This is a genomic window from Pseudomonas sp. H2_D02, assembly GCF_054677635.1.
Genome location: NZ_CP162816.1, coordinates 4,373,341 through 4,431,011, shown reverse-complemented (window position 1 = coordinate 4,431,011; position 57,671 = coordinate 4,373,341). Strand labels below are relative to the sequence as shown.

Annotated in this window: 49 protein-coding genes and 3 pseudogenes (2 of these 52 only partly in view); 30 read left to right on the top strand and 22 right to left on the bottom strand. The window is 61.1% G+C overall.

From position 1 onward, the window contains the following. On the bottom strand, nt 1–2,304 hold the 5' portion of the coding sequence (acnB, locus tag AB4N42_RS20170) for a bifunctional aconitate hydratase 2/2-methylisocitrate dehydratase (RefSeq protein ID WP_181290535.1). The gene continues 306 nt to the left of window position 1, outside the view; the window shows 2,304 of its 2,610 coding nt (coding positions 1–2,304); the start codon lies at nt 2,302–2,304; its stop codon lies beyond the left edge, outside the window. Between the two features lie 407 nt (nt 2,305–2,711). On the opposite strand from acnB, the gene AB4N42_RS20165 reads away from it, so the two are divergent. Further along, complete coding sequence (locus tag AB4N42_RS20165; RefSeq protein ID WP_198797473.1) at nt 2,712–3,182, top strand: DUF1289 domain-containing protein; 471 nt, start codon at nt 2,712–2,714, stop codon at nt 3,180–3,182. A 79-nt stretch (nt 3,183–3,261) separates the two neighbouring features. On the opposite strand, the gene AB4N42_RS20160 is transcribed toward AB4N42_RS20165, so the two are convergent. Beyond that, on the bottom strand, nt 3,262–4,125 hold the full coding sequence (locus AB4N42_RS20160; RefSeq protein ID WP_460115220.1) for a universal stress protein: 864 nt from the start codon (nt 4,123–4,125) through the stop codon (nt 3,262–3,264). 159 nt (nt 4,126–4,284) lie between these two features. Here AB4N42_RS20160 and AB4N42_RS20155 point away from each other — a divergent pair, with 159 nt between their 5' ends. After that, nucleotides 4,285–4,887: a MiaE family protein gene (locus tag AB4N42_RS20155; RefSeq protein WP_198797475.1), complete on the top strand. Its 603-nt coding sequence runs from the start codon at nt 4,285–4,287 to the stop codon at nt 4,885–4,887. Here AB4N42_RS20155 and AB4N42_RS20150 read toward each other — a convergent pair. From AB4N42_RS20150 to AB4N42_RS20135, 4 genes are all read right to left on the bottom strand, one after another. Continuing rightward, nucleotides 4,884–5,372 carry a GFA family protein gene (locus AB4N42_RS20150; RefSeq protein ID WP_407683510.1) on the bottom strand — a complete coding sequence of 163 codons (489 nt, stop codon included), beginning with the start codon at nt 5,370–5,372 and terminating at the stop codon, nt 4,884–4,886. The genes AB4N42_RS20155 and AB4N42_RS20150 overlap by 4 nt on opposite strands. 177 nt (nt 5,373–5,549) lie before the next feature. Then, nucleotides 5,550–6,164 (bottom strand): DNA-3-methyladenine glycosylase family protein, encoded by a 615-nt coding sequence (locus tag AB4N42_RS20145; protein ID WP_460115219.1) that lies wholly within the window; start codon nt 6,162–6,164, stop codon nt 5,550–5,552. A gap of 23 nt (nt 6,165–6,187) precedes the next feature. After that, complete coding sequence (locus AB4N42_RS20140; RefSeq protein ID WP_460115217.1) at nt 6,188–7,270, bottom strand: bifunctional transcriptional activator/DNA repair enzyme AdaA; 1,083 nt, start codon at nt 7,268–7,270, stop codon at nt 6,188–6,190. Between the two features lie 114 nt (nt 7,271–7,384). Further along, on the bottom strand, nt 7,385–8,839 hold the full coding sequence (locus AB4N42_RS20135) for a TrkH family potassium uptake protein (protein ID WP_460115216.1): 1,455 nt from the start codon (nt 8,837–8,839) through the stop codon (nt 7,385–7,387). 177 nt (nt 8,840–9,016) lie between these two features. Between AB4N42_RS20135 and AB4N42_RS20130 the strand changes: the two are divergent. After that, nucleotides 9,017–9,605, top strand: a pseudogene (locus AB4N42_RS20130) (LysE family translocator). 177 nt (nt 9,606–9,782) lie between these two features. On the opposite strand, the gene AB4N42_RS20125 reads toward AB4N42_RS20130, so the two are convergent. Next, complete coding sequence (locus AB4N42_RS20125) at nt 9,783–10,607, bottom strand: helix-turn-helix transcriptional regulator (RefSeq protein WP_460115215.1); 825 nt, start codon at nt 10,605–10,607, stop codon at nt 9,783–9,785. 120 nt (nt 10,608–10,727) lie between these two features. Here AB4N42_RS20125 and AB4N42_RS20120 point away from each other — a divergent pair, with 120 nt between their 5' ends. The 4 genes from AB4N42_RS20120 (at nt 10,728) to AB4N42_RS20105 (ending at nt 13,351) form a co-directional block, all read left to right on the top strand. Next, nucleotides 10,728–11,690, top strand: coding sequence for a GGDEF domain-containing protein (locus AB4N42_RS20120; RefSeq protein ID WP_217861749.1), 963 nt, complete (start codon nt 10,728–10,730; stop codon nt 11,688–11,690). 415 nt (nt 11,691–12,105) lie between these two features. Then, nucleotides 12,106–12,393, top strand: coding sequence for a lipid II-degrading bacteriocin (locus AB4N42_RS20115; RefSeq protein ID WP_460115214.1), 288 nt, complete (start codon nt 12,106–12,108; stop codon nt 12,391–12,393). Nucleotides 12,394–12,418: 25 nt separating this feature from the next. Beyond that, nucleotides 12,419–12,931 (top strand): lipid II-degrading bacteriocin, encoded by a 513-nt coding sequence (locus tag AB4N42_RS20110; protein ID WP_460116408.1) that lies wholly within the window; start codon nt 12,419–12,421, stop codon nt 12,929–12,931. Nucleotides 12,932–12,937: 6 nt separating this feature from the next. Then, entirely contained in the window at nt 12,938–13,351 is a 414-nt protein-coding gene (locus AB4N42_RS20105; protein ID WP_460115213.1) for a hypothetical protein, read from the top strand. A gap of 53 nt (nt 13,352–13,404) precedes the next feature. On the opposite strand, the gene fabI is transcribed toward AB4N42_RS20105, so the two are convergent. The 8 genes from fabI to gloB all read right to left on the bottom strand — a co-directional run bounded on the left by fabI (nt 13,405) and on the right by gloB (nt 24,212). Next, the gene (gene fabI, locus AB4N42_RS20100; RefSeq protein WP_003202751.1) at nt 13,405–14,199 is read right to left on the bottom strand and encodes an enoyl-ACP reductase FabI; all 795 of its coding nucleotides are present in this window, start codon (nt 14,197–14,199) and stop codon (nt 13,405–13,407) included. A gap of 19 nt (nt 14,200–14,218) precedes the next feature. Beyond that, nucleotides 14,219–15,829 (bottom strand): ABC transporter ATP-binding protein, encoded by a 1,611-nt coding sequence (locus AB4N42_RS20095; protein ID WP_460115212.1) that lies wholly within the window; start codon nt 15,827–15,829, stop codon nt 14,219–14,221. Nucleotide 15,830: 1 nt separating this feature from the next. After that, a complete protein-coding gene (locus AB4N42_RS20090; RefSeq protein ID WP_460115211.1) occupies nt 15,831–16,850 on the bottom strand; it encodes an ABC transporter permease in 1,020 nt (339 codons plus the stop codon). A 1-nt stretch (nt 16,851) separates the two neighbouring features. Next, on the bottom strand, nt 16,852–17,925 hold the full coding sequence (locus tag AB4N42_RS20085; protein WP_460115210.1) for a microcin C ABC transporter permease YejB: 1,074 nt from the start codon (nt 17,923–17,925) through the stop codon (nt 16,852–16,854). A 4-nt stretch (nt 17,926–17,929) separates the two neighbouring features. Further along, on the bottom strand, nt 17,930–19,783 hold the full coding sequence (locus AB4N42_RS20080) for an extracellular solute-binding protein (protein ID WP_460115209.1): 1,854 nt from the start codon (nt 19,781–19,783) through the stop codon (nt 17,930–17,932). Further along, complete coding sequence (locus tag AB4N42_RS20075; protein ID WP_206768588.1) at nt 19,780–21,612, bottom strand: extracellular solute-binding protein; 1,833 nt, start codon at nt 21,610–21,612, stop codon at nt 19,780–19,782. The genes AB4N42_RS20080 and AB4N42_RS20075 overlap by 4 nt, the downstream gene beginning before the upstream one ends. A 284-nt stretch (nt 21,613–21,896) precedes the next feature. Further along, nucleotides 21,897–23,345 (bottom strand): transglycosylase SLT domain-containing protein, encoded by a 1,449-nt coding sequence (locus tag AB4N42_RS20070; protein WP_030142632.1) that lies wholly within the window; start codon nt 23,343–23,345, stop codon nt 21,897–21,899. A gap of 99 nt (nt 23,346–23,444) precedes the next feature. Then, a complete protein-coding gene (gene gloB / locus AB4N42_RS20065; RefSeq protein ID WP_460115208.1) occupies nt 23,445–24,212 on the bottom strand; it encodes a hydroxyacylglutathione hydrolase in 768 nt (255 codons plus the stop codon). A 65-nt stretch (nt 24,213–24,277) separates the two neighbouring features. Between gloB and AB4N42_RS20060 the strand changes: the two genes are divergently transcribed. From AB4N42_RS20060 to AB4N42_RS20045, 4 genes are all read left to right on the top strand, one after another. Further along, on the top strand, nt 24,278–25,036 hold the full coding sequence (locus tag AB4N42_RS20060; RefSeq protein WP_030142630.1) for a class I SAM-dependent methyltransferase: 759 nt from the start codon (nt 24,278–24,280) through the stop codon (nt 25,034–25,036). 91 nt (nt 25,037–25,127) lie between these two features. Next, a complete protein-coding gene (gene rnhA / locus AB4N42_RS20055) occupies nt 25,128–25,580 on the top strand; it encodes a ribonuclease HI (protein WP_030142629.1) in 453 nt (150 codons plus the stop codon). A gap of 233 nt (nt 25,581–25,813) precedes the next feature. After that, complete coding sequence (dnaQ, locus tag AB4N42_RS20050) at nt 25,814–26,575, top strand: DNA polymerase III subunit epsilon (protein WP_217861754.1); 762 nt, start codon at nt 25,814–25,816, stop codon at nt 26,573–26,575. Between the two features lie 262 nt (nt 26,576–26,837). Beyond that, nucleotides 26,838–27,452, top strand: coding sequence for a GNAT family N-acetyltransferase (locus AB4N42_RS20045; protein ID WP_217861755.1), 615 nt, complete (start codon nt 26,838–26,840; stop codon nt 27,450–27,452). Here AB4N42_RS20045 and AB4N42_RS20040 read toward each other — a convergent pair. Further along, nucleotides 27,418–28,311, bottom strand: coding sequence for a LysR substrate-binding domain-containing protein (locus AB4N42_RS20040; protein WP_217861756.1), 894 nt, complete (start codon nt 28,309–28,311; stop codon nt 27,418–27,420). The genes AB4N42_RS20045 and AB4N42_RS20040 overlap by 35 nt on opposite strands. A gap of 85 nt (nt 28,312–28,396) precedes the next feature. Further along, on the bottom strand, nt 28,397–28,657 hold the full coding sequence (locus AB4N42_RS20035) for a hypothetical protein (RefSeq protein WP_030142625.1): 261 nt from the start codon (nt 28,655–28,657) through the stop codon (nt 28,397–28,399). A gap of 186 nt (nt 28,658–28,843) precedes the next feature. Here AB4N42_RS20035 and AB4N42_RS20030 point away from each other — a divergent pair, with 186 nt between their 5' ends. Together AB4N42_RS20030 and AB4N42_RS20025 are read left to right on the top strand one after the other, a co-directional pair. Next, the gene (locus AB4N42_RS20030; RefSeq protein WP_198797486.1) at nt 28,844–29,401 is read left to right on the top strand and encodes an NADPH-dependent FMN reductase; all 558 of its coding nucleotides are present in this window, start codon (nt 28,844–28,846) and stop codon (nt 29,399–29,401) included. A 172-nt stretch (nt 29,402–29,573) separates the two neighbouring features. Beyond that, complete coding sequence (locus tag AB4N42_RS20025; RefSeq protein WP_460115207.1) at nt 29,574–30,857, top strand: arsenic transporter; 1,284 nt, start codon at nt 29,574–29,576, stop codon at nt 30,855–30,857. Nucleotides 30,858–30,961: 104 nt separating this feature from the next. On the opposite strand, the pseudogene AB4N42_RS20020 reads toward AB4N42_RS20025, so the two are convergent. Then, nucleotides 30,962–31,913 (bottom strand): annotated as a pseudogene (locus AB4N42_RS20020) (DUF1853 family protein). A 105-nt stretch (nt 31,914–32,018) separates the two neighbouring features. Between AB4N42_RS20020 and AB4N42_RS20015 the strand changes: the two are divergent. The 8 genes from AB4N42_RS20015 to AB4N42_RS19980 all read left to right on the top strand — a co-directional run bounded on the left by AB4N42_RS20015 (nt 32,019) and on the right by AB4N42_RS19980 (nt 42,387). Then, entirely contained in the window at nt 32,019–32,909 is an 891-nt protein-coding gene (locus AB4N42_RS20015) for an NAD(+) kinase (RefSeq protein ID WP_030142621.1), read from the top strand. Next, on the top strand, nt 32,906–33,880 hold the full coding sequence (locus AB4N42_RS20010) for a metallophosphoesterase (RefSeq protein WP_258650977.1): 975 nt from the start codon (nt 32,906–32,908) through the stop codon (nt 33,878–33,880). Before AB4N42_RS20015 ends, AB4N42_RS20010 begins: the two co-directional genes overlap by 4 nt. Next, on the top strand, nt 33,877–34,749 hold the full coding sequence (locus tag AB4N42_RS20005; protein ID WP_217861760.1) for a rhomboid family intramembrane serine protease: 873 nt from the start codon (nt 33,877–33,879) through the stop codon (nt 34,747–34,749). The genes AB4N42_RS20010 and AB4N42_RS20005 overlap by 4 nt, the downstream gene beginning before the upstream one ends. A gap of 46 nt (nt 34,750–34,795) precedes the next feature. After that, on the top strand, nt 34,796–35,056 hold the full coding sequence (locus AB4N42_RS20000) for a YeaC family protein (protein WP_030142618.1): 261 nt from the start codon (nt 34,796–34,798) through the stop codon (nt 35,054–35,056). Then, nucleotides 35,053–35,883 (top strand): DUF2797 domain-containing protein, encoded by an 831-nt coding sequence (locus AB4N42_RS19995; RefSeq protein ID WP_202335013.1) that lies wholly within the window; start codon nt 35,053–35,055, stop codon nt 35,881–35,883. The genes AB4N42_RS20000 and AB4N42_RS19995 overlap by 4 nt, the downstream gene beginning before the upstream one ends. Nucleotides 35,884–35,896: 13 nt before the next feature. Then, complete coding sequence (gene pepN, locus AB4N42_RS19990) at nt 35,897–38,554, top strand: aminopeptidase N (RefSeq protein ID WP_431145627.1); 2,658 nt, start codon at nt 35,897–35,899, stop codon at nt 38,552–38,554. A gap of 361 nt (nt 38,555–38,915) precedes the next feature. Then, a complete protein-coding gene (locus tag AB4N42_RS19985; RefSeq protein WP_460115206.1) occupies nt 38,916–39,968 on the top strand; it encodes a YCF48-related protein in 1,053 nt (350 codons plus the stop codon). Between the two features lie 43 nt (nt 39,969–40,011). Continuing rightward, nucleotides 40,012–42,387: an efflux RND transporter permease subunit gene (locus tag AB4N42_RS19980; protein WP_030142614.1), complete on the top strand. Its 2,376-nt coding sequence runs from the start codon at nt 40,012–40,014 to the stop codon at nt 42,385–42,387. Nucleotides 42,388–42,537: 150 nt separating this feature from the next. On the opposite strand, the gene AB4N42_RS19975 is transcribed toward AB4N42_RS19980, so the two are convergent. The 3 genes from AB4N42_RS19975 to AB4N42_RS19965 all read right to left on the bottom strand — a co-directional run bounded on the left by AB4N42_RS19975 (nt 42,538) and on the right by AB4N42_RS19965 (nt 50,002). After that, nucleotides 42,538–47,223, bottom strand: coding sequence for a dermonecrotic toxin domain-containing protein (locus AB4N42_RS19975; protein WP_460115205.1), 4,686 nt, complete (start codon nt 47,221–47,223; stop codon nt 42,538–42,540). Between the two features lie 110 nt (nt 47,224–47,333). Continuing rightward, nucleotides 47,334–48,059, bottom strand: a complete 726-nt coding sequence (locus tag AB4N42_RS19970; RefSeq protein WP_202335017.1) for a FadR/GntR family transcriptional regulator — start codon at nt 48,057–48,059, stop codon at nt 47,334–47,336. Between the two features lie 206 nt (nt 48,060–48,265). After that, complete coding sequence (locus AB4N42_RS19965) at nt 48,266–50,002, bottom strand: IlvD/Edd family dehydratase (protein WP_030142611.1); 1,737 nt, start codon at nt 50,000–50,002, stop codon at nt 48,266–48,268. A 193-nt stretch (nt 50,003–50,195) separates the two neighbouring features. Here AB4N42_RS19965 and AB4N42_RS19960 point away from each other — a divergent pair. The 9 genes and pseudogenes from AB4N42_RS19960 (at nt 50,196) to AB4N42_RS19920 (ending at nt 57,209) form a co-directional block, all read left to right on the top strand. Further along, nucleotides 50,196–51,519, top strand: a pseudogene (locus tag AB4N42_RS19960) (MFS transporter). Between the two features lie 207 nt (nt 51,520–51,726). Continuing rightward, nucleotides 51,727–52,719, top strand: coding sequence for an AraD1 family protein (araD1, locus tag AB4N42_RS19955; RefSeq protein WP_030142609.1), 993 nt, complete (start codon nt 51,727–51,729; stop codon nt 52,717–52,719). A gap of 13 nt (nt 52,720–52,732) precedes the next feature. Next, nucleotides 52,733–54,313 (top strand): aldehyde dehydrogenase (NADP(+)), encoded by a 1,581-nt coding sequence (locus AB4N42_RS19950; RefSeq protein WP_198798277.1) that lies wholly within the window; start codon nt 52,733–52,735, stop codon nt 54,311–54,313. Between the two features lie 231 nt (nt 54,314–54,544). Next, the gene (locus AB4N42_RS19945) at nt 54,545–54,841 is read left to right on the top strand and encodes a DUF5629 family protein (protein ID WP_258650662.1); all 297 of its coding nucleotides are present in this window, start codon (nt 54,545–54,547) and stop codon (nt 54,839–54,841) included. After that, the gene (locus AB4N42_RS19940; RefSeq protein ID WP_431145624.1) at nt 54,828–56,003 is read left to right on the top strand and encodes a lactonase family protein; all 1,176 of its coding nucleotides are present in this window, start codon (nt 54,828–54,830) and stop codon (nt 56,001–56,003) included. The genes AB4N42_RS19945 and AB4N42_RS19940 overlap by 14 nt, the downstream gene beginning before the upstream one ends. Before the next feature lie 156 nt (nt 56,004–56,159). Continuing rightward, nucleotides 56,160–56,339 (top strand): hypothetical protein, encoded by a 180-nt coding sequence (locus AB4N42_RS19935; RefSeq protein WP_030142605.1) that lies wholly within the window; start codon nt 56,160–56,162, stop codon nt 56,337–56,339. 172 nt (nt 56,340–56,511) lie between these two features. Beyond that, nucleotides 56,512–56,637, top strand: a complete 126-nt coding sequence (locus AB4N42_RS19930) for a hypothetical protein (RefSeq protein WP_256207078.1) — start codon at nt 56,512–56,514, stop codon at nt 56,635–56,637. Nucleotides 56,638–56,751: 114 nt separating this feature from the next. Then, entirely contained in the window at nt 56,752–56,955 is a 204-nt protein-coding gene (locus AB4N42_RS19925) for a hypothetical protein (RefSeq protein WP_030142604.1), read from the top strand. Next, on the top strand, nt 56,952–57,209 hold the full coding sequence (locus tag AB4N42_RS19920) for a hypothetical protein (RefSeq protein ID WP_181290498.1): 258 nt from the start codon (nt 56,952–56,954) through the stop codon (nt 57,207–57,209). The genes AB4N42_RS19925 and AB4N42_RS19920 overlap by 4 nt, the downstream gene beginning before the upstream one ends. 144 nt (nt 57,210–57,353) lie before the next feature. Here AB4N42_RS19920 and AB4N42_RS19915 read toward each other — a convergent pair whose 3' ends face one another. Then, nucleotides 57,354–57,671, bottom strand: the 3' portion of a protein-coding gene (locus tag AB4N42_RS19915) for a glutathione S-transferase (protein ID WP_217861768.1). It continues 285 nt past the right edge of the window; 318 of the gene's 603 nt are visible here — the last part of the coding sequence; the start codon falls outside the window, past its right edge — the gene reads right to left on this strand; its stop codon occupies nt 57,354–57,356.

The window sequence follows — 57,671 nt, the reverse complement described above, 5'->3', positions numbered from 1 at the left end:
TTCCATCCGTGCACCGGCCTTGCCGTAGATGCCGTAGTAGCCTTCTTCGGTCAGTTGGTGAGCGTCCATCTTGGTCGGCGGCGACAGCCACAGACGGGTTGGCAGCTGACCCTTGACCTGATCCAGCAGTTTACCGGCGGCGCGGAAGTGACCGATGTTGGTCATGCACGAGCCGATGAACACTTCGTCGATCTTCTCGCCAGCAACGCTGGACAGCAGGCGGGCGTCGTCCGGGTCGTTCGGCGCGCAGAGCACAGGCTCGCTGATGTCGGCCAGGTCGATCTCGATGACTTCGGCGTATTCGGCGTCGGCATCGGCTTCCATCAGTTGCGGATCGGCGATCCAGGCTTCCATCGCTTGGGCGCGACGTTCCAGGGTACGTGCATCGCCGTAGCCTTCGCCGATCATCCAGCGCAGCAGGGTGATGTTCGACTGCAGGTACTCGGTGATCGACTCTTTCGACAGCTTGATGGTGCAACCGGCAGCCGAACGTTCGGCCGAGGCGTCGGACAGTTCGAACGCCTGTTCCAGGGTCAAGCCTTCCAGGCCTTCGATTTCCAGGATGCGGCCGGAGAAGGCGTTCTTCTTGCCCTTCTTCTCGACGGTCAGCAGACCGTTCTGGATCGCGAAGTACGGAATGGCATGAACCAGGTCACGCAGGGTGATGCCAGGTTTCATCTTGCCTTTGAAGCGCACCAGGATCGATTCCGGCATGTCCAGCGGCATGACGCCGGTGGCAGCGGCGAACGCGACCAGGCCGGAACCGGCCGGGAACGAGATGCCCATCGGGAAACGGGTGTGCGAGTCACCACCGGTACCCACGGTGTCTGGCAGCAGCATGCGGTTCAGCCACGAGTGGATGATGCCGTCGCCCGGACGCAGGGAAACGCCGCCGCGGGTCATGATGAAGTCAGGCAGGGTGTGGTGGGTGGTCACGTCGATCGGCTTCGGATAGGCCGCGGTGTGGCAGAAGGACTGCATCACCAGGTCAGCCGAGAAGCCCAGGCACGCCAGGTCTTTCAGTTCGTCACGGGTCATTGGACCGGTGGTGTCCTGGGAGCCTACGGTGGTCATTTTCGGTTCGCAGTAGGTGCCAGGACGAACGCCTTGGCCTTCTGCCAGGCCGCAAGCCTTGCCGACCATTTTCTGCGCCAGGGTGAAACCCTTGGTGCTTTCGGCTGGCGCTTCAGGCTTCTTGAACAGGTCGAACGGTGGCAGGCCCAGTTCGGCGCGAGCCTTCTCGGTCAGGCCACGACCGATGATCAGCGGAATACGGCCGCCAGCGCGGACTTCGTCCAACAGCACCGGGGTCTTCATTTCGAAGGTGGTGATGACTTCGTCGGTACCGTGCTTGCAGACCTTGCCAGCGTGCGGGTACAGGTCGATCACGTCGCCCATGTTCATGTTCGACACGTCGAACTCGATCGGCAGTGCGCCGGCATCTTCCATGGTGTTGTAGAAGATCGGGGCGATCTTGCTGCCGAAGCAGAAACCGCCAGCGCGCTTGTTCGGCACGTACGGGATATCGTCGCCGAAGAACCACAACACCGAGTTGGTGGCCGATTTACGCGAGGAACCGGTACCAACCACGTCACCGACGTAGGCGATCGGGAAGCCTTGGCCGCGCATTTCTTCGATCTGCTTCATCGGGCCGGTCTTGCCTTGCTCGTCCGGAACGATGCCGTCACGGGCCATTTTCAGCATGGCGAGGGCGTGCAGCGGGATGTCAGGACGCGACCAGGCATCCGGGGCAGGGGACAGGTCGTCGGTGTTGGTTTCGCCGGTGACCTTGAACACGCGCAGGCTGATCTTGTCGGCCAGTACCGGGCGCTTCTTGAACCACTCGCCGTCAGCCCAGGATTGCAGCACGGCCTTGGCGTGGACGTTACCGTTCTTGGCTTTTTCAGCCACGTCGTGGAAGGCATCGAACATCAGCAGGGTGTGCTTGAGTTCTTCGGCGGCGACTGGCGCCAGCTCGGCGTCGTCCAGCAGCTCGACCAGGGTCACGATGTTGTAGCCGCCCTGCATGGTGCCGAGCAGTTCGACGGCGCGCTTCTTGTCCAGCAGAGGGGATTGGGCCTGGCCCTTGGCCAGGGCGGACAGGAAGCCGGCCTTGACGTAGGCGGCTTCGTCGACTCCAGGCGGAACGCGATTGGTGATCAGGTCAACGAGGAAAGCTTCTTCGCCAGCCGGAGGATTCTTCAGCAGCTCGATCAGGCCTGCGGTTTGTTCGGCGTTAAGCGGCTGGGGAACGATACCCAGTGCTGCGCGCTCTTCGATATGTTTGCGGTAGGCTTCAAGCACAGTTATTACCCTCATCAGTGGTCCCAAATGGGTGTCCGGGACGCTCATCCAGAAACTCACGGCATTCATGCGCGCAGGGGGCTTTTTGAGCCGCCGCGCCAGGATGGCCGGAGTTCCTCACAGAAGCTGCTTTCAAAGTTTTACGCCTGCAGAACGGGAGCTGATGAGGGTTGGCGTTGGGCTTTCCCCGCTGGAAAGACCCTTCGCCAACACCGCTCTGAAGGAACGACTGTGCTCGTGACGCTTTGAAAACAGCTTCTAACGGACATTGGCGCCTTAAAAGGCTGGCTGATTCTACGGGAAAAAAAAAATTAAAGGTAAGTTGGGCTTCCAGGTTTGAGGGGTGATCAATCTTAGACAAAGGGCTAACATGCCCGCCTGTCCTGTTTTTGCGTGTGCGTTGCCTTATGCCCAACCAGCTCATCAAGACGCCCTGCGTCGGCCTCTGTTCCACTGTCTATGGTGACCTGGTGTGCCGTGGCTGCAAGCGGTTCCACCATGAAGTGATTCACTGGAACGGCTACAACGAGGACGAAAAACGCGCGGTATGGATGCGGCTCGAGCAACTGCTGGTGCAGGTGATGGTGGCGAAGCTGGAGGTTTTCGACCCGGCGCTGCTGCGCCAGCAACTGGAAGCGCGCAAGATCCGCTTCGTGCCGCACCAGTCCGAATATTGCTGGGCCTACCAGTTGATCGCCCGTGGTGCGCGGGTGATCAACAATCTGGAAGCCTACGGCATGGTGCTGCTGCCCGAATTCCGCGATTGGGAGCTGCCGGACCTGCGCGATGCCATTGATCGGGAATTTTTCCTGCTGTCCGAAGCGCATTACCAGCGCTATATCGCGCCGGGGTTCCTTAAGGATGCGATCGGCGGCTGAAAAGATCGCAGCCTTCGGCAGCTCCTACAAGGACCGCGCCATACTGTAGGAGCTGGCGAAGCCTGCGATCTTTTGATCTTCAATTCTTGACCGCCAGTTCTACCAGGTGATCCTCGACCTCCTGCGGCTTGAGCACCAGCACGTCGCTTTCCAGCGCATCGAGCACGGCTTCGGCGGTGTTGCCAATCAACACGCCTGACAAACCGGAGCGCGCCACGGTGCCGATCACCGTGACCGCGGCCTGGAGCTTGTGGGCCATGTAGGGAATCAACACGTCCGCCGGGCCTTCCTGAATGTGCAGGTGCTGGTCGTCAATGTCGAATTCGGCCTGGAACGCCCGGCACTGTTCGCGATAACGAGCCTCGATGGTTTCCTTGAGCTGGAAGGTCGGGTCGGCCGACGAGAGCATGGGTGACGGGTGGGCGCTGATGACATGCAGGTGCGCCTTCGCCAGGAGGGCGATGTCATAGCCATGGTCGATGATGGTCGAGTGCAGGTGCCGGTGCTCGCCATCGGCATTGCCGACGTCGACAGCGGCGAGGATGACCCTGTCTTTCCAGGAGCCGGTGGTCTTGACCAGCAGCACCGGGGTCGGGCAATGGCGCAGCAGTTTCCAGTCCGCCGGGGTCAGCAGGGCTTTTTTCAATGGGCTGTCGGGGAAATGTTGCTTGATGACCAGGCCACAGCCCTCAGCCTGCTGCACGTCGATGATGGTTTCGTGGAGGCTGTCGTTCCAGGCCTGCTCGGTGGTCACGCTGTAGCCGTCGGACAGCAGCGCGCTCTTGAGCACACCGAGCAGGCCCGCGTGGTCATGGTGCTTGTCGCACACCAGTAAGTGCAGGTGGGCTTGGGTCACCCCGGCGATCAGTTTGGCGCGCTTGAGCGCCAGGCTTTCCGAATGTTCGGGTTCGATGACCACCAGGATGCTGCGAATGGCTTGCATGATCGGCGTCTCCAGCAATAAAGAGGCATGGCGTTGCTCAACTATAGTTGCTGTGGATGGCCCGTCGACTTGATGCATATCAACGGCGGTGGCTGGTGGTCTGGAGGCAGGCCGGTATAATCGGCGCCCTTTGCTCGACTACCTTTTCCCGTGAGCCCCATGATCCTTCCCGAAATCCACGAATTCCTTGGCTGCCGCACGCCCGATGCCTGGGTCCAGGCTGCGCTGGCCGATCAGGAAACCTTGCTGATCGATCACAAGAACTGCGAGTTCAAGGCCGCCAGCACTGCCCTGAGCCTGATCGCCAAGTACCATTCCCACGTTGATTTGATCAACATGATGTCGCGCCTGGCCCGGGAAGAACTGGTGCATCACGAACAGGTCATGCGCCTGATGAAGAAGCGCAAGGTCGGCCTGCGCCAGCTTTCCGCCGGGCGCTACGCCTCGGGCTTGCGTAAAGTGGTGCGCAGCCACGAACCGGTGAAACTGGTGGACACCCTGGTGGTCGGCGCTTTCATCGAAGCCCGCAGCTGCGAGCGTTTCGAGGCGTTGGTGCCGCATCTGGACGAGGAGCTCGGCAAGTTCTACTTCGGCCTGTTGAAAAGCGAGGCCCGGCATTTCCAGGGTTACTTGAAGCTGGCCTATCAGTACGGCGACGCCAAGGACATCGCCCAGGTGATCGACAAGGTGCGCGCCGCCGAGCGGGAGCTGATCGAGTCGCCGGACGTGGAATTCCGGTTCCACAGTGGGGTGCCGGCCTAACGGCTCAAACCCAACCGCTCATGCCATTGGGCAATCGACTCTTCGGGATACACCTCGAACTGTTGGTCGCCCGGATGCGCCTCGACCTCAACCCAAGGGGCCTTGGAGCCCAGCATCAGATGAGTGTGCTCCGGCGGTACCGGCAACGGCGTGTCGATGGCTGAGGCAAATGGATGAATCAGCTCCGGCCATTCCGGGCTGAACAGCCACAGCCCCGAGCCGCATAACGAGCAAAAGTGTCGTTCGGCGCTGCTGCGGTGGGCGCGTTTATCGCCTTCATCCTTCAGTCGCGCGTGATAGACCGTGATGTGCTTGCGGCCTTGCACCTTCAGGCTCTTCGCGTCGCCCCCCAGGTTGATCGCAAAACCGCCGCCGCCCTGGGTCTTGCGGCAGATCGAGCAGTAGCAGCGCTGATAAGGGTAGGGATGGCGGCTGTCCAGGCTGAATGACACGGCGCCGCAGTGGCAGGATCCTTCAAGGTGCATGGGGGAACCTCCGGTCAGGGATGGAATACTCTGGACAACCTCGATGGGGCGATGTTCTGAATTTCTGATTGATGTGCCGACGCTTTCGCGAGCAGGCTCGCTCCCACAGGGAATCGTGTGTTTTCCCGATTCAATGTGGGAGCGAGCCTGCTCGCGAAGAGGCCGGTACAGCCAGCATCACTTCGGCACTCGCCACAAATACCAAGCTGCCGCCGTACGATAAGGGCTCCAGGCCTGGCCGATAGCGATCATCTGTCGGCGGTTTGGCTGAGCCTCCAGTCCCTTGAGCCGCCGATACCCCTCGCGAACCCCAAAGTCATCCGCCGGCAGCACATCGGGCCGCTCCAGGCTATAGATCAAGAGCATCTCCACGGTCCAGCGCCCGACGCCGCGCAAGCTGACCAGGCGTTCGATCAGCGCTTCGTCGTCCATGTCTCGCGCCGTGGCGTAATCGGGAGCGACGCCGTCCAGTGTCGCCTGGGCGATGCCTTGGAGGGTTGTGATCTTGCTGGCGGAAAATCCGCAACCGCGCAGTTGCGCCACGTCTGTCGCCAGGATCTGCTCGGGGCGGGGAAACGCCTGCGCCGGGAACAACGCCCGGAGACGACCGAGGATCGCATCGCCTGCCTTGGCATGCAGTTGCTGGTAGGCGATCGCCCTGACCAGGGCTTCGTAGGGATCACGGTCCGGCTTGGGCAGCAGCAGGCACGGGCCAATCGCCTCGACATGCCGTCGCCAGTCTTCGTCGAGATTCGCCAGGAAGACACTGGCGTCGTGGTAGGACGCAGGCATCCGGTGATGGTCCTCCGGAACGTTCAAAACGCCAGCGGCAGTGAAACCTGCTCCTTGGCTTTTTCCAGGCGCAACAGAAAAGCCTTGCGTGGCTGGCCGCCACCGTAGCCGGTCAGCGAGCCGTCGGCGCCAATCACCCGGTGGCAGGGGATGACGATGGCCAGGCGATTCTGCCCGTTGGCCAGGCCCACGGCGCGGCTGGCGCCAGGGCTGCCCAGGGCGGAGGCGACGGCGCCGTAGCTGCGGGTCTCGCCGTAGGGGATCTTCTGCAGCTCGGCCCAGACCCGGACCGCGAAGGCACTGCCGGGCATGTGCAGCGGGACGTTGAACACCGTGAGTTTGCCGGCGAAATACTTCGCCAGTTCGGTTTCGATCTGTTGCAGATGAGCGTTGTGCCCCGGTGCGACCGTGTAGCCGTAGCGTTGCTGCAGTTCCTCCAGCTCTTTGGTCAGGGCCGGGCGGTCGAGAAATTCCAACAGCACCAGGCCTCGGCGCTCGGCCATTGCCAGCATTGGTCCCAGCGGCGTGGTCAGGCGAGTGAACAACAAGGGTTCACTCAGGCCGGCCCGGCCAGGCGTGATATGGAAGGATTTCACGAAGGCATCACGAAAACCGCTCAGGGATTCATAGCCGGAATCGAACGCCGCGTTGTCGATCGACGCGCCGTCCTTGATGCCGCCCAAGGCAATGCCCAGGCGCCGGGTGCGCAGGTAGGCGTGAAACGTCATGCCGAAATGCTGCTTGAACCAGCGGCGCAATGTCAGCGGTTCGATGCCTTGTTCCAGTAGCAGGGCGTCGGTCCAGCGCAGGTCGGGTTCGGCGTCCACGGCCTTGAGCAGCGCCAGGATCCAGTCCGGCGCAATGGCCGCGGCGTCCAGCGGCTTGCAGCGCAGGCAGGCTCGATAACCGGCGGACATGGCTTCGTCGGCGTGGGCAAAGAATTCCACGTTCTCCGGTTTCGGCTTGCGCGCGGTGCAACTGGGGCGACAGAAGATGCCGGTGGTCTTGACCGCAGTGAAAAACACCCCCTCATAGGCGGTGTCTCGTTCGAGCATGGCGCGGACCATCTCGGCGTGGGGCGGGAGCAGCGAGTCATGTAGGTTCATGTGGCAGAGCATAGAACCGCGTCCGGGACGACTCCACCGAAAAATCGACAGGGAATTTTTCGGGGGGACGATCGGACGATGGCTTTGCCAGGACGCCGGCCATTTCCAGCGTATTCAATACTTCCAGAACACCGGCGTGAACAGCACCAGCACCGTCAGGATTTCCAGGCGTCCCAGGAGCATGCCGATGGTCAGCAGCCATTTTGCCGAATCGGGCAAGGTCGAGAAGTTGCCGGCTGGCCCGATGATGTTGCCCAAGCCCGGGCCCACGTTGCACACGGCAGTGGCTGCGCCGGTCAAGGCGGTCGTCCAGTCCAGGCCGATCAGCGCGAGGCCCAGGGCAATGGCGCCGATCGTAATGGTGAAGAAGAACGAAAAGGTCAGCAGCGAGCGAACGATTTCCTCGTCGATGGGGTGGTTGTTGTATTTCTTCTGGATCACCGCCCGGGGGTGGATCAGTTGCTTCAAGCTGCCCATCAGCAGGACCTTGGCGACCTGAAAGCGAAAAATCTTCAGGCCCCCGGCCGTAGACCCTGAACAACCGCCGACGAAGGTCAGGTAAAAGAACAGCAACAGGGCGAAACTGCCCCACAGCGTGTAGTCACCCAAGGCCACGCCGGTGGTGGTGACGACAGACGTGACGTTGACCGCCACGATACGGACCGCGCCCCACCACCCGTAATCGCTGTTCAGGCTCAGCCAGGTACCGACCACGAGCCAGGTGACCACCAGGAACCCGATGAAGCCCCTGACTTGCTGATCCTTGAGCAAGGCGCGCCGGTGGCCTCGCAGCGTCGCTACGTACAGCGTGAAGGGCAGCGAGCCGGCCATCATGACGACCACCGACACCCAATGAACCGCCGGTTGCGGCCAGTGCGCCAGCGAAGCATCGGAGGTGGAGAAGCCGCCGGTGGAAATCAACGACATCGCATGGTTGATCGCTTCGAAGGGCGTCATGCCGGCCAGCCACAGCGCCAGGGTCGAGAGGGCGGTCAAGCCGACGTAGATCCACAGGATGTAGTTGGCCGCGACGTGAGAGCGCGGCGTGACTTTCTCCGACCAGTCCGATGATTCGGTCTGGAACAGCCGCATGCCGCCGACCCGCAGCAACGGCAGGACCGCCACGGCCATGCCGATAAAACCGATTCCGCCGAGCCAGTGCAACATCGAGCGCCAGATCAACAGGCCCGGAGACGCTGTATCCAGCCCGGTCAGGATGGTCGAGCCCGTGGTGGTGATGCCCGACATGGTCTCGAAGAAGGCATCGGTGTAGCTGATGTGCTGGATGAACACCATGGGCAGGGCGGCGAACGCGCAGACGAACACCCAACTGGCAGTGGTCAGCAGGTACATTTCCCGGGGGCGCATCTGGGCATGTTCCGGACGGCCACGGGCGACCAGTGCGATGCCGCAGACGAAGGTGATCAGGCTCGACCAGAGAAACGCCGACAAGTCGTCGTTGCGGTCGTAGAACATCAGCGTGAACAGCGGAATCGCCATGCTGATCGCGAGGGTGATCAGGAAAATACCAAGGATGAAACCGATAAGACGCAGAACCGCAATTGACATGAGAAACGCCTGATCCAATGAGCCGCACAGTATCGATTTTGGTGAATCGACTACCGCGTAAAGTTTGCGTAAAAAAATGAGCGGTGGCGCTCTATGACAAGGCAGTTTTCTTCAATACCTGCGAAGCAGGCCCGTTTACCGTCGGGGCCTCTTTCCTGAACTGAAGAAGATTATGTGATGAGCTTGATATTTTCCATGGCAACCTTCGCGCTGGTGGCTTCCATTACCCCGGGGCCGGTCAATATCGTGGCCCTCAGCGCCGGGGCCCGCTACGGGTTTCGCGCCACCTTGCGTCATGTCGCTGGTGCGACCCTGGGGTTTGTCCTGCTGCTGGTCTTGATGGGGTTGGGGTTGCACGAGGTGTTGCAGCGCTGGCCGGGGCTGACCCGCGTGGTGCAACTGGCGGGCGTGGCATTCTTGTTGTACATGGCCTGGAAACTGGCGATGGACAACGGCGCACTGGGGGACCGGGACGAGGGGCGCGCGCCGTCGATGTTCCATGGCGCGCTGATGCAATGGCTCAACCCCAAGGCCTGGCTGGCCTGCGTCGCGGGGATGGGCGCTTTTGTGGCCGATGGCGAGGCATCGCTGGTGTGGCAGTTTGCGGCGATTTACCTGGTGATCTGTTACCTGTCCGTGGGCTGCTGGGCGTACGCCTAACAGCTTCCTGCGTACTTGGCTGGGGAATCCGGCGACCATGCGTCTGTTCAATCGGGCGATGGCGGCGTTGCTGGTGGCGAGTGCGGTGTATCTGTTGTTGCCTTGAGCGACCCATCCTTGCGGTTGAAACGCTGTTGTGGCGAGGGGATTTATCCCCGCTGGGATGCGCAGCATCCCTTTGAAAAGCTGATTCCGGTTTCTATTGGTCTAACCACAGCTTCATAGGGGCCGCTGCGCAGCCCAGCGGGGATACATCCCCTCGCCACGATTCCTACCGCAGGCATCAGCCGCGATACTGCCCGGGCGTCGCCGCCAGGTGTTGCTTGAAGGCGCGCTGGAAATGCGCCTGATCGGCAAACCCACTCTCCAGCGCCACGTCGGCGATCAACTTGCCCTCGCGCAATTGGCGTCGGGCGAACTGGATCCGCCGGTTGATCAGGAAGGCATGGGGCGTCATGCCGTAGTGACGTTTGAACGCCCGGCTCAAATAGGATGGGGAAAGCTGGGCGAAGGCGCAGATGTCTTCAAGCTTGAGGGCTTCGGTGCAATGATCATGAATGAACTGCGCGGCCCGCATCAGCGCCGGATGACTGCCCCGATCCGGGCGTCCCGCCGGGTTGAGCCGATGCTGCAGGTCAGTGAAAAACGCCATGGCGGCGCCTGTCTTGTCATCGGCATCGATCTGCTCGTCCACCAATACTTCGTAAAGTGCGCACAGGCCGGAATAAAGCACGACGTCCCGGCTGTGCGTCGTGTCGAATGCCTGGAAATCCAACGTCGGATCAAAGCCGATCCGCCGTTGCAGGTCCCTCAGCCACTGCGTGTCGACATACAGCATCACGTAGGACCAGGGCTGATCGTTGATCGGATTGCAGGCGTGGACATCGCCCGGGTTCATCAGCACCACCGTGCCGCCCTGGACCTGGAAACGCGACTGCTCGTGCAGATAGGTACTGCGCCCAGCGGTGATTGCGCCGATGGAAAAATGGTCATGGGCGTGGCGCGAATAACAGACCTTGCGGCCATCGGCGATGGATCGGGCTTCGATAAAGGGCAGCGCCGCGTCGCGCCAGAAGCGTGGGGCGGCGTCGTGGTTGGCAGGCTTCATCGATGTGTGTCCTGTTTTTTTTGGGCTGCTTGAGTGTATTCGCCTGTGCCGCAAAATGCCCGTTCGAGTTCGGCACGGGCCTGGACTAGAATGCAAGGACTCTCGCCAACGGAGTTTCCGATGCTTGCGCCCGGCAAACCTGACAACGAAGCCGTCCGGCTGAAAAACCTGCAATCGCTGAAGTTGCTCGATACCGCCCCCGAGGAGCGGTTTGACCGCCTCACCCGTCTCGCCCGACGCCTGTTCAACGTGCCTTTTGCCCTGGTTTCACTGGTGGATGCCAACCGGCAATGGTTCAAGTCCAGCGCCGGCCTGGATGCCAGTGAAACCCCGAGAGAGATATCGTTCTGCGGGCACGCCATTCTGCAAGACGAGCTCCTGGAGATTTGCGACGCGGAGCAGGATGAGCGGTTTCATGACAACCCGCTGGTTACCGACCAGCCCGGCATCCGCTTTTATGCCGGACACCCGTTGGGCCTGGGCGATGGCAGCAAGATGGGCACCTTGTGCCTGCTGGACACCAAGCCGCGCAAGCTCAATGACGAAGAGCGCGAGCTGCTGCGGGATCTGGCGAGCATGGCCGAGCAGGAATTGATCGCCGTGCAGATGGCCAGCATGGATGAACTGACGCTGTTGTCGAATCGGCGCGGCTTCAAGACGTTGGCCCAGCATGCGCTGAACGTTTGCGATCGGCTTTCACGGCCGGCCACGCTGCTGTTTTTTGATCTCAATGACTTCAAGCCCATCAACGACCGCTTCGGGCATGCCGAGGGCGACTGCGCGCTGAAGACCTTTGCCGATGTGCTGCGTATCGCCTTCCGCGAAAGTGACGTGATCGGCCGTCTGGGCGGTGATGAGTTCGTGGCGTTGCTTACTGGCTCCTCCCATGTCGAGACGACTGCGATCATGGCGCGGCTCGGGGAAATTCTCGACGAGCGCAACGCGACTTTGAAGCGCGGCTACGACATCGGTTTCAGCGTTGGCCAGATCGAATACGACCCCGAGCGGCATGCATCGATCGACAGCCTGCTGGCGGAGGCGGATGCGGCGATGTACCGGCAGAAGCAGGCACAGCGCCGATAGCCCTGGCCACAGTACCCTGTGGGAGCGAGCTTGCTCGCGAAAGCGGTGGGTCAGTTGGCGCTCATCACCATTGGCTGATCCGCCGCAATCGCGAGCAAGCCCGCTCCCACAAGTATTGTGCAGGGCAAAAAAACGCCGCTTGTCCTTTCCTGGGCAAGCGGCGTTTTTCTGCAACCTGAAGATCAATTATAGGCGCTAAATCCAAGGGGGCATTTGCAACGGAAATCTTGACTCATTTCAAAGACCGCAACGTAGGACGGCGAGTTTTGCGCAACGTGCCAATTTGATAATAGGTGCAACGCTATAAATATGTACCGCACGATGGGCACGGGGAATATGCAAGATGGGTTTTGCATCCCGTAATGCTGAGTCACAACCGCAGCGTTACACCTATTTGACTTGATTAGGTGTCCCCATGAACAACGAACTTCCCCTGACATATGTTTATCCCGAAACATATGGTACGTCCCGCGGAAGCGGAGGAGGTCTCCCATCTCCCGCTCCAATGGCGATGATTGGAAAAATGATCCAAGAGCGCAACGTGGCTTACGAACGAGGTCATTGGCCGCAAATGCTCGGGCGTCACCTTGAAGCCATGCGTAATAATCGACCCATCCGTTATGGGTTGGATGGCTTCATCATAGGTGATTTGAAGGTTGCACACGGAGCAGATCTGCTAATGCTAAAAAAATCCCAAGCTTGATACCGCTAACGCTTGGAAACTTGGAATAAAAGAAGGAGCCAAAATAAAAAATACTGAACAACTGGCAGTCGAACAGGAATTTTCTGGAGGTGTTTTTACACCTTTCAGGGCTATCGGTCATTGGCTGCTGGGGAAGGGCAAACCTGTCAGCGTTCGACTCGACAGAACTGGGATCAGCCCAGCGCCGAAAAAAATTCCTGACTTGATGGCGATTATCAACACGGCTGGAATTGGCGTAACCACTGTTAATCTAAGGGTTCCCTACTCCACAGCTCAGGACTCGAACATCGCGAGAATATATCTTGGAAATATCACGCTTCAAATTACCGGTGAGGTAATCCGCAATACATCGGGTAGTCTGAAATTTGCCGGTACCGCCAAGGCATTTTCGGATCGCTATGACGCCAATGCCAGCAACCATCGTGCGATATTTGACGAGGGCGCGACCAGCGCGCTGCGTCAAGTGGGACGCGTGGCCCGAGCACAGGATTATGAGATACGGATTACGGGTGAGCTCCCCATCAATTTTTCAAGGTAACCCACTATGATTCGCAGAGAGAAGAGGTTGGTAGCGGCTGTTATTAGCATTCTGGCAGCCTGTGCAATGCTGTTTTTCTTTCCGTCAGACGGTGTGGTGGAGAATCGTGGAGATCTCAATGACACCTATGGGTTGCCCCCTGTTTCGATCTATTTGGTCGTATTGATCATACTGGCCGTGACATCAGTGGCTCTGACGGGATTAGGTAGTATTGCGCGTAAGCTTCTCAAGCACGGCTCGTTCAGACTGCATATAGGTCTGTATGTATTTTCCAATGCTCCGTTTGTTTTAACGTCCCTTCTAGGGATGTTGGTTTCAGTGGCCTATATGTATGACAGCATTTCGGGAGTACTGGCGGCGTTATTGTTTCTACTCTCTTTCGTCGGGGTGTTGTTAGCCATTCCACACAAGGCAAACTAAAAACGCCGCTTGTCCTTCCCAGGGCAAGCGGCGTTTTTGTTGAATCGCGAAGATTACTCTTCGATATTACCCATGGCGGTGGTGTTGAAGCCGCCGTCCACGTACATGATTTCACCGCTGATGCCCGACGCGAGGTCCGAGCACAGGAAGGCGCCGGCGTTGCCGACTTCTTCGATGGTGACGTTGCGACGCAGCGGGGTTTGCGCTTCGTTGGCGGCCAGCATCTTGCGGAAGTTCTTGATGCCGGAGGCGGCGAGGGTGCGGATCGGGCCAGCCGATACGCAGTTTACGCGGGTGCCATCCGGGCCCAGGGAGCCGGCCAAGTAGCGAACGCCGGCTTCCAGGGAAGCCTTGGCCATGCCCATGACGTTGTAGTTCGGCATGGTGCGCTCGGCGCCCAGGTACGACAGGGTCAGCAGGCTGCCGTTGCGGCCTTTCATCATTTCGCGACCGGCCTTGGCCAGGGCCACGAAGCTGTAGGCGCTGATGTCGTGGGCGATGCGGAAGCCTTCACGGGTGGTGGCTTCGGTGAAGTCGCCGTCCAACTGGTCGCCCGGGGCGAAGCCGACGGAGTGCACGATGCAGTCCAGGCCGTCCCACTTCTTGCTCAGTTCTTCGAAGACCTTGGCGATTTCTTCATCGCTGGCCACGTCGCACGGGAAGCACAGCTCAGGGCTCGAACCCCAGCCTTGCGCGAACTCTTCGACACGACCCTTGAGTTTGTCGTTCTGATAAGTGAAGGCAAGCTCAGCGCCCTCGCGATGCATGGCGGCGGCGATGCCGGATGCGATGGACAGCTTGCTGGCGACACCGACGATCAGTACGCGCTTACCGGCGAGAAAACCCATGTGTTGCTCCTCTTTCAGGTTATTCGGCAGTTGTTGGGGCCAGGAAGGCGGCCTCCAGCAACTGCTGTGTATAGGGGTGTTGCGGCGCGGCGAATATGCTGCGCGCATCACCTTGTTCGACCACTTGGCCATGCTTGACCACCATCAGCTGGTGGCTCAGCGCTTTGACGACAGCCAGGTCATGGCTGATAAACAGGTACGTCAGGTTGTACTTGGTTTGCAGCGACCGCAACAGCTCCACCACTTGGCGTTGCACGGTACGGTCCAGGGCCGACGTCGGTTCATCCAGCAGAATCAACGCCGGCTTGAGCACCAGGGCCCGGGCAATGGCAATACGCTGCCGTTGCCCTCCGGAAAATTCATGGGGGTAGCGGTTCCGGGTTTCCGGGTCCAGGCCTACCTCCTTCAATGCCGCGATTATCGCTTGTTCCTGTTCGTCCGCGGTGCCGATCTTGTGGATCCGCAGGCCTTCGCCGACGATCTGGCTCACACACATCCGTGGGCTCAGGCTACCGAACGGGTCCTGAAACACCACTTGCATTTCCCGGCGCAGCGGCCGGACCTGCTGTTGCGTCAGGCTGTCCAGATCCTTGCCTTCGAAGCGGATCCCACCCTGGCTGCCGATCAACCGCAGAATCGCCAGGCCCAACGTGGACTTGCCGGAACCGCTTTCGCCAACGATGCCCAGGGTCTGGCCCTGGGGCAGGTTGAAGCGGATGCCGTCCACGGCCTTGATGTAATCGACCGTGCGCTTGAACAGGCCTTTCTTGATCGGAAACCAGACTTTCAAGTCCTCGACCTGCAACAGCGGCGGGCCGACGACGTTGTCCGCCGGGTTGCCGCTGGGCTCGGCGGCCAGCAATTCCCGAGTGTACGGATGTTGCGGCGCGCGGAACAACTCTGTGCACGATGCCTGTTCGACGATGCAACCGCGCTGCATGACACATACACGATGCGCAATTCTTCGCACCAGGTTCAAATCGTGGCTGATCAGCAGCAGCGACATGCCCAGCCGCGCCTGCAAATCCTTGAGCAGATCGAGGATTTTCAGCTGCACGGTGACGTCCAGTGCCGTGGTCGGTTCGTCGGCGATCAACAGTTCCGGCTCGTTGGCCAGGGCCATGGCGATCATCACCCGTTGCCGCTGGCCACCGGACAGCTCATGGGGCAGGGCCTTGAGGCGCTTGTGAGGTTCGGGAATCCCGACCAGTTCCAACAGTTCCAGCGTCCGCCGAGTGGCGACTTTGCCGGTCAGGCCCTTGTGGATGCCGAGCACCTCATTGATCTGTTTTTCAATGGAGTGCAGCGGATTAAGGGAGGTCATCGGTTCCTGGAAAATCATCGCGATCCGGTTGCCGCGGATGTGGCGGATGGTTTTTTCCTTCAGGCCCAACATGTTCTGGCCGGCATACTGGATGGTCCCGGTGGGGTGGTGGGCCAGCGGGTAGGGCAGCAAACGCAGGATCGAGTGGGCCGTCACGGACTTGCCGGAGCCGCTTTCGCCCACCAGGGCCAGGGTTTCGCCGCGCTTGATGTCGAAACTGACGCCCTCGACCACCCGCTGGCGGCGTTCGCCGACGATGAATTCCACCGCCAGGTCGCGCACTTCGATCAGATTGTCCTGGTTCATATCACTTCCTCGGATCGAAGGCATCGCGAGCGGACTCGCCGATGAACACCAGCAGGCTCAGCATGACCGCCAGCACGGCGAACGCGCTGATGCCCAGCCACGGCGCCTGGAGGTTGGACTTGCCCTGGGCCACCAGCTCGCCCAGGGAGGGCGCGCCCGTCGGCAGGCCGAAGCCGAGGAAATCCAGGGCGGTGAGGGTGCCGATGGCGCCGGTGAGGATGAACGGCATGAACGTCATGGTCGAGACCATGGCGTTGGGCAGGATGTGGCGGAACATGATCGCACCGTTCTGCATGCCCAGCGCCCGTGCGGCGCGCACGTATTCCAGGTTGCGCCCGCGCAGGAACTCGGCGCGGACCACGTCCACCAGGCTCATCCAGGAAAACAGCAGCATGATGCCCAGCAGCCACCAGAAATTGGGCTGGACGAAACTGGCGAGGATGATCAGCAGGTACAGCACCGGCAAGCCGGACCAGATCTCCAGGAAACGCTGGCCGGCCAGGTCCACCCAGCCGCCATAGAAACCCTGCAGGGCCCCGGCGATCACGCCGATGATCGAGCTGAGTATCGTCAACGTCAGCGCGAACAGCACCGAGATACGAAAGCCATAGATGACTCGCGCCAGCACATCGCGGCCCTGGTCGTCGGTGCCGAGCCAGTTCACCGAGGAGGGCGGCGCCGGGGCCGGGACTTTCAAGTCGTAGTTGATGCTCTGGTAGCTGAACGGAATCGGCGCCCACACCACCCAGGCATCCTTGGCAGCGAGCAACTCACGAATGTACGGGCTCTTGTAGTTGGCCTCCAGCGGGAACTCACCGCCGAAGGTGGTCTCGGGGTAGCGCTTGAGGGCCGGGAAGTACCAGCCGCCGTCGTAATGCACCACCAGCGGCTTGTCGTTGGCGATCAACTCGGCGCCCAGGCTCAGCCCGAACAGGATCAGGAACAGCCACAGCGACCACCAGCCACGCTTGTTGGCCTTGAACAGTTCGAAACGGCGGCGATTGAGTGGGGACAGGTTCATCTCAATGCTCCCGGCTTTCGAAGTCGATGCGCGGATCGACAAGGGTGTAGGTCAGGTCGCCGATCAGCTTCACCACCAGCCCCAGCAGGGTGAAGATGAACAGGGTGCCGAACACCACCGGGTAGTCGCGGTTGATGGCCGCTTCGAAACTCATCAGGCCCAGGCCGTCGAGGGAGAAGATCACTTCCACCAGCAGGGAACCGGTGAAGAAGATCCCGATGAAAGCCGACGGGAAACCGGCGATCACCAGCAGCATGGCGTTGCGGAAGACATGGCCGTAAAGGACTCGATGACGGGTCAGGCCCTTGGCCTTGGCGGTGACCACGTATTGCTTGTTGATTTCGTCGAGGAAGCTGTTCTTGGTCAGCAGGGTCATGGTCGCGAAGTTACCGATCACCAGGGCGGTCACGGGCAAGGCCAGGTGCCAGAAGTAATCGAGGATCTTGCCGCCCATGCTCAATTCGTCGAAGTTGTTGGAGGTCAGCCCGCGCAACGGGAACCAGTCAAAATAACTGCCGCCGGCAAACACCACGATCAGCAGGATGGCGAACAGAAACGACGGTATCGCGTAGCCGACGATGATTGCCGAACTGGTCCATACGTCGAAATGACTGCCGTGCCGCGTGGCCTTGGCGATGCCCAGGGGGATCGACACCAGGTACATGATCAGCGTGCTCCACAACCCGAGGGAGATGGACACCGGCATCTTTTCCTTGATCAGGTCGATGACCTTGGCGTCGCGGAAGAAACTGTCGCCAAAGTCCAGGTGGGCGTAGTTCTTGATCATGATCCACAGGCGTTCGGGGGCCGACTTGTCGAAGCCGTACATGTGCTCGATTTCCTTGACCAGCGCCGGGTCCAGGCCCTGGGCACCGCGGTACGAGGAGCCGGCCACCGCCACTTCGGCACCGCCGCCGGCAATGCGGCTGGTGGCGCCTTCGAAGCCCTCGAGCTTGGCGATCATCTGTTCCACCGGCCCGCCGGGCGCGGCCTGGATGATCACGAAGTTGATCAACAGAATGCCGAACAGGGTCGGGATGATCAGCAACAGTCGCCGAAAAATGTAAGCCAGCATTTCGTTACTCCACGCTCGCAGGGGCGGCGATTTGCTGCTCGATGACCTGCTTCTCTACTTCATCGGCCGGCTTGACCTCCGGCTTGACCCACCAGGTGGTCGTGCCGATGTCATAGGTCGGCGTGATTTTCGGATGACCAATGTGGTTCCAGTAGGCGACGCGCCACGTCTTGATGTGCCAGTTGGGAATCACGTAGTAGCCCCACTGCAGCACCCGGTCGAGTGCCCGGGCGTTCGCCACCAGGCTCTTGCGCGAGTCGGCGTTGATCAACTGTTCCACCAATTGGTCGACGGCTGGGTCTTTCAGGCCCATGGTGTTGCGGCTGCCTGGCTTGTCGGCCGCGGCAGACATCCAGAATTCGCGCTGTTCATTACCCGGCGAACTGGATTGCGGAAAGCTGCCCACCACCAGGTCGAAATCCCGGGAGCGTACACGGTTGATGTACTGGGATACATCGACGCGGCGGATCACCAGTTCGATGCCCAAGTCACTCAGGTTGCGCTTGAACGGCAGCAAGACCCGCTCGAAGTCGGTTTGAGCCAGCAAAAATTCGAGCACCACCGGTTTGCCTTGGGCATCGACCATCTTGTCGTCGACGATGCGCCAGCCGGCTTCTTGCAGCAGTTGATAGGCCTTGCGCTGTTGGTCGCGGATCATACCGCTGCCGTCGCAGATCGGAGCCTGGAAGGCTTCAGTGAACACCTGCTCGGGAATCTTGCCGCGCAGGGGTTCGAGAATCTTCAGTTCATCTTCGCCAGGCAGGCCGGTGGCGGCCATCTCAGAATTTTCGAAATAACTGCGGGTGCGGGCGTAGGCACCGTTGAACAGTTGCTTGTTGGTCCATTCGAAGTCAAACAGCAGGCTCAGGGCCTTGCGCACTCGTATGTCCTGGAAGACCGGCCGGCGCAGGTTGTAAATAAAACCCTGCATGCCGGTAGGATTGCCGTTGGGGATCTGTTCCTTGATCAGCCGGCCTTCGGTCACGGCCGGGATGTTGTAGGCGTTGGCCCAGTTCTTGGCAGTCATTTCCAGCCAGTAATCGAACTGCCCGGCTTTCAACGCCTCGACTGCCACGGTGTTGTCGCGGTAGTAGTCGGTGACCAGCACATCGAAATTGTAGAAGCCGCGATTGACCGGCAAGTCCTTGCCCCAGTAATCCTTGACCCGCTCGTAGCGGATCGAGCGTCCGGCCTTCACTTCGGCGACCTTGTACGGGCCGCTGCCCAGGGGGATTTCCAGGTTGCCCTTGCTGAAGTCGCGGCTGGCCCACCAATGCTTGGGCAATACCGGCAATTGGCCGAGGATCAACGGCAATTCCCGATTGTTGGTGTGCTTGAACTTGAACAGCACCTTGAATGGGTCTTCGGCGATGACTTCGGCGACGTCGTTGTAATAGCCACGGAACATCGGCGCGCCGTCCTTGGTCAACGTCTGGAAGCTGAACACCACGTCTTCGGCACGCATCGGATGGCCGTCGTTGAAGCGGGCTTCGGGGCGCAGGTAGAAACGTACCCAAGCGTTATCCGGGGCTTTCTCGATTTTTTCGGCGACCAGGCCATATTCAGTGAAGGGTTCGTCCAGGCCCTGCTTGGCCAGGGTGTCGTAGATCAGGCCGATGTCATCGGCCGGCACGCCTTTGCTGATGAACGGATTGAGGCTGTCGAAGCCGCCAAAGCCGCCCTGGCGGAACACGCCGCCCTTGGGTGCGTCCGGGTTGACGTAGTCGAAATGCTTGAAGTTGGCCGGGTACTTGGGAGGCTCGTTGTACAAGGTCACGGCGTGCTGCGGCGCGGCACAGGCCAACCCGGCGAATAGCAGGCTGCTGGCCTGCAGGAGCAGGGCGCGTAAAGGCTTCATTGATCTTTCTCCGAAGATTTCAGCCACCAGGCGCTCAAGCCCAAGGTATAGGGCGGCGTGGTGACGAAGGCGAACCGGTTGCGGTACGCCAGGCGATGATAATTGATATACCAGTTGGGAATGCAGTAATGCTGCCAGAGCAGCACGCGATCCAGGGCCTTGCCCGCCGCGACTTGTTCATCGCGGGTCTGGGCGGCGAGAAGCTTTTCCAGCAGGTGATCGACGACGGGGTTGGCGATGCCCGCATAGTTCTTGCTGCCCTTGATCCCGACCTGGCTGGAGTGAAAATACTGCCACTGCTCGAGGCCCGGGCTGAGCGTCTGGTTCAGGGTCAGCAGGATCATGTCGAAATCGAACTGGTCCAGGCGCTGCTTGTACTGGGCCCGATCCACCGTGCGCAGCCGGGCCTGGATGCCGACGCTGGCGAGGTTCTCGACGTAGGGTTGCAGGATGCGCTCCAGGTTCGGGTTCACCAGCAGGATCTCGAAGCGCAGGGGCTGGCCGTCGGCGTTCAGCAGGCGTTGGCCGTCGAGGGTCCATCCGGCCTCCTTCAGCAGGCCGAGGGCCTTGCGCAAGGTTTCCCGGGGAATACCGCGTCCGTCCGTCTGGGGCAGGCTGAACGGTTCGGTCAGCAAACGCAGCGGCAGCTGTTCGCGATACGGCTTGAGCAGCAGCCATTCGTGACCCACGGGCAGGCCGGTGGCGGAGAACTCGCTGTTGGGGTAGTAGCTGAGGGTACGCTTGTAGGCGCCACTGAACAGGGTGCGGTTGGTCCACTCGAAATCGAACATCAGCCCCAGCGCTTCGCGCACCTTGACCTCGGCGAAGGTGTTGCGCCGGGTGTTCATGAACAGGCCTTGGGTCTGGGTCGGAATCTGATGGGGAATCTGCGCCTTGATCACCTCGCCACGGTCCACCGCCGGGAAGTTGTAGCCGTTGGCCCAGTTCTTGGCCTGGTGCTCGATGTAGATGTCGAATTCGCCGGCCTTGAAGGCTTCGAAGGCGACGTCGCTGTCGCGGTAGAACTCGACTTCCATTCGATCGAAATTGTACTTGCCGCGATTGACCGGCAGATCCTTGCCCCAGTAATCCTTGACCCGCTCGAACACCAACTGGCGGCCTGGCTGCACTTTGGTGATGCGGTAAGGGCCACTGCCCAGGGGCGGATCGAAGGTGGTGGCCTTGAAATCGCGGTCTTTCCAGTAGTGCTGCGGCAACACCGGCAGTTCGCCCAGGCGCAGGATCAGCAGCGGATTGCCCGAGCGCTTGAACACAAAACGGATTTTCAGTGGGCTGAGGACGTCGACTCGCAGCACTTCCTGGAGATTGGTCCGGTATTGCGGATGGCCGTCCTTGAGCAGCGTCCGGTAGGAGAACGCCACGTCATAGGCGGTGATCGGCACACCGTCGTGAAAGCGCGCCTCGGGCCGCAGGTTGAACACCACCCAACTGCGGTCCTCGCTGTACTCCACGGATTGGGCGATCAGGCCGTAGCTTGACGTCGGTTCGTCACCGGATGGCGCGTACTGGCCGGTGCCGACCATCAACGGTTCGTTCAGCTCGTTGATGCCGTATTGCAGGAAGTTCGGCGTGGAAACCGGGCTGCTGCCCTTGAAGGTGTAGGGATTGAGGGTGTCGAAGGTGCCGAACGCCATGATCCGCAAGGTGCCGCCCTTGGGCGCTTGCGGGTTGACCCAGTCGAAGTGGGTGAACCTGGCCGGGTACTTGAGCGTGCCGAACTGCGCATAGCCATGGCTTTCGCTGATGGTGGCGCCGGCGGGGGAGCTCAAGGCCAGGCTGATCAGGAGCAGGAGGAGGGGACGTATCAAGTCTGGGATCCGATCCAGGCGGCTTGGGCTGTTATGGGCTGTACAGTAACAGCTTGTATCGGCAGGAAAAAGGCGGTGGGGCTTCTGTAGGCAGTGATACCTACTGGGCAGAAGGCAGTTGTGGCGAGGGGATTTAGCGAAACGTCGCACCGCCCCGCTGGGGCGCGAAGCGCCCCTAAAACCTGACAACCCGGTGTATCAGATAGATCCAGGGGGCTGCTTCGCAGCCCAGCGGGGATAAATCCCCTCGCCACAACAAGCCCCTTGCTACAAGAACCCCGGTGTCAGTGAGGGGAATAGACCGTCAGCATCTGCCCAGGCTTGAGTGCCTTGCCCATGCTGGGATTCCAGCGTTTGAGGTGCTGCATTTCGACGTTGAAGCGCTTGGCGACGACATACAGCGAGTCACCCTGCTTGACCTTGTATTGGGTCTGCTTCTTTTGTTCCTTGCCCTTGGCGGCCACGACGGTGTTGATGCGCTTGCCGCCGGCCTTGGTGGCCTTGACGTCCTGCATCACCAGGGTCTGCCCAACCTTGAGCTTGTTGCCGCTGAGCTTGTTCCAGCGTTGCAGGTCCTTGGTCTCGACGTTGTTGGCCTTGGCGATCTGGGCCAGGTTGTCGCCGCGCTTGACGCGGTAGGTGCGCCTTGCGCCTTCCACTTCGCTGTCATCGGCGGTCTCGAAGACCGGCTTGAGCGAGCGTGGACTGATCAATTCTTCCGGGCGCATGGTCGACAGGCTGGCTGTCAGCAGTTGCGCCTTGGAGGTCGGGACGAGCAGGTGCTGCGGGCCGTCGATGGTGGTGCGTTGCTTGAAGGCCGGGTTGAGCTGGAACAGCTCGTCTTCGTCGATGTTGGCGACTGCCGCGACCTTTGACAGGTCCATGCGCTGGTTGATCTCGACGACCTGGAAGTAGGGTTCGTTGGCGATCGGGTTGAGGTTCACGCCATACGCATCGGGGGCCATCACGACCTGGGACAGCGCCAGCAGCTTGGGCACGTAGGCCTGGGTTTCGCTGGGCAGCGGCAGGTTCCAGTAGTCGGTGGGCAGGCCAAGCTTCTCGTTGCGTTCGATGGCCCGGCTGACCGTGCCTTCGCCTGCATTGTAGGCCGCCAGCGCGAGCAACCAGTCGCCGTTGAACATGTCGTGCAGGCGCGTCAGGTAGTCCATGGCGGCCGTAGTGGACGCGGTGATATCGCGGCGCCCATCGTAGAAGCGGGTCTGGCGCAGGTTGAAATAACGGCCGGTGGACGGGATGAATTGCCACAGGCCCACCGCGTTGGCCCGTGAGTAGGCCATGGGGTTGTAGGCGCTTTCGATTACTGGCAGCAGCGCCAGCTCCAGCGGCATGTTGCGTTCTTCGAGACGCTCAACGATGTAATGGATGTACAGGCTGCCGCGCTCGCCGGCGTTTTCCAGGAAGGACGGGTTGCTGGCAAACCACAGGCGCTGCTGCTCGATGCGCGGGTTGACGCCGGCGGTTTCCTGGAGCTGGAAGCCCTGGCGCATGCGCTCCCAGACGTCCTGGGGCACCTGGGGGGTGGGCTTTTCCGTGAGCCATACGGGCTTCTGCTTGGCCCGCGCGGCGACATTCGGCTTATGCGCAGCATCGGTCTGCGGCATCTGGCCGCTGCTCTGACAGCCCGCCAGCGTGGCGGACACAGCCACCGCGATGGCTTGAGCCAAGCGGGTCAATGTGTCTGACTGGACGGACCTACGGATAGATGACGACATTGGCTGGAAGTAAGTTCCGGGCAAAAATGTCGGCCGATTCTAGGAAGCGCACCCCAACAGGTCAACCATTCAGAATTTTTGTATCAATCGATAGCTGCCTTAGAACTTATCTTTCCAGGCCCTCAAGGCTGCAAAAACCTCACTCGGCGTCTGGTTTCGCTGGCCGTTCCGTTCGTCTGCTTTTTGTTTAACGGATGTTTCAGCCGTGCGCAAAAATGGATTGGTGAGTTTTTCCAGCGCCAGGGTCGAAGGTAGGGTCATGACGCCCTGGTTGCGTTGCTCGACGACTTTTTCCAGGCGGGCGGCGACGTCCGGATTGCCCGGCTCGACTGCGGCGGCAAACTTCAGGTTGCTCAGGGTATATTCATGGGTGCAATAGACGAGGGTGTCCTCAGGCAGCGCGGCGAGCCGGCTCAGGGAATGGTGCATTTGCTCGGGCGTGCCCTCGAAGAGCCGGCCGCAGCCGGCGGCGAACAACGTGTCGCCGCAGAACAGCAGGCCGCGGTGGTAATAGGCGATATGGCCCAGCGTGTGCCCTGGCACGGCATGGACATCGAAGTCCAGGCCGAGCACAGTGATCTTCGCGTTGTCGCCCAGGGCGATGTCCCGCGCCGGGATGTTTTCGCTGGCCGGGCCGTAGACCGTGGTGTTCGTTGCGCTTTTCAGCGATTCGACACCGCCGACATGATCATGATGGTGGTGGGTGACCAGGATGTCGCTCAGGGTCCATCCGGGATGGGCGTCGAGCCAGGCCCGTACGGGCGCGGCATCGCCGGGATCGACCACGGCGCAGCGTTGGGTCGAGTGGTCCTGTAACAACCAGATGTAGTTATCGGTAAACGCGGGCAGGGCACTGATCTGTATCATCGTGGAATTCGCCAAGCTTGAAACAAAGGCGCATCTTAGAACTTCCTGGCGCGTTGGAGAATGCAATGACCGATGAAGCGTTCGCTCAGGCTGATCCTGACTGGCTGGCATTGATCAGCTCCGCCCGTGAATGGCTGTCCGGCCCTGTCGGGCAATTTTTGCTGGAAGAAGAGCGGCGCATGCTCGAAGACGAGCTGGGCCGGTTCTTTGGTGGCTACCTGGTGCATTACGGCCCTTCGGCGCAAACGCCGCCGTCGGCACCGCAGGTCCAGCGCAATGTGCGCCTGGGCGCGCCGTTGCCCGGCGTGGAGATCGTCTGCGAGGAGCAGGCCTGGCCGCTGAGCGAGCATGCCGCCGACGTGGTGGTCATGCAGCATGGCCTGGATTTCTGCCTGTCGCCCCATGGCTTGCTGCGAGAAGCCGCCAGCAGCGTGCGCCCCGGCGGGCATCTGTTGATCCTCGGCATCAATCCCTGGAGCAGTTGGGGGCTGCGCCACGTGTTCGCCAGCGACGCGTTGCGCCAGGCCCGTTGCATCTCGGCCTCGCGGGTCGGTGACTGGCTCAACCTGCTGGGCTTTGCGCTGGAGAAACGCCGCTTCGGGTGCTATCGTCCGCCGCTTGCGTCACCCAAGTGGCAGGCCCGCCTGGCCGGCTGGGAGCGCAGGGCCGGTGGCTGGCAGCTGTCCGGCGGCGGTTTTTATCTGTTGGTGGCGCGCAAGATCGCAGTCGGGTTGCGCCCGGTGCGCCAGGCGCGACGCGAGCCGATGGGCAAGCTGATTCCCCTGCCAATGGCCAAGGTCAATCGCCGCCACATCGAGCCGTGACCCTTTTCCGCTGGTTCTGGCCTGCATCCGGTTGCGAGTGCTGAACGCGCCCCGGCCGGCAGGTCTTTGTATTTTTTCTGGATAGATTGGCATGAGCGATAGCGTAGAACTCTTCACCGATGGCGCCTGCAAGGGCAACCCTGGTCCGGGCGGCTGGGGGGCCTTGCTGGTGTGCAAAGGCGTTGAAAAGGAGCTCTGGGGCGGCGAAGCCAACACCACCAACAACCGTATGGAGCTGATGGGCGCCATCCGGGGCCTCGAAGAGCTCAAGCGTCCCTGCGATGTGCTGCTGGTGACCGACTCGCAATACGTGATGAAAGGCATCAACGAGTGGATGGCCAACTGGAAGAAACGCGGCTGGAAGACGGCGGCGAAGGAACCGGTAAAAAACGCCGACCTGTGGAAACTGCTGGACGAGCAGGTCAATCGCCACAACGTCACCTGGAAATGGGTGCGCGGACATATCGGCCATCACGGCAACGAGCGGGCTGACCAGTTGGCCAACCGTGGGGTGGATGAGGTGCGGGGCTACAAGCAGGCTTGATCCGGTCTTCTCAGTCTGGTCTGGATTAAACTGTGGCGAGGGGATTTATCCCCGCTGGGGCGCGAAGCGGCCCTAAAACTTGAAAACTCGGTGTATCAGATAGATCAGGGGGCCGCTTCGCAGCCCAGCGGGGATAAATCCCCTCGCCACAAAAGCAGTCTCCGGCTAATCCTTCGCGTGGGCGTGTTAAGATCCGCGCTTTTGCAAGACTGCCCGTTGAGAGCTGAACACTGATGGCCAACAGATCTGTAGTACTGGATACCGAAACCACCGGCATGCCGGTGACCGACGGTCACCGGATTATCGAAATCGGCTGTGTCGAGTTGATCGGTCGGCGCCTGACCGGTCGCCATTTCCACGTTTACCTCCAACCGGACCGCGAAAGCGATGAGGGCGCCATCGGCGTCCACGGCATCACCAACGAATTCCTGGTGGGCAAGCCGCGTTTCGCCGAAGTGGCCGATGAGTTCTTCGAGTTCATCCAGGGCGCGCAGCTGATCATCCACAACGCGGCGTTCGACGTCGGGTTCATCAATAACGAATTCGCCCTGATGGGCCAGCATGACCGGGCCGATATCACCCGGCATTGCACCATCCTCGACACGCTGATGATGGCCCGGGAACGGCACCCGGGGCAGCGCAACAGCCTCGATGCCTTGTGCAAGCGCTACGGCGTCGACAACTCCGGTCGTGAATTGCACGGCGCCTTGCTCGACTCCGAGATCCTCGCCGACGTCTACCTGACCATGACCGGCGGCCAGACCAGCCTGTCCCTGGCGGGCAACGCCTCGGACGGCAACGGTACCGGTGAAGGCTCGGGCAACCAAGCCACGGAAATCCGTCGCCTGCCGGCGGACCGCAAGCCCGCCCGGATCATCCGCGCCAGCGAAAACGACCTGGCCGAACATGCCGCACGTCTGGAAGCCATCGCCAAATCGGCCGGCGCCCCGGCATTGTGGACGCAGCTGGTCGAGGCGCAGGCTACGGCGAATTGATCCAATCCCTGTGGGAGCGAGCTTGCTCGCGATAGCGGTATTTCATTCAAGGTGAATACTGGCTGGGCTGTCGCCATCGCGAGCAAGCTCGCTCCCACAAGGGTTAGTCATCGTGCATTTTCTCGCCACAATCACCAGTTGCTTCTAACCTGAAGTAAAGGCAGGCCATGGATATCCGCTTGATGCGTATAGATTCGAGAGGCAAGGGCAATGGATGGCATTTCGCTGTTGGTTGCCTCAAGGAATGAGGACCTTCCCCAGTATGCAACCCGTCATGAATCCCAAGCACCCTGGCTTGTCGGTCCGCGTTGCCGATGACGGATTCGCCGCCTATATCTGGGGCAGCGATTTCAGTTTCGACGTCAGTGCCTATGGCACGGCGCAGATCGGTCGCCCGGTAAGCCAGTGGCCGGTGACGCCCATCGTTCCGTATCGCAAGTGCTATGGCATTGATCCGGAAGAGTTCGGCAGCTTCCGCAATGCCCCGGAAAGTGAAATCTTCATGGCCTATCTGGACGACCAGCCCGTGGGGCATCTGGTGGTCAGTACCAATTGGAACGGTTACGCCCACATCGACGAGTTGGCGGTGCATGCCCCGGCTCGCCGGCATGGCGTGGCGAAGGCATTGCTGGACGTGGCGCTGTTCTGGAGTCGCAAGAAAAAACTCCCGGGGATCATGTTGGAAACGCAGAACAACAACCTCGGTGCCTGCCGGCTCTACGAACGTTGCGGCTATGTGCTGGGTGGCATCGATCACCTGCGCTATCGCGGCATCGATCGGCACACCGCAGAGGTGGCGTTGTTCTGGTACCGGTTGTTCGACGACCCACTGGGCATGACGATCAGTGGCTCAGCAACGCCTCGGCTTGTTCCTTGATCCGCTCCAGCAACGACTGGATCGTGGTCGATGGTTCTGCGCCGTTCAGGCTCAACGCGTAGAGACAGATGGGCACGGCCGGTGACACCGGGCAGATGTCCAGCCCGCTGCCCTTGGCCCCCGAGGCGGTGAACGGATCGACGATGGCGAGGCCTTCGCCGGCCTCGACCATCGCCCGCATCATCTGGTGCGTCTGCACGCGGATCTGGATCACCGGCGCGGGGCGCAGTGCTGCGAGTTTATGGTCGAAGGCCGGGCTCAAGGGGTCGTGGCCTTCGAGACCGACCAGCGACTGGCCCGCCAGGTCCTGAAGCGAAATGTATTTTTGCCGCGGTTGCAGCCAGCCGTGGGGCGCCAGCAATTGCAGTTTGCCTTGGGCGATCATCTGGCACTGGATGTCGGGGTGTTCGGGGTCGTGCAGGCTCAGGCCCAAGTCACTTTCGCGCAGCAACAGATGCTTGACGATGTCGCGGGTCGGCTGGCTGAGGAGCGTGCAAGGCGCGTCTGGATGTCGCCGGCGCAAGGCGGCGATGCTCAGGGGCACTAGTTGTTGGGCCAATGGCGGCGTGCAAATGATGCGAAGGGGCGGCGCCTGGTAGTGTTTCAGGCTACTGGCCAGCCGTTGTATCGGTTCGAGGGTGTCGTACAGCTGCGTGATGCCATCGCGCAACGCCAGGGTTTCGCGAGTCGCCTGCAATCGTCCGCGCACGCTGGCGAACAGCATGAAGCCGAGCTGGGCTTCGGCATCGCGCAGGATCGACTCGACCTCGACTACCGGCAATTGCAGCCATTCGGCGGCTGTGCCCAGGTGGCCAGTCTGCAGCAGCGCCTGGATCACTTCGATGTGGCGTAAACGCATGCAAGAAGTCCGTATTAGGCAGGTAAGCCATTGAGTGGCTGAATCCTAACCCAATTGCGGGTGCGACTTCTGCTCATGCAGGCAGTTATAACGCGATCTGCGGTTCAACTTGGGCCTGAGGCTGCAGCGCTGATTCTGGCTCGCGGATCAGTTGGACGCCGGACTGCACCAGGCGGAAAGTGTCCTCATCCAGCTTGTCGACGCGGTCGCCAATGGCCAGCTTATAGGTGATGACATCCTTGCCACTGCCGTCCTGGGACGGGTCTGATTCTTGGAATTCATGCACCGAATAGACGCGGCCTTCGGCGTCTCGTGCATGAAATTGTCCGACAAGTACTGCTGCCATTGCTTAGAACCTCTGGAAATAGATCACTCGATTTGCGGTTCTGTAGACCTTGGTCGAGTGCGGTAAGTTTTCCTACAAGAAAAAAATAGTCGGTGTGGCGGGTTTTCGACGTTCCACTGGTCCAATTGTCGTGCCGATCATCTATAACTACAGGCTTCCTTTGAGCCGACAGTCGAGAAACCTCCCATGAGTCATGTCTATACAGTCGCCGTTTTAGTGGGCAGCCTGCGCAAGGCGTCGATCAACCGCAAGATAGCCCTTGCACTGGCTGAACTCGCGCCGGCCCATCTGAAACTGGAAATCGTCGAGATTGGCGAGTTGCCCCTCTATAACGAAGACCTCGACGTCACGCCTCCGGCGGCGTACACCGCGTTTCGCCAGAAGGTGGGGGCGGCCGATGCGTTGCTGTTCGTGACCCCGGAATACAACCGCTCGGTCCCGGCGCCCCTGAAAAACGCCATCGACGTCGGCTCGCGCCCCTACGGCCAGAGCTGCCTGAGCGGCAAACCGGGCGCGGTGATCAGTGCGTCGCCGGGTGCCATAGGAGGTTTCGGCGCCAATCATCACCTGCGCCAATCCCTGGTATTTCTCGATGTGCCCTGCATGCAGCAACCGGAAGCCTACCTGAGCGGCGCGGGCACGGCGTTCGACGAGGCGGGCAACCTGTCGGATTCGGTCAGGCCGTTTTTGCAGAAATTCATCGATGCCTATGGCAAGTGGGTCGAGCAACACAAGAAAGTCTGATAGCACCGCAAACCCCGTGGCGAGGGAGCTTGCTCCCGCTGGACTGCACCGCAGGCCCAAGTTTTCTGCTGTAACGCAGATTTTGGGGCCGCTTCGCGACCCAGCGGGAGCAAGCTCCCTCGCCACAATGTATTGCGCCCTGTCTTTAACGTTCTCTCTCCAGGTTGTTTGAATGCTCGTCGCGTCATTGATTTTCCTGCTGACCATCACGCTGGTGATCTGGCAGCCCAAAGGCTTGGGTGTCGGTTGGAGCGCCACCCTCGGCGCGTTGTTGGCCTTGCTCAGTGGGGTGGTGCAGGTCGGTGACATTGCAGTGGTCTGGCAGATCATCTGGAACGCCACCGGTACGTTCGTCGCGCTGATCATCATCAGCCTGTTGCTGGACGAGGCCGGTTTCTTCGCTTGGGCGGCCCTGCATGTGGCGCGTTGGGGGCGGGGCAATGGACGCAAGCTGTTCGCTTTCATGGTGTTGCTTGGTGCGCTGGTGTCGGCGCTGTTCGCCAACGACGGGGCGGCGCTGATCCTGACGCCCATCGTGATTTCGATGCTGCTGGCCCTGCGGTTTTCGCCCGCGTCGACCCTGGCATTCGTGATGGGCGCCGGTTTCATCGCCGACACCGCCAGCCTGCCACTGGTGGTGTCGAACCTGGTGAACATCGTCTCGGCGGATTTCTTCGGCATTGGTTTCAACCGCTATGCGTCGGTCATGGTGCCGGTGAACCTGGTCAGCGTGGCGGCCAGCCTGGCGATCCTGCTGTGGGTGTTCCGTCGCGATATCCCAAGCGATTACGACCCACATCAACTGGACGATCCGGCGACCGCGATCCACGACAAGGCGACGTTTTATGCCGGCTGGGCCGTGTTGGTGATCCTGCTGCTGGGCTGCTTCGCCTTGGAGCCGTTGGGGATTCCCATCAGTGCGATTTCCGCGGTTTGCGCTGCGTTGCTCCTGGCCGTGGCGGCAAGTGGCCACAAGATTTCCACGCGCAAGGCGATGAAAGAAGCCCCTTGGCAAATTGTGATTTTTTCCCTGGGTATGTACTTGGTGGTCTATGGCCTGCGCAACGCGGGCCTGACGGGCTACCTGGCCCATTGGCTTGACGGTTTCGCAGGTTATGGCGTGTGGGGCGCGGCCATGGGCACGGGGCTCCTGACCGCGCTGCTGTCGTCGGTGATGAACAACTTGCCGACGGTGCTGGTCGGCGCCTTGTCCATCGACGCCAGCCAGGCTACCGGCGTGGTCAAGGAGGCGATGGTCTATGCCAACGTCATTGGCAGTGACCTGGGCCCGAAAATCACCCCGATCGGCAGCCTGGCAACCTTGTTGTGGCTACACGTGCTGGCGCGCAAGGATATCCGCATCGGCTGGGGCTATTACTTCAAGGTGGGGATTGTGTTGACGGTGCCGGTGTTGCTGGTGACGTTGGCGGCGCTGGCCGTGCGGTTGTCGCTCTAGACCGTAGCGACCCCTTCGCGAGCAAGCCCGCTCCCACAGGGAAATGCATTCCCCTGTGGGAGCGGGCTTGCTCGCGAAGGCGGCCGTCCATGCGCCGCAAAAAATTAGCCATTACCCGGCACATCCGGCCAAAGGTCCGCCACCAGGAATGCCCGCTCGGCTTCTTCCCATTCGCCCTCGGCATTCTCGGTCAGACGCACCATCAATTGCGCCGGTGCCATCGGGTCGAGGGCGGTTCGCCAGGCGTCCAGTTGCGCCTCGGTCCACACCTGCTCCGCAGGGTAATGGGCCGGCGCGAGCCAGGCGGCGCGGGGCAGGGGGTTGCCAGTGCCCAGGCGGTCGCTGGGCGACGAATCCGGACCAGTCGCGCTGGTGCAGCCAACGGCCGCGCAAATGCCTGGGGTGCGCGCCGCTCGGTGGTTCGGCCTCGCCCGGCCACGGGTAAAGCAGGTATCCACCGAGCCAAAGGTGCGAGCGAAACGATTCGATGCCCAGCGCCGCCAAGGCCTCGCGGCTCTCTGGGCGTGCGGAAATCGGCAATTGGTGCTCATGCAGGTGCGCCAATTTACGGTCCAGGCGATCATGGCAGCCGGGGCCGAGCCATTGCGCAGTGTCGAGCCCGTTGCCTTGCTGCGGGCCCAGGTACAGCTTGATCGCCAGCTCCAGGTGATGAACACCTTCGCCGTCACGCAGCAGCAAATCCAACTCCCCCAGCGTATGACCCTCGCGACGAATCGGCAGGTTCGCCGCGATCCACTCGATGCCCGGTGCGTGCTGCACGGCAAATTGCCACAACCTTTCGTAATACAGGCCCAGGCGCCGTGTCCGGCCCTGGGACAGGCATTGCAGCAGCGGGTAGCTGTCGCGGTCCAGTTGGCGCAGCCAGTGTTCCAGCCGGTGCGGCTGCTGCACCCAGTCGCTGCCCGCCAGGGGATGACGCTGGGGCCAAGGGGTGTCGATGAGCATCGGCGGCGCGATGATCACCCACGCCAAGTCCCGCACTTCGGGATGGCGCAGGCGGCGGGGCAGGTCGAGTAATTCAGGGAACAGGATCATCTTGCGAGCATAGCCGTTGCGCTGGAGGCTTAAAGAATTTTGTCTATGGAGCGCTTTCGCCCATAATCGGGTTTTTCGCCCGTCGCAGACCCTCGCAGGAGCCCCATGGAGCAATTTCGCAATATCGGCATCATCGGTCGCTTGGGCAGTTCACAGGTGCTGGACACCGTTCGCCGTCTCAAGCGCTTCCTCCTGGAGCGGCATCTGCATGTGATCCTCGAAGACACCATCGCCGAAGTGCTGCCCGGTCACGGCCTGCAAACGTCTTCGCGCAAGATGCTCGGCGAAGTCTGTGACATGGTCATCGTCGTCGGTGGCGACGGCAGCCTGCTGGGCGCCGCCCGGGCGCTGGCGCGGCACAATATCCCGGTGCTGGGGATCAACCGCGGCAGCCTGGGGTTCCTCACCGATATCCGCCCTGATGAGCTGGAGGTCAAGGTCGCCGAAGTGCTGGACGGCCACTACCTGGTGGAAAACCGCTTCCTGCTGCAAGCCGAGGTCCGTCGTCACGCCGAGGCCATCGGCCAGGGCGATGCCCTCAACGACGTAGTGCTGCACCCTGGCAAGTCCACGCGGATGATCGAATTCGAGTTGTACATCGACGGCCAGTTCGTCTGCAGCCAGAAGGCCGACGGCCTTATCGTCGCCACACCGACCGGTTCCACCGCATACGCGCTGTCGGCCGGCGGCCCGATCATGCATCCCAAGCTCGACGCTATTGTGATTGTGCCCATGTACCCCCATACCTTGTCTGGGCGACCCATCGTGGTCGATGGCAACAGCGAGCTGAAAATCGTCGTGTCCAAGGATATGCAGATCTACCCGCAAGTGTCGTGTGACGGCCAGAACCATTTCACCTGCGCGCCGGGTGACACCATCACCGTCAGCAAGAAAGCCCAGAAGCTGCGCCTGATCCATCCGCTGGATCACAACTACTACGAAGTCTGCCGGACCAAGCTCGGCTGGGGCAGTCGTCTGGGGGGTGGAGGCGACTGATGCTCGATCCCGCGCGCAGTTACGACCTGATCGGCGACGTGCACGGATGCGCCTTGACCCTGGAACACCTGCTGGACCGACTCGGTTACCACAAGCAGGGTGGGGTCTGGCGGCATCCGTCGCGCATGGCCGTGTTCCTGGGAGATATCATCGACCGTGGCCCGCGGATTCGCGAGGCGCTGCACATCGTCCATGACATGGTCGAGGCGGGCCAGGCGCTGTGCATCATGGGCAACCACGAATTCAACGCCCTGGGTTGGAGCACGCCGGCATTGCCGGGCAGTGGCCAGCGCTACGTGCGCGAACACACGCCGCGCCATGCCCGCCTGCTTAACGAGACCCTGACCCAATTCGAACAGCACCCTGGCGACTGGCAGGATTTCCTCAAGTGGTTCTATGAGCTGCCGTTGTTTGTCGATGCCGGCCGTTTCCGCGTGGTTCACGCCTGCTGGGACTCGGGCCTGATCGAGCCCTTGCGCGGCCTGTTCCCGGATGGCTGCATCGACGAGCATTTCCTCCAGGCGTCGGCCGAGTCGGGCAGTTTCGCCTGTACCGTGTTCGACCGTCTGTTGCGTGGCACCGACATGCGTCTGCCCCACGGCATGACCCTGACGGGCGGCGACGGCCTGACGCGGGCGTTCTTCCGCACCAAGTTCTGGGAAGACAACCCGCAGACCTACGGCGACATCGTCTTCCAACCCGATGCGTTGCCAGAGCCGGTGGCGCGCACGCCATTGACCCCGGACGAGAAAAACAACCTGCTGCGCTACGGCGTCGATGAGCCGATGCTGTTCGTCGGGCATTACTGGCGCAGCGGCAAGCCCGCGCCGATCCGCCCGAACCTGGCGTGCCTGGACTACAGCGCGGTGCTCTACGGCAAATTGGTCGCCTACCGCCTCGACCAGGAAACCCGCCTCGATCCGCACAAGTTCGTCTGGGTCAACGTCGAGCGACCGGAGGTGGTGCGATGAGTGCCGTCGCCGTCCTGCGCTTGCCCCTGGGCGTGGACCTGAGTGGTTTCGTCAAGTTGCTGCAACGCATGCAAGTGCCCCATCGGGTCAGCGAAGAGGCCGGTGAGCAGGTGCTGTGGGTCCCGGATGAAATCAGCGAGGACGTGCGTTCGTTGTACGAGCGTTTTCCCGCTGGCGACCCCGACCAACAGCTGGAACTTCCGGACCTGGGCGGCACGTCCCGGCGCCCCGGGTTCGTCGCGCAGCTGACCCGCAGCCCGGTGACGGCCCTGGTGCTGTTGCTGAGCCTGATCGTCAGCGCCGTCACGCTGCTGGGGGAGAATCTCGAAACCTTGCGCTGGTTGACCTTCCTGGAGTTTCGCGTGGTTGGCGACTACATCCAGTTCACGCCGTTGGCCGATAGCCTGGCGGCGGGGCAGTGGTGGCGCCTGGTGACGCCGATGCTGATTCACTTCGGCTTCCTGCACATCGCCATGAACGGCATGTGGTATTGGGAGCTGGGGCGGCGGATCGAAGCGCGCCAGGGCGGCATCAACCTGTTGGGGCTGACGCTGCTGTTCAGCCTGGTCTCCAATTTCAGCCAGTACTTTTTCAGCGGCCCGACGCTGTTCGGCGGCTTGTCGGGTGTCTTGTACGGCCTGCTGGGGCATTGCTGGATCTACCAACTGCTCGCGCCGAACCCGGCGTATCGCTTGCCCCGTGGGGTGTTAGTGATGATGCTGGTGTGGTTGCTGCTATGCCTGTCCGGCCTGGTCTCGTTGATCGGTTTTGGTGAGATCGCCAACGCGGCCCACGTCGGCGGGCTGCTCGTCGGCTGCTTCACCGGGCTGTTGGGCGGGCTCTTCGCTCGCCGTAAAATGGCCCTCTGACTGGCGCCTGTGTCTATTTGAGAATGCGCGATTGCGCGGAGAACCCATGTCTTCCTTCAATGAAATGATCCAGAACATCACCCCCGACATCTACCGCAGCCTGAAGCTGGCCGTGGAAATCGGTAAATGGGCCGATGGCAATAAGCTCACCGCCGAGCAGCGCGAGCTATCCCTGCAGGCGATGATCGCCTGGGAAATCCAGAACTTGCCCGAAGAAGAGCGCACCGGTTACATGGGGCCCCAGGAATGCCAGTCGAAAGCCACCGAAGTGCCGAATATCCTGTTCAAGTCGGACGCCATCCATTGATCGAGATCGGCCGCGGTGCAATCAGCAAGATGTCGGCACGCCTGGACGGGCCGACCGTTCAATACGCCTTTCGCCTGGGCGATGTCGAGGTGCCGGTCAATCCGTTGATCGGCAGCACGATTCGCCTGGAATACCTCGGTGCGATCCATTGCACCCATTGCGGGCGCCGGACCAAGACCAGCTTCAGCCAGGGTTATTGCTACCCGTGCATGACCAAGCTGGCCCAGTGTGACCTGTGCATCATGAGCCCCGAACGTTGCCATTTCGACGCCGGTACTTGTCGAGATCCGGCCTGGGGCGAGCAGTTCTGCATGACCGACCACGTGGTCTACCTGGCCAATTCTTCGGGCGTGAAGGTCGGCATCACCCGCGCCACGCAACTGCCGACCCGCTGGCTCGACCAGGGCGCGAGCCAGGCCCTGCCGATCCTGCGGGTTGCGACCCGCCAGCAGTCGGGCTTCGTCGAAGACCTGTTTCGCTGCCAGGTGGCCGACAAGACCAACTGGCGAGCCTTGCTCAAGGGCGACGCGGCGGCGGTGGACCTGCCCGCCATCCGCAATTCACTTTTTGAAAGCTGCGCCCAGGGCTTGCAGGGGCTTCAGGAACGATTCGGCTTGCAGGCGATCCAGACCATAGCGGACGTCGAACCGATCGAGATCCGTTATCCGGTGCAGCAGTATCCGGCCAAGATCGTCAGCTTCAACCTGGACAAGAACCCGATCGCCGAAGGCACGCTGCTGGGAGTCAAGGGCCAGTACCTGATTTTCGACACTGGCGTGATCAATATTCGTAAATACACGGCTTACCAGCTCGCCGTGCATCAGTAGAAGGATTCGACCCATGCGCACCGAACAACCGAAGATGATCTACCTGAAGGACTATCAGGCCCCCGAGTACCTGATCGACGAGACGCACCTGACCTTCGAGTTGTTCGAGGACCACAGCCTGGTCCATGCGCAACTGGTGATGCGCCGCAACCCCGAGCGCGGTGCCGGTTTGCCGCCGCTGGTGCTCGACGGCCAACACCTGGAGTTGCTGTCGATCAAGCTCGACGACGCCGACCTGGGGCAGGGTGACTATCAACTGGATGACAGCCACCTGAGCTTGCAGCCCAAGACCCAGGCTTTCACCGTCGACACCACCGTGCGCATTCATCCGGAAACCAACACCGCCCTGGAAGGCCTGTACAAGTCCGGCAGCATGTTCTGCACCCAGTGCGAGGCCGAAGGTTTTCGCAAGATCACCTATTACCTCGACCGTCCGGACGTGATGAGCAAGTTCACCACCACCTTGGTGGCCGAGCAGCACAGCTATCCGGTGCTGCTGTCCAACGGCAACCCGATTGCCAGCGGCCCCGGCGAAGACGGTCGGCACTGGGCGACCTGGGAAGACCCGTTCAAGAAACCCGCCTACCTGTTTGCGCTAGTGGCCGGTGACCTGTGGTGCGTCGAAGACACCTTCACCACCATGACCGAACGCACCGTGGCGCTGCGCATCTACGTCGAGCCGGAAAATATCGACAAGTGCCAGCACGCCATGACCAGCCTGAAGAAGTCGATGCGCTGGGACGAAGAGGTGTATGGGCGCGAGTACGACCTGGACATCTTCATGATTGTCGCGGTCAACGACTTCAACATGGGCGCCATGGAGAACAAGGGCCTCAATATCTTCAACTCCAGCGCTGTGCTGGCCCGTGCCGAGACCGCCACCGACGCCGCGCACCAGCGGGTCGAGGCGATCGTTGCCCACGAATACTTCCATAACTGGTCCGGCAACCGCGTGACCTGCCGCGACTGGTTCCAGTTGTCGCTCAAGGAAGGTTTCACGGTGTTCCGCGACGCCGGTTTCTCGGCGGACATGAACTCGGCCACCGTCAAGCGCATCCAGGATGTGGCGTACCTGCGCACCCACCAGTTTGCCGAAGACGCCGGCCCGATGGCCCACCCGGTGCGCCCGGACAGCTTCATCGAGATCTCCAACTTCTACACCCTGACCGTGTACGAAAAGGGCTCGGAAGTGGTCGGCATGATCCACACCCTGTTGGGCGCCGATGGCTTCCGCAAGGGCAGCGACCTGTACTTCGAGCGCCACGACGGCCAGGCCGTGACCTGCGACGATTTCATCAGGGCCATGGAAGACGCCAACGGGGTCGACCTGAGCCAATTCAAGCGCTGGTACAGCCAGGCCGGTACGCCACGGCTGGCGGTCAGCGAGACTTACGACGCCGCAGCCAAGACCTACAGCCTGACCTTCCGCCAGAGCTGCCCGCCAACGCCGGACAAGGCGGAAAAACTGCCGTTCGTGATTCCGGTCGAGTTGGGCTTGCTGGCCAGCAATGGCGCCGAGATGCCCCTGCGCCTGAGCGGCGAAGCGGCGGCCAGCGGCACAACCCGCGTGATCTCGGTGACCGAAGCCGAGCAGACCTTCACCTTCGTCGATGTCGCTGAAAAGCCTCTGCCTTCCTTGCTGCGTGGTTTCTCGGCGCCGGTGAAGCTGAGCTTCCCGTACGACCGCGACCAACTGATGTTCCTGATGCAGCACGACAGCGACGGCTTCAACCGCTGGGATGCCGGCCAGCAATTGTCGGTGCAGGTGTTGCAGGAACTGATCGGCCAGCATCAGCAGGGCGAGAGCCTGGTGCTCGACCCGCGACTGGTCAGCGCGTTGCGCACGGTGTTGTCGGACGATTCCCTGGATCAGGCGATGGTCGCCGAAATGCTCTCGCTGCCAAGCGAAGCCTACCTCACCGAAATCAGCGAAGTGGCGGATGTCGAGGCGATCCACACCGCCCGCGAATTCGCTCGCCAGCAACTGGCCGACAGCCTGTTCGAAGCCTTGTGGTTGCGCTACGAAGCCAATCGCGACCTGTCCCGGCGCACGCCATACGTGGCCGAGGCCGAGCATTTCGCCCGTCGCGCGTTGCAGAACATCGCGCTGTCGTACCTGATGCTGACCGACAAGCCGGAAGTGCTGAGCGCGACGCTTGAGCAGTTCGACACCGCCGACAACATGACCGAGCGCCTCACGGCGCTGGCGGTGCTGGTCAACTCGCCGTTCGAGACCGAGAAGGCCAAGGCGCTGGAAGTGTTTGCGGAAAACTTCAAGGGCAACCCGCTGGTCATGGACCAGTGGTTCAGCGTCCAGGCGGGCAGCCCGTTACCGGGTGGGCTGGCGCGGGTCAAGGCCTTGATGGAACACCCAGCGTTCAATATCAAGAACCCGAACAAGGTGCGGGCGCTGATCGGCGCGTTTGCCGGGCAGAACCTGATCAACTTCCACGCCGCCGACGGCTCGGGCTACCGCTTCCTGGCGGACCTGGTCATCCAGCTCAATGGCTTCAACCCACAGATCGCCTCGCGGCAACTGGCGCCGCTGACCCGCTGGCGCAAATACGACAGCGCCCGCCAGGCGCTGATGAAGGCCGAGCTGGAACGCATCCTGGCGTCCGGCGCGCTTTCCGCCGATGTGTTCGAGGTGGTGAGCAAGAGCCTGGCTTGACCGGGATTCGCATTGCCTTTTGTGGCGAGGGAGCTTGCTCCCGCTGGCCTGCGAAGCAGGCCCGATCCTGATTTCACTTTCGCTGCAAATAGCGGGTGGACCAAGGTCAGGGAGTCCTTCGGCCTCCAGCGGGAGCAAGCTCCCTCGCCACATCCATCACCCTCGCGAATGTCTTCTGATTCACCCTTGGCCGATATCCTACCCGGTTAACAAAAGATAACGTGGCGTCGATTGTCAGACCTTTCGAAAGCCCGATAGGATAGGTTCCGCTTGCCAAGTGGCTCTAGATTGCAGGTTTCAGGGCTATGTTCCGAGACAGGCAACGTACCAGGCCATAACAATAATAATGGGGGTAAGGTCTATGAATGAGCCTGTCATGGCTGCGGGCCGCTGCCGGCCGCCGATGCTGCGCCGTGTGGCGTTGCTGGCCTCGGCGCTCTCGCTGCTGGGCTCTGTCGTGTTGTCGGCACCGGTGCTCGCGGTGGCGGCGTCGACGTCCGATGTCATCTATTCCGTCGAATCGGCCAAGGCCAGCAAGACCCTGATGCTCGATGTGGTGCAGGCCGGCCAGCGCCTGGTGGCGGTCGGCGACCGTGGGCATATTGTCTATTCCGATGACCAGGGCATGTCCTGGACCCAGGCCAAGGTGCCGACCCGCCAGTTGCTCACTGCCGTGTTTTTCGTCGATGACAAGCACGGCTGGGCCGTGGGGCACGACGCGCAGATCCTTGCCAGCGAAGACGGTGGCAGCACCTGGATCAAGCAATTTGAAGACCTGCCCCGTGAAGCGCCGTTGCTGGACATCTGGTTCCAGGACGCCAGCCATGGCTTCGCCGTGGGTGCCTATGGCGCACTGTACGAGACCACCGACGGCGGCAAGCACTGGGACGACGCCAGCGACCGCCTCGACAATGAAGACCAATACCACCTCAATGCCATCGCCGCCGTGAAGGATGCCGGGCTGTTCGTCGTCGGCGAGGCCGGCAGCATGTTCCGCTCCGCCGACTGGGGGCAGACCTGGGAAAAACTCCAGGGGCCGTATGAAGGCTCGCTGTTTGGCGTCATCGGCACCGCCCAGCCTTCGACGCTGTTGGCCTATGGCCTGCGCGGCAATCTTTACCGTTCCGTCGATTTCGGCACGACGTGGGAGCAGGTCGAGCTCAAGGCGGCTCGTGGCGCGCTGGAGTTCGGATTGTCGGGCGCGACGCTGTTGGCGGACGGCTCGATCGTGATCGTCGGCAATGGTGGCAGCGTGATCCGCAGCACCGACGACGGCGTGACGTTCAGTGTGTTCAACCGCCCCGACCGTATTTCCGTAGCAGCCGTCACGGCGGCGGGCAACGGCAACCTGATCCTGGCGGGACAGGGCGGCGTTCGCGCCACCACGTCCACTGGCGCCGAACTGAGCAAATGAGCCGGGCCTGTCAGACGGGCACAATAACAACAAGGCGGACCCCATGAGCAGTCATCACCAAGACAAGGCGACGTTCCTCGAACGCCTGATTTTCAACAACCGCCCGGCAGTGATCGTCATTTGCCTGCTGGTCAGCATTTTCCTGTTCTGGCAGGCCACGCTGATCCGGCCGTCCACCAGCTTCGAAAAAATGATCCCCCTCGAGCACCCTTTCATCGAGAAAATGCTCGAACACCGCAACGACCTGGCGAACCTGGGCAACACGGTGCGCATCTCCGTGGAAGCCACTGACGGCGACATCTTCTCCAAGGATTACATGGAGACCCTGCGCCAGATCCACGATGAAGTCTTCTATATTCCGGGTGTCGACCGTTCCGGGCTCAAGTCGCTGTGGAGCCCGAGCGTGCGCTGGACCGAGGTGACGGAGGAGGGCTTTGCCGGCGGCGAGGTGATTCCCCAGAGCTACGATGGCTCGGCCGACAGCCTCGACCTGCTGCGCAACAACGTGCTCAAGTCCGGCCAGGTCGGGCGCCTGGTGGCCAACGATTTCAAATCGAGCATCGTCGACATTCCGCTGCTGGAGTCCTACCCGGACCCGCAAGACCAAGGCAAGTTGCTCGCCCTGGACTACCGCAAGTTCTCCCATGAGCTTGAAGACAAGATCCGCAACAAGTTCGAAGCCCAGAACCCCAATGTGCAGATTCACATCGTCGGTTTCGCCAAGAAAGTCGGCGACCTGATCGATGGCCTGGTCATGGTGGTGATGTTCTTCGGCGTGGCCTTCGTGATTACGCTGATCCTGCTGTACTGGTTCACGAACTGCATGCGCAGCACCGTCGCCGTGTTGAGCACCACCCTGGTGGCGGTGGTCTGGCAATTGGGGCTGATGCACGCGGCGGGGTTTGGCCTGGACCCTTACTCGATGCTGGTGCCGTTCCTGATCTTTGCCATCGGCATCTCCCATGGCGTGCAGAAAATCAACGGCATCGCCTTGCAATCCAGCGAGGCGGACAACGCCCTGACCGCAGCGCGACGCACCTTCCGCCAGTTGTTCCTGCCGGGCATGATCGCGATCCTGGCCGATGCCGTCGGTTTCATCACCCTCTTGATCATCGACATCGGCGTGATTCGCGAACTCGCCATCGGCGCCTCCATCGGCGTGGCGGTCATCGTGTTCACCAACCTGATCCTGCTGCCGGTGGCGATTTCCTACGTCGGCATCAGCAAGCGCGCCGTCGAGCGCAGCAAGAAAGACGCGACCCGCGAGCACCCGTTCTGGCGCACGCTGTCGAACTTCGCCAGCGCCAAGGTCGCACCGGTATCGATTGCCCTGGCCGTGCTCGCGTTTGGCGGTGGCCTCTGGTACAGCCAGAACCTGAAGATCGGCGACCTCGACCAGGGCGCGCCGGAGCTGCGTCCGGATTCGCGCTACAACCAGGACAACAATTTCATCATCAGCAATTACTCCACCAGCTCTGACGTACTGGTGGTGATGGTCAAGACCAAGGCCGAAGGCTGCTCGCGCTATGAAGCCATGGCGCCGATCGATGAACTGATGTGGAAGATGCAGAACACCGAAGGCGTGCAGTCGGCGATTTCCCTGGTGACCGTGTCCAAGCAAATGATCAAGGGCATGAACGAGGGCAACCTGAAATGGGAAACCCTGTCGCGCAACCCTGATGTGCTCAACAGCTCCATTGCCCGGGCCGATGGCCTGTACAACAACAGCTGTTCCCTGGCGCCGGTGCTGGTGTTCCTCAACGATCACAAGGCCGAAACCCTGGACCGCGCAGTGAAGGCGGTGCAGGACTTTGCCAAGGACAACAACCGCGATGGCCTGGAGTTCATCCTGGCTGCCGGCAATGCGGGCATCGAGGCCGCCACCAACGAAGTGATCAAGGAATCGGAATTGACCATTCTGGTCCTGGTTTATATCTGCGTGGCGACCATGTGCATGATCACTTTCCGTTCCTGGGCAGCGACGCTGTGCATCGTGCTGCCGCTCGTGTTGACGTCGGTGCTGGGCAACGCGCTGATGGCGTTCATGGGCATCGGGGTGAAGGTCGCGACCCTGCCGGTGGTTGCGCTGGGGGTGGGGATTGGCGTGGACTATGGCATTTACATCTACAGTCGCCTGGAAAGCTTCCTGCGCGCCGGCTTGCCGTTGCAGGAAGCGTATTACCAGACGCTGAAATCCACGGGCAAAGCGGTGTTGTTCACCGGCCTGTGCCTGGCGATTGGCGTGTGCACCTGGATCTTCTCGGCCATCAAGTTCCAGGCTGACATGGGCCTGATGCTGACGTTCATGCTGCTGTGGAACATGTTCGGCGCGCTGTGGCTGCTGCCGGCACTGGCGCGGTTCCTGATCAAGCCTGAGAAGCTGGCGGGGCAGAAGGGCAATTCGTTGTTTGCCCATTGATCGAGGATAGAACCGGCATAGCGAGCGCTGGTGGAAAACCCATGTGGGAGCGAGCTTGCTCGCGATAGCGGCGTGACAGTCAATGAAAGTGTTGAATGTCTGTCCGCCATCGCGAGCAAGCTCGCTCCCACAGGTTTTATGTGCAGGCGATCACGGTGCCAACGGTAGGAACCTGCTTTGCGCCAGCGGTCTGCCAAGCTGCCCGCGATGCACGTTCACTACCGCATACGGGCTGTCAGCCTTGGCAAGCAGCGAATGGTAGTGTTCCCGGCGTTGTTCCTTGATCTTGAGATGCGCGACGCTGTAATCGGTTTTCGGCGTGTCGGCCTTCTCATAATGAAAATGGGCGTACCAGAGGGGAAAACCGTTGCGGTCGTTGATGGCGTATTCCTGCAGGAAATCCTGGCGGGTTCCTTTCAACGCCTTGCGTTCGCCAAGTTTGGCGACCTGTATCAGGTTCTTTTCGAAGAGATACCGAAGGTTGCCGTCGGTGGGTGGCAGTAGCAGGCTCAATTCGGTGCGCAGGGCAGCGCCCCTGGCGGTCAGTTTGGAAATGGCATTGGCCAATTGCTGGCCCAGCGTCTCATCCGCCGCTGTGCGAGGTGTTGTCGAGGCCGTGAAGGCCCGGTCAAGCTCATCGGAGAGCGCACGGAAGCGACTGGCTTCGTTGTTCATGATCTCCTCGATTTCTTGAGGATGACGGCAGAGTTTCTTGTAGCCTTCGGCATGTTGCAGGCGTTTTTCCAACTGACCCAGTAGTTTTCGCGCGTCGCCCTTGATCGCACCGACAGGTCTGGTCCTGGGCGCGGGTACCGGGGTTGGCTGGCGGATGTCAACGGGATCCCAGACGTCGTCGTGACGTGAATAGGTGGACAGTACTTGGTTGTCGACTTCGGAACGCAGTTCAACGACTTCTATTCCCAAGGTTGTACCCGCCGGCTTCAGGTCGCCGATCAGAACGCCATTCTTGCGAGTCTTGATCACCTTTTTCTTGAAACGCTCATGGGACGCTTCAGGACGTTTGGGCGGACTTACGTGTGGCGTTGGCTCGGGCTTGATCTCTGCGGCCAGTTTTTGGGACGCGTCCTGATACAGGCCATCGAGCAGTTTCAGCAGCCTGTCGAAGTAGGACTCGTTGAGGTCGTCAAAATAGAGGGCCTTCATGCCGTGCAATGCGTCCAGGGCCTCGCCATAGTGCTCCGTCAAGCTTTCCAGCACCTGGAATTGCTCCGTTGCGGACAGCTGGTATTGCTTGAAGTCGGAATGGGAGCGAATCTGTTCACCCAAGGGTTTGATGATGCGATAGAGGCTATCGGGCAGGTCAGTCTCGGGATGTTTGATGGCCAGCAATGGAAGAATCGCCAACTGCATGGCTTTGGTGGACGTTGAGCTTCTTTCGTTCAACGGGCGGTCGCGGGTCAAGCGATCGAACGCCTGGGCGCCCACGGAGTCCAGGTTCAGCAACTCCTCCAGATACTTGTCCTTGAGCTCCAGCCAGTGGATTGCAAGATCATTGGCTTCGCATGTTGCTTGAAGAAACGCCAGGTAGCCCTTCATGTCCGAAGCTGCAGCTTTTTCGGCCTGCTTTCCCATGAATTGGGGATTGGCGCGATTGAGGGCCCTCCCGTCCATTTCGACCATCAAGAAGGCCTTGCGCGCATTGTTGATGACGTTTTCCATCAGATTGCGGATATCCGCGGAGGGCAGGTCGATATTCAGCCTTTTACGTTCGGGCACGCTGTCCAGCAGCCCCACGTACTTGTCGATCTGTTCTTTGAGCAGGTCATGGAATATCTTTCGTTTGGACGCGCGTTGTTCCTCGGTGTAGGCGCTTCCTTCTTCCATTCTCGTCATGACGTTCTGGGCGATGTCCTGGGCCCTCTGTTGTTCGGCCTCCTGCGCCATGACGGTCATCAAATCGTTGAGCAGTTCGTCTTTCCTTTGGGCGTTGAGGCGCCTTTGCTCGGTGACGCGCTTGGGCATTCCGCCTCGCAAACGCAGCCGCAAATCCACGGACCAGTTGCCTCGATCGTCCGATTGCAGCAACGGTCCCATTTGCGGTGGACTTTGTGGGTCGACAATCATCACGCTGCCGTCCGCTTCCGGTGTCACTCGATAGAGGCGTTCTTCGACGAGCGCATGCCATCCGTGATCGATTACATACAGGCCGGTGAGCGGGCCGTAGTTGATCGGTACGGGCAGCCTGGCGGGGCGCGGGACTTGCTTGCTATATAGGCGGATGCGCTGCTCGGACGTCAGGCGATGGCGGGCGCTGGCGAAGCTGAAATCGAAGTTCGAGCCTGGACCCTCCGCCCCAGGCAGGGCGATGGGGGCTTCGAGGACTTCGGGAGAGGCGGGCGCAGGCCATTGCTCGGCAACAATGCGCTTGGCGGGGGGTTGCATCGCCTGGTTCTTCGTTTCAGCGGACACGAGGGGACGGGAAGGCGCGCGGATGGCGTGGAATTGGCTCACCAGCATGGCCAGATTAACCAGAAAATCGACGGCGGCCTGTTCCCTGGTGGCTGGGTCTTCGCTGTTCAAGGCGGGGATATCCTGGCTCGCACTGGCCATCAGGCTCCACAGCCAGACGCTGGCCATCGCCGGGCCGCGCAGCAGGGGAAACAGCAGTGTATTGAACAGCAGGCTGCCACCCTTCAGGAGCACTGCCCAGCGGCTTTCGCTGTTGGAGACAGAGTTTCGGTCGGCCTGGCTGATGAGGGCCCGGGCATTGCAACCGTAGAGATATTCCATCAGTTTGCCGTTGCGCAGGTATTGCAGCAGTTCATCTTCATTACTGTCGATGGCGAGCGTGGCCGGGGCGGGTCTTTCGGGCACGCTGAATTCGTCGCCCTGGAAGAAATGAACAATGTGTGGCTCCGCGAAGCCACCGTTGGCATACACCGGGCGTGCGGTATCGGACATCCAGGTCAACACGCTGCCCTGCAAATCCCCGGCGCTGGCAATGGCCTGCAGCATTGCCTGGCGCGTCGCAAACTCCAGCAACGAGGGGGCGTACAAAGGGCGATACAGCAGATGCGGACCGGTTTGAACGTCTTGCGCCTCGACAATGAACATATTGGTCACGACGTCGGGCCTGGCCTGAGGCTTGCGCAGGAAGGCCAGGTGACGAATGACCACGGCACGCCCGTCGATCTGCCGACTCTCGGCGTCGGGCTGAAGAACCGCCTCTATCAGGCGCAGCCCTTGGCGGGTCATGCCGTTTTTGTTGTCGAGCATCTGTTGCAGCGCCTCGAGCGGCAACTGTGCCGGGATCTGTTCGGCAAACATCCGCTGGTAGTCCTGCGCTTGAGGTGAGTCGCTCAACAGTTCGTCTTGCAGGTAGCGAGGGTAAGTCGTGCCGATATCGACCTGCTCGACAAGCCCGCCTCGGCGGGTAATGAGGTCGGGCGTCAACCATGCGGGCAGCGTCCGGCCTTGGCGATGGCTGAGCTTGAGATTTCCACTGGGGCGAGCGACGAGATTGTCGATGGCCAATCGAGTCAGGCTCATGGTCCTTTTTTCGCTGATGCCAGCGGTCCCGGGAAACCCGGCCGAGACGGTGAAGATCAGTTCCACATCGTCGGGTTGAAAATGACTTGGGAGAGCCTTGGTCGGACTGCTGTCGTTGATTTTCTCCATTCGCGCAAGCAGTGCGTCGGCTGTGAAAGTCTTGATGTCGCGGAAATGGGTTCGGTCCTGGTCGCGTTTCTTCACGCTGGCCAGCGCCAGGCTGTAGCGCTGGAATTTCGTTCGGTCGGCGAGGGAGGCCTTCTTCAACCACTCGGGCAACAGCGGTTCAAGTTGTGTCGATGCTTGAGGCGCGAGACGTGGGACATCGCCTAAATAGCGGGTTGGGTCGCTCAGCTCGTCATAGAGAGCCTCGAGGTTCGGCAGGCCGATCCGGGCGGGCAGCTTTACCGTCTGCAGATCAGTCAGTTGTTGCTCCAATATCATGGCCGCCTGGATATCGAAGGCGTCGCCGCTGATCTCGTGGCGTTGGCAGGTAACGGTGTCGACGATGTAATGCTTGGCAATCTGCGCGCGCCAATGGCTGTCGAAAGCCTGGATCGACTCGAAGGACTGCACGGTGCTGCCGGGCTTGGAAAGCAAAATGACCAGCCCGTCGCGGGTGTAATGAAGCATCAGGATTCCACTGCTGGGCAGCACGGTGCGGGTGACGCCCTGGGTGATGATGCTCTCCAGATGGTAGACATAGACGGGTGACGCATTTTGCTTGAAGCGTTGGTCACGGTCTGGCCAGCGGACGACCTGATCCAGGGCCCCGCGTTCCGGCTCACTCAGTCCAGCCTGTTGCAACCCCCGGACATGCAGCATGTTCTTCAGGGTGTCGCTGAGCCATTGCCAGCGGCTGATACGGCTGCCGGATTCGCCTTGGGGCGCACGGTCAATGTCGGTATTCCAATAACGGATCAGGGCATCTGCCAGGCCGATGGGTACCGTCCAAGGCAGCTCTGATAAACAGTCTTCGATGACTTTTATGTCCAGGCGCGCATCGTTCGCCTGCAGCCGACGTGGGGCGTCGTCGCTGAGATAGCAATCGTAACTTCCCTGCGAACTGAAATCGATGGGCGTGCCGAGGGCGAGGTAATCAAGCACCCGGGGCATGAAGGGTTGAAAGTGCCAGGTACGTGCGTTCATATCCGGAGACGCGAGTTGGGTCTTGGACAGATCGATGTTCAACGTCGGGTACTTGGTTTTGATGGCTTGTTCGAGCAAGCGTTGCGCGACCTGCTCGAAGGTCGGGCGCTCGGCGAATGGCTGGCTGACGTTTTGCGCAAGGGCGGACGGGCCACCAGTTGGGGAAGGCGAGGTCATAAAAATCCTTTTCCTGGACTATGGTCGTCGGGATGACGACGAATCCAGTGTCGGGATTTCGATCCTCTGCGTGCGGTATATAGGTACTACCCCGTAGGGCATGCGTTGTGTCAGGCGCGGTCGGGATCGCTGCCCAGCACCACATTCAAAGCGCTGCGGGCATCGTCCAGTTGCACCAGCGTGGCATGGCGGGCGCCGAGGGCGTCGCGGTTCTCGATGGCGGTGAGGATCGCCTTGTGCCGCGGCATCGCCAGCTCATGCAGGTTGGGCCGCTGGTTGGAGTGCTTGAGGGCTTCGGCGATCGCCACGGACAACATATTGCAGAGGTTGGCGAGCAGGTCGTTGTGGGTGGCGTCGGCGATGCGGCTGTGGAAATCCAGGTCCGGTTGCAGCAGGGCTTCGGGGGTCGGGGCCGCCTCCATGCGCTGGTAGGCTTCGTTGATCGCGGCGATGTCTTCATCGGTGGCGAACTGGGCGGCGAGGGCAGCCGCCGCCGGTTCGATGATGCTGCGCACGCTGGTGAGCAGGCCGAAAAATTCGTTCTGCGGGCTGCTCTGCATCAGCCAGTGCAGCACGTCCGGATCGAGCATGTGCCATTCCCGCCGGGCCTTGACCACCGTGCCCACGCGAGGACGCGAATAAACCAGGCCCTTGGCGACCAGCACCCGCGTGGCTTCGCGCAACACCGGGCGACTGACCGCGTACTCTTCGCACAACAAGGCTTCGGCGGGCAGTTTGTCGTCCGGCTTGAAGCGCCCGGAGACGATCTGCATGCCCAGTTCCTGGACGATGCGCGCATGCATGCTTTTGCGGTCTGAGGGTTTGCGGTAATCCATGGGACGCGGCGCGATCCTGTAGGCGAGGGGAGGTGCTGCGCATGATAGCAGGCGCGGCGATGGCGGGTCGCTAGTGCGAGTTTTCGGATAGATGCAGATCCCTTGTGGGAGCGAGCTTGCTCGCGATAACGGTGGGTCAGTCAGCAATGATCCGGCTGATCCGACGCCATCGCGAGCAAGCTCGCTCCCACAGGGAGGTGACGGGGTCAGTGAGAGTGACGCGGCACCTCGGCGCCGCGGCAGCCCACCAGGAAGTCGAAGTCGCAACCCTGGTCCGCTTGCAGCACATGGTCGATGTACAACTGGCGATAGCCGCCCACCAACAACTGTTGCGGTGGCGCGAGGTCGGCCAGGCGCGCGGCGAGTTCGGCGTCCGGGATGTCCAGGTGCAGGCGGCCGCTGGCGCAGTCGAGTTCGATCCAGTCGCCTTCTTTCACGGCGGCCAAAGGTCCGCCGGCCGCGGCTTCCGGTGCCACGTGCAGGACCACGGTGCCGTAGGCGGTGCCGCTCATGCGTGCATCGGAAATACGCACCATGTCCGTCACGCCCTGGGCCAGCAGCTTGGCCGGCAAGCCCATGTTGCCGACTTCGGCCATGCCTGGATAACCTTTCGGGCCGCAGTTTTTCATCACCAGGATCGAGTCGGCGTCGACATCGAGTTCCGGGTCGTTGATCCGTGCCTTGTACTCGTCGAAGTTCTCGAACACCACGGCACGGCCACGATGCTGCATCAACTCCGGCGTGGCGGCGGAAGGCTTGAGCACCGCGCCGAGTGGCGCCAGGTTGCCGCGCAATACGCAGATGCCGCCGTCGGCGCGGATCGGGTTGTCCAAGGTGCGGATGACTTCGTCCTGGCCGTAGATCGGTGCGTCCTTGGTGTTTTCGCCGAGGCTCTTGCCGTTGACCGTCAGTGCGTTCGGGTGCGGGATCAGGTTCGCTTCGCCGAGACGACGGAGCACGGCGGGCAGGCCACCGGCATAGTAGAACTCTTCCATCAGGAAGCGCCCGGACGGCTGCAAGTCGACAATAGTCGGCATGCCGCGGCCGATGCGGGTCCAGTCGTCGAGGTCCAGTTGCACGCCGATGCGTCCGGCGATGGCCTTGAGGTGGATCACCGCGTTGGTCGAACCGCCAATGGCGGCGTTGACGCGGATGGCGTTTTCGAAGGCTTCCTTGGTCAGGATCTTCGACAGCTTCAGGTCTTCACGGACCATTTCCACGGCACGCATGCCGGACATGTGGGCGAGCACATAACGACGGGCGTCCACGGCCGGAATCGCGGCGTTGTGGGGCAGGGAGGTGCCGAGGGCTTCGGCCATGCACGCCATGGTCGACGCCGTGCCCATGGTGTTGCAGGTGCCGGCCGAGCGGGACATGCCGCCTTCGGCCGCGAGGAAATCGTCGATGGTGATGGTGCCGGCCTTGACCTGTTCGCTCAACTGCCACACCACGGTGCCCGAGCCGATGTCCTGGCCCTTGTGCTTGCCGTTGAGCATCGGCCCGCCGGTGACGACGATGGCTGGCACGTCGCAGCTGGCGGCGCCCATCAGCAAGGCCGGGGTGGTCTTGTCGCAACCGGTGAGCAGCACTACGCCGTCGATCGGATTGCCGCGAATCGCCTCTTCCACGTCCATGCTCGCCAGGTTGCGCGTCAGCATGGCGGTGGGGCGCAGGTTCGATTCGCCGTTGGAGAACACCGGGAATTCCACCGGGAAGCCCCCGGCCTCGATCACGCCGCGCTTGACGTGTTCGGCGATCTGCCGGAAGTGCGCGTTGCACGGCGTCAGCTCCGACCAGGTGTTGCAGATACCGATGATCGGCTTGCCGTGGAACTGATGGTCGGCAATGCCCTGATTTTTCATCCAGCTGCGGTACATGAAGCCGTTCTTGTCGGCAGTGCCAAACCATTGGGCCGAGCGCAGGGAGGGTTTCTTATCAGACATGATCGATTCTCTTATTGTATGACTATATTGTTCGGGATGAAGCGTAACATAAGCGCAATTTGCGCGGTTTGGAAGTGTTGTTGGGTAAATAGTATTACTATATAGTCCGATTCAACGGAGGGGTTGTCCTGGCGGTCATTCGCGAGAGAAATCCCCCGAGGTTCTATAACAACAACAATCGGAGACCGGTCCCATGAGCCAGGAATTGCGGCTTATTCGTCGCATCACCCTCAAACTGATTCCCTTCCTGATCCTGCTGTACCTGATCGCCTACGTGGACCGCTCTGCGGTGGGCTTTGCCAAGCTGCACATGGGCGCCGACATCGGCATCGGCGACGCCGCCTACGGCTTGGGCGCGGGGCTGTTTTTCATTGGTTACTTCCTGCTAGAGATCCCCAGCAACCTGATGCTGGAACGCTTCGGCGCGCGGCGCTGGTTCGCCCGGATCATGATCACCTGGGGCGCCATCACCATCGGCATGGCATTCGTGCAGGGGCCCCACAGTTTCTACGTCATGCGCTTCTTGCTGGGCGCGGCCGAAGCCGGGTTCTTCCCGGGCGTGCTGTACTACATCACCCAATGGTTCCCGGTGCGCCATCGCGGCAAGATCCTCGGCCTGTTCATTCTTTCCCAACCCATCGCGATGATGATCACCGGCCCGGTGTCCGGTGGCTTGCTGGGCATGGACGGCATCCTTGGCCTGCACGGCTGGCAGTGGCTGTTCATCGTCATCGGCCTGCCGGCGGTGCTGTTGACCTGGCCGGTGCTGCGCTACCTGCCGGATGGCCCGCAACAAGTGAAATGGATGGACCAGGCCGAGAAGGACTGGCTGACCGGCGAGTTGCAGAAAGACTTGCAGGAATACGGCCAGACCCGCCACGGCAATCCGCTGCATGCGCTGAAGGACAAACGTGTGTTGCTGCTGGCGCTGTTCTATCTGCCCGTGACGTTGAGCATCTACGGGCTGGGCCTGTGGTTGCCGACGCTGATCAAGCAGTTCGGTGGCAGCGACCTGGTGACCGGTTTTGTCTCTTCGGTGCCGTATATCTTCGGCATCATCGGCCTGCTGATCATTCCGCGCAGCTCCGACCGCTTGAATGACCGCTACGGTCACTTGGCCGTGTTGTACGTGCTCGGTGCCATCGGCCTGTTCCTCAGCGCCTGGCTGTCGGTGCCGGTGTTGCAACTGGCGGCGCTGTGCCTGGTGGCGTTCGCGCTGTTTTCCTGCACGGCGGTGTTCTGGACCTTGCCAGGGCGGTTCTTTGCTGGTGCGAGTGCGGCGGCGGGCATTGCGCTGATCAACTCGGTGGGCAACCTCGGTGGCTACATCGGGCCGTTCGTGATCGGTGCGCTGAAGGAATACACCGGCAACCTGGCCTCGGGGCTGTATTTCCTGTCGTGTGTGATGGTGTTCGGCCTGGTGTTGACTGGCGTGGTCTATCGCCTGCTGGAGCGCAAGCATGTGCTGCCGCACGGACCAGTTCGCGGCAAGTGCCCGGGGGGCGACGCGTACCTGAACTTATTGCAATTGTGAAGGAGAGCTTTTGTGGCGAGGGGATTTATCCCCGCTGGGCTGCGCAGCAGCCCTAAAGCAGCGAACTCAATCTTCATGGCACACCGAGTTGCCTGGTTTGGGAGCTGCTGCGCACCTCAGCGGGGATAAATCCCCTCGCCACAAAAGCCTGCTACGCCTATTCATGTTTTTGTTTACAGGGAGAAAACCCATGCGTTTAGTTCAGTTCGAATTGAGTCACGGCGAGCGCCGCGTCGGTGTCGTTGATGGCGATCAAGTGCGCGAAGTACAGGGCGCCAACACGGTGCGTGAGCTGGCGCTGGCCGCTATCGAAGCGGGCGTGAAGCTTGAGCAGCAGGTGAACGGTTTGGGCCTTGGAGCGAGCCATGACTACGCTCAGTTGCTCGGCGAGCTGCGCATCCTGCCGCCGTTGGACCACCCGGACCCGGCGCACCTGTTGGTCAGCGGCACCGGCCTGACTCACCTCGGCAGCGCCTCGGCCCGGGACAAGATGCACCAGCAGGCCGGCGACGAAGCGACGATGACCGACACCATGCGCATCTTCAAGTGGGGCGTCGAGGGTGGCAAGCCACAGGCCGGGCAGGCCGGCGTGCAACCGGAATGGTTCTACAAGGGTGACGGCAGCATCGTGGTCCGCCCGGGCCATCCGTTCCCGCTGCCACCGTTTGCCGAAGACGCTGGCGAAGAGCCGGAGATCAGCGGCCTGTACGTCATCGGCCACGACGGCAAGCCGTATCGGCTGGGCTTTGCGGTAGGCAACGAATTCTCCGACCACGTCATGGAACGCAAGAATTACCTGTACCTGGCCCATTCGAAACTGCGCAGTTGCAGTTTTGGTCCGGAACTTCGCGTGGGTGAACTGCCTCAACATCTGTCCGGGACCAGTCGTATCCTGCGCAACGGCGAAGTGCTGTGGCAGAACGAATTCCTCAGCGGCGAGGCGAACATGTGCCACAGCCTCGAAAACCTGGAATTCCACCATTTCAAGTACAGTCAGTTCCTGCGTCCGGGGGACGTACACGTTCACTTCTTCGGCACCGCGACGCTGTCGTTCGCCGACGGCATCCGCACCCAGCCGGGGGATGTATTCGAGATCAGCCAGGCCGAGTTCGGCGCGCCGCTGGTCAATGGCATTGCCCCGGTGGACGCGGTATTCAATCCGGGTACTATCGGCACACTTTGAGAGGAGACTTGCGATGAACCAGATCCTTGGCCACAACTACATCGGCGGGGCGCGCAGCGCGGCCGGCCAGACTCGCCTGCAGAGCGTCGACGCCAGCACCGGCGAGGCATTGCCCCATGATTTCGTCCAGGCCACGGCACAAGAAGTCGACGCCGCCGCCAAGGCCGCTGCGGCGGCTTATCCGACGTATCGCAGCCTGAGTGCGGCGCGTCGGGCCGAGTTCCTCGACGCCATCGCCGATGAACTGGACGCCCTGGGCGATGAGTTCGTCGCCGTGGTCTGCCGCGAAACCGCCTTGCCAGCCGCCCGGATCCAGGGCGAGCGCGGTCGCACCAGCGGGCAGATGCGCCTGTTTGCCAAGGTCCTGCGTCGTGGCGACTTCTACGGCGCGCGCATCGACCGCGCCTTGCCGGAGCGCACGCCGCTGCCGCGCCCGGACCTGCGTCAATACCGCATCGGCCTCGGCCCGGTGGCGGTGTTCGGTGCGAGCAACTTCCCGCTGGCATTTTCCACTGCCGGCGGTGATACCGCCGCCGCGTTGGCCGCCGGTTGCCCGGTAGTCTTCAAGGCCCACAGCGGCCACATGGCAACCGCCGAGCACGTGGCCGATGCGATCATCCGCGCGGCAGAGAAAACTTCGATGCCTGCGGGTGTGTTCAACATGATCTACGGCGGTGGCGTCGGCGAATGGCTGGTCAAGCATCCGGCGATCCAGGCCGTCGGTTTTACCGGCTCCCTCAAGGGCGGGCGCGCCCTGTGCGATATGGCCGCCGCGCGGCCCCAGCCGATCCCAGTGTTTGCCGAAATGTCGAGCATCAACCCGGTGATCGTTTTGCCACAGGCCTTGAAGAACCGTGCCGAGAGCGTTGCCCGTGACCTGACCGCTTCGGTGGTGCAGGGTTGCGGTCAGTTCTGCACCAACCCAGGCCTGGTGATTGGCATTCGCTCGCCGGAGTTCACCGCTTTCACCCAGCAGGTGGCTACGCTGATCGGCGACCAGGCGCCGCAGACCATGCTCAACGCCGGTACGCTGCAAAGCTACGGCAAGGGTTTGCAGAAACTCCTGGCTCACCCAGGCATCGAGCGTCTGGCCGGTCGCGACCAACAGGGCAATCAAGCCCAGCCGCAATTGTTCAAGGCTGATGCCAGCCTGCTGATCAACGGCGACGAGGCCTTGCAGGAAGAAGTCTTCGGCCCGACCACGGTGTTCGTCGAAGTGGCGGACCAGGCGCAACTGACTGCTGCCCTGAACGGCCTGCACGGCCAACTCACCGCGACGATGATTGGCGATCCGGCGGACTTCGAACAGTTCGGCGAATTGACACCGTTGTTGGAACAGAAAGTCGGTCGTATCTTGCTCAACGGTTACCCAACCGGCGTCGAGGTGTGTGATTCGATGGTCCATGGCGGCCCTTATCCAGCGACGTCCGATGCCCGTGGTACCTCGGTGGGCACGCTGGCGATCGATCGCTTCCTGCGTCCGGTGTGCTTCCAGAACTACCCGGACAATCTGTTGCCGGAACCGCTGAAGAACGCCAACCCGCTGGGGATCCTGCGGTTGGTGGATGGGGTGCCGGGGCGCGAGGCGCTTTGAGAGTCAGGCAGTTCCATTGAGGTTGATGGACTGCCGTCATCGCGAGCAAGCTCGCTCCCACAGGGGATTTTTTGTGAATGCAAAAGTTGTGTTCGCGGAAGATCCAATTGTGGGAGCGAGCTTGCTCGCGATGGCGATCTTCCAATCGAAAGTGCCTTCGAACCTTATGGCCCAAGCCCCACTCTGACATTGGGTTATCATGCTGGCTTTCCCAATGACCGACTGATCGCCATGACTGCCCTGACCGACACCCTGCTGCAAGCCCTCGAACACTGCGACATGCTGATCATCGATGGGCTGCACGCATTCGATTTCTCCCTCGACGAGCAGGACCAATTGCACGTCGAGTGCATGAACGGTCGCACCCTCGAACACTGGCGTTTCACGCCGACGCAGATGCAGGCCGCGACCTTCGACAAAGCCCTGAAGCATTGGATCATCACCAGCGATTCGGGCGACCACCACCTGGAATGCGTGGAAGCGACCAGCGGCCACGACGATGAGGACTCCGATCATGAAGATGCGTAGTTTCTGGCCCTTGTTGATGGCCGGCAGTGTGGGCGCCATGGGCGTCCAGGCCGACACCAGCGATCGTCATCAATTGCTGGTGGGTTCCTACACCGCCGGGCAGAGCCAGGGCATCTACCGATTGCAATTCGACAGCCGCACCGGCCAGCTCGATGCCAATCCGTTGCAGGTGATCAAGACCGACAACCCCTCCTGGCTGACCCTATCCAAGGACCTGACGCGGCTGTTCGTCGTCAACGAAAACGGGCCGGGCCAGAAGGACCCGGTGGGCAAGGTCAGCAGCTATGCCATCGATCCGAAGACCCATGAGCTGAGCCTGATCAACCAGGTGCAGTCCCTGGGCAACGAGCCGACCCATTCCAGCTTGAGCCTGGACGGCCAGCATTTGCTGGTGAGTAATTATTCCGTCCTGGAGAACCCGGGCGGCACTTTAGTGGTGCTGCCGGTGGGCGTGGACGGCAAGCTGGCGCCGGTGGTGCAAGCGGGCGGCCATCAGCCGAGTCGGGTCAATTCCGAGCGGCAGAAGTCCGGCCATGTGCATTCGGCGGTGCCTTCGCCCGATGGCAAGTATGTGTTCGCCAATGACTTGGGGGCGGACAAGGTGTTTGTCTACCGCTACGACCCCAAGGCCAACCCCGAAATGCCGCTGACGCCAGCCGAACCGCCGTTCGTGCAGTTGCCGCCGGGTAGCGGGCCGCGTCACCTGTTGTTCAGTGGCGACGGCAAGCACGCCTGGCTGACGATGGAAATGACCGCCCAGGTCGCCGTATTCGATTACCAGGACGGTCGCCTGACCCAGCGCCAGTTGGTCAATCTGGCCGACGGAAAACCCCAGTCGGGTAAAGCGGCGGCAGCGTTGCATGCCTCCCGGGATGGCAAGTTTCTCTATGTCAGCAATCGTGGCACCACCAATGAGCTCCTGGTGTTCGCCATCGACCCGACTGCTGGCACGCTGAAGGAGCTGCAACGGCGCTCCGTCGAGGGTGATCACCCCCGGGAGTTCAGCCTCGATCCGAGCGAAAAATTCATCCTGGTCGCCAATCAGAAGAGCAACCAGATCGTGGTCATCGAGCGCGATCCAAAGACCGGCCTGCTGGGCAAGACCGTCCAGAAGTTGCCGATGGATGCGCCGAGCGATTTGAAATTCCTCGTTCGTCAATAACGCCAAGGCCCCGATTCTCGGGGCCTTCGCCGTTGTATCAACGCGGCTGATAGTCGCTAGTATTACAAAGCATTTCAAGGCGAGACGCCTCGACGCGTAAGTTTGCTTCACGGCCCCACCGGGCAAATCAGCCAACTGAATCCGAGGACTACCGCCATGAACCTGAATCTCTTCTCCGTTATCGCTGCTTCCGCCATCTCCGCCACCGTGGCATTGCCGGCCAGTGCCAGCGTCGAAATCAGCAACAAGCAAAACCGCACCCAGAGCTACACCGAGAAATACCTGCAACAGAGCGCCAACTTCTACGCGGCGCTGGACCACAAGACTCAACACTGAATCACGCTGACCACTGAAGCCTGCGATCTTTTCATCTCCCCATGCAGTTCCAGGGAGAGACAAGATCGCAGGCTTCGTGCGTTTGGGAGGAAAATCCCGTTGTGATATCACATGGCCATGTGTTTAAATTTGACGCTAGTTAATTGACTCCTTTGCGCTAAGGATCGACACCATGGCGATGCGTCTGGCAGTGATGTTGCTGTTCCTTTATTCCACCCCGATTGTCTCGGCCGCCCAGCCCGTTCCCGGCGAACTGGAAGTGGCTCGGGAGCGGTTGTTGAGCTTGCTGAGCGACTGAAGGGGACTTTCTATCAATCAATAAAACTGATGGTGACTATGCATACTAGTCGCTACTCATAACGGTTTATTTGATTGATCCTGTGGGCATTCAAACATGCCCACGGAGAACCCCATGGCCAGCGCAATCCTGTCTTCTGCCAAACACGGCGCCTATATAGCCATTGGTTTCTATGTGGCGTTGGTGCTGCTGGTCAGTGTTGGAGCCCAGTATGAGGGTATCGTTGAGACCTCCCTGCAGGCTTCCACCCTTGGTCATCATCCAGTCTCCGCTGTCGCTGTTGAACAGGGCGCAGTGAAAGGAGCCGCTGGGGCATGAGCAGGTGCAAATTCTGGGTGATCGCCTTCCTGGCATTCATCACCAATGGTTTTTCCTTACTCGGAATGGGGCAGGCGTCGGCGGGGTCGTTGGCGCGGACGATCGAGTGCAACCACAACATCGCCCATAACATCCTCACCGCCCGGGCATTGGGCGTGTTGGTGGGGAATCCGCCGGTCAAGCCAAGGGTGGCGGTGTTTGGGCCGTTTCAAATTGATTGCGCCAGAGTGCGCATGTGCAGCGCCGAGGCTTGAACAGGTTGTCGAGCTGTGTGGCGAGGGACCTTGCTCCCGCTGGCCTGCGCAGCAGGCCCATTCGGGCTATATCCAAAGCGTCTGCTGCGCAGCCGAGCGGGAGCAAGCTCCCTCGCCACAAAAGCACGCGCGCTGGATCAATATCTATTTGGCCATGATCGCCACGAACAGCTCGGAATCGAGCAAACCCTCCAGCCAGTCCTGTAGCCGAGGGTAGGGCGCCTGGGCAAACCACTGGCGATCGACATGGGCAAACTGGCGCACGAACGGCAGTACTGCGACGTCCGCCAGGCTCAGGTGCGCCGCCACCAGGAACGGTCGCGCTTGCAGCCGTTCTTCCAGCTTGCGCAGAAACGCTTCGCCTTCACTTCGATAGTGTTCCATCGGCTGTTCGGGATGACGTTCCGGGTATTTGTAGCGGTTAAGGTGAAGCTTGAATACCTGGTCGTTTTCCTCGATCAG

Coding starts and splice junctions, on each gene's coding strand:
- AB4N42_RS20165 (WP_198797473.1), top strand. CDS start 2,712: ATGCCCAACCAGCTCATCAAGACGCCCTGCGTCGGCCTCTGTTCCACT.
- AB4N42_RS20160 (WP_460115220.1), bottom strand. CDS start 4,125: ATGCAAGCCATTCGCAGCATCCTGGTGGTCATCGAACCCGAACATTCG.
- AB4N42_RS20155 (WP_198797475.1), top strand. CDS start 4,285: ATGATCCTTCCCGAAATCCACGAATTCCTTGGCTGCCGCACGCCCGAT.
- AB4N42_RS20150 (WP_407683510.1), bottom strand. CDS start 5,372: ATGCACCTTGAAGGATCCTGCCACTGCGGCGCCGTGTCATTCAGCCTG.
- AB4N42_RS20145 (WP_460115219.1), bottom strand. CDS start 6,164: ATGCCTGCGTCCTACCACGACGCCAGTGTCTTCCTGGCGAATCTCGAC.
- AB4N42_RS20140 (WP_460115217.1), bottom strand. CDS start 7,270: ATGAACCTACATGACTCGCTGCTCCCGCCCCACGCCGAGATGGTCCGC.
- AB4N42_RS20135 (WP_460115216.1), bottom strand. CDS start 8,839: ATGTCAATTGCGGTTCTGCGTCTTATCGGTTTCATCCTTGGTATTTTC.
- AB4N42_RS20125 (WP_460115215.1), bottom strand. CDS start 10,607: ATGAAGCCTGCCAACCACGACGCCGCCCCACGCTTCTGGCGCGACGCG.
- AB4N42_RS20120 (WP_217861749.1), top strand. CDS start 10,728: ATGCTTGCGCCCGGCAAACCTGACAACGAAGCCGTCCGGCTGAAAAAC.
- AB4N42_RS20115 (WP_460115214.1), top strand. CDS start 12,106: ATGAACAACGAACTTCCCCTGACATATGTTTATCCCGAAACATATGGT.
- AB4N42_RS20105 (WP_460115213.1), top strand. CDS start 12,938: ATGATTCGCAGAGAGAAGAGGTTGGTAGCGGCTGTTATTAGCATTCTG.
- fabI (WP_003202751.1), bottom strand. CDS start 14,199: ATGGGTTTTCTCGCCGGTAAGCGCGTACTGATCGTCGGTGTCGCCAGC.
- AB4N42_RS20095 (WP_460115212.1), bottom strand. CDS start 15,829: ATGAACCAGGACAATCTGATCGAAGTGCGCGACCTGGCGGTGGAATTC.
- AB4N42_RS20090 (WP_460115211.1), bottom strand. CDS start 16,850: ATGAACCTGTCCCCACTCAATCGCCGCCGTTTCGAACTGTTCAAGGCC.
- AB4N42_RS20085 (WP_460115210.1), bottom strand. CDS start 17,925: ATGCTGGCTTACATTTTTCGGCGACTGTTGCTGATCATCCCGACCCTG.
- AB4N42_RS20080 (WP_460115209.1), bottom strand. CDS start 19,783: ATGAAGCCTTTACGCGCCCTGCTCCTGCAGGCCAGCAGCCTGCTATTC.
- AB4N42_RS20070 (WP_030142632.1), bottom strand. CDS start 23,345: ATGTCGTCATCTATCCGTAGGTCCGTCCAGTCAGACACATTGACCCGC.
- gloB (WP_460115208.1), bottom strand. CDS start 24,212: ATGATACAGATCAGTGCCCTGCCCGCGTTTACCGATAACTACATCTGG.
- AB4N42_RS20060 (WP_030142630.1), top strand. CDS start 24,278: ATGACCGATGAAGCGTTCGCTCAGGCTGATCCTGACTGGCTGGCATTG.
- rnhA (WP_030142629.1), top strand. CDS start 25,128: ATGAGCGATAGCGTAGAACTCTTCACCGATGGCGCCTGCAAGGGCAAC.
- dnaQ (WP_217861754.1), top strand. CDS start 25,814: ATGGCCAACAGATCTGTAGTACTGGATACCGAAACCACCGGCATGCCG.
- AB4N42_RS20045 (WP_217861755.1), top strand. CDS start 26,838: ATGCAACCCGTCATGAATCCCAAGCACCCTGGCTTGTCGGTCCGCGTT.
- AB4N42_RS20040 (WP_217861756.1), bottom strand. CDS start 28,311: ATGCGTTTACGCCACATCGAAGTGATCCAGGCGCTGCTGCAGACTGGC.
- AB4N42_RS20035 (WP_030142625.1), bottom strand. CDS start 28,657: ATGGCAGCAGTACTTGTCGGACAATTTCATGCACGAGACGCCGAAGGC.
- AB4N42_RS20030 (WP_198797486.1), top strand. CDS start 28,844: ATGAGTCATGTCTATACAGTCGCCGTTTTAGTGGGCAGCCTGCGCAAG.
- AB4N42_RS20025 (WP_460115207.1), top strand. CDS start 29,574: ATGCTCGTCGCGTCATTGATTTTCCTGCTGACCATCACGCTGGTGATC.
- AB4N42_RS20015 (WP_030142621.1), top strand. CDS start 32,019: ATGGAGCAATTTCGCAATATCGGCATCATCGGTCGCTTGGGCAGTTCA.
- AB4N42_RS20005 (WP_217861760.1), top strand. CDS start 33,877: ATGAGTGCCGTCGCCGTCCTGCGCTTGCCCCTGGGCGTGGACCTGAGT.
- AB4N42_RS20000 (WP_030142618.1), top strand. CDS start 34,796: ATGTCTTCCTTCAATGAAATGATCCAGAACATCACCCCCGACATCTAC.
- pepN (WP_431145627.1), top strand. CDS start 35,897: ATGCGCACCGAACAACCGAAGATGATCTACCTGAAGGACTATCAGGCC.
- AB4N42_RS19985 (WP_460115206.1), top strand. CDS start 38,916: ATGAATGAGCCTGTCATGGCTGCGGGCCGCTGCCGGCCGCCGATGCTG.
- AB4N42_RS19980 (WP_030142614.1), top strand. CDS start 40,012: ATGAGCAGTCATCACCAAGACAAGGCGACGTTCCTCGAACGCCTGATT.
- AB4N42_RS19975 (WP_460115205.1), bottom strand. CDS start 47,223: ATGACCTCGCCTTCCCCAACTGGTGGCCCGTCCGCCCTTGCGCAAAAC.
- AB4N42_RS19970 (WP_202335017.1), bottom strand. CDS start 48,059: ATGGATTACCGCAAACCCTCAGACCGCAAAAGCATGCATGCGCGCATC.
- AB4N42_RS19965 (WP_030142611.1), bottom strand. CDS start 50,002: ATGTCTGATAAGAAACCCTCCCTGCGCTCGGCCCAATGGTTTGGCACT.
- araD1 (WP_030142609.1), top strand. CDS start 51,727: ATGCGTTTAGTTCAGTTCGAATTGAGTCACGGCGAGCGCCGCGTCGGT.
- AB4N42_RS19950 (WP_198798277.1), top strand. CDS start 52,733: ATGAACCAGATCCTTGGCCACAACTACATCGGCGGGGCGCGCAGCGCG.
- AB4N42_RS19945 (WP_258650662.1), top strand. CDS start 54,545: ATGACTGCCCTGACCGACACCCTGCTGCAAGCCCTCGAACACTGCGAC.
- AB4N42_RS19940 (WP_431145624.1), top strand. CDS start 54,828: ATGAAGATGCGTAGTTTCTGGCCCTTGTTGATGGCCGGCAGTGTGGGC.
- AB4N42_RS19935 (WP_030142605.1), top strand. CDS start 56,160: ATGAACCTGAATCTCTTCTCCGTTATCGCTGCTTCCGCCATCTCCGCC.
- AB4N42_RS19930 (WP_256207078.1), top strand. CDS start 56,512: ATGGCGATGCGTCTGGCAGTGATGTTGCTGTTCCTTTATTCCACCCCG.
- AB4N42_RS19925 (WP_030142604.1), top strand. CDS start 56,752: ATGGCCAGCGCAATCCTGTCTTCTGCCAAACACGGCGCCTATATAGCC.
- AB4N42_RS19920 (WP_181290498.1), top strand. CDS start 56,952: ATGAGCAGGTGCAAATTCTGGGTGATCGCCTTCCTGGCATTCATCACC.